Source organism: Vibrio sp. R-1, assembly GCF_035615595.1.
Taxonomy (GTDB): domain Bacteria; phylum Pseudomonadota; class Gammaproteobacteria; order Enterobacterales; family Vibrionaceae; genus Vibrio; species Vibrio cholerae.
The window spans coordinates 1-57671 of record NZ_WPDC01000008.1 but is presented as its reverse complement, the minus strand read 5'-3'; the positions used below and the strand labels follow the sequence as shown (position 1 = coordinate 57671).

The window sequence follows — 57671 nt, the reverse complement described above, 5'->3', positions numbered from 1 at the left end:
CAGAAACAGCGAGCACTTACTTTGCTTGGGCGGCCGATGGCAAAAGCCTCTACTACTTATCTGATCTCAACGGGTCTACCCAGCTGCAGCGTTTTGAGCTAGAAACGGGTCAATCAACGAGGCTTGCAGAGTGGCGTTCGGCAGAGTGGCTGTTCTCGCTCTATTCTGCCAGCAATCCACGCTATATCGTGGTACAGCAAAATAATGAAAACTCGACTCAGCAGCGCCTGCTGGATACCCAAACCGGTGAGCTGATGCCATGGCTACGCACGACTGAGCCGGGGCTGGAATATTATGCCGATGTGCTGGGTGAGACCCTTTACATCAATAGTAACCATCAGGGGGCATTTCGTCTCTATCGTCAGCCGTTACACACTAAACAGGACTGGCAAAGCGCCACCACACATAAAGAAATCGGCTCACTGAGCAACTTTTATCTGTTTGATGCTGGGATTGTGTTGGTGGAGAACCAAACTCTGGCACCGAAAGTTTGGGTTCTCGATAACCAAGGCGAAGTGCGTACTCACTTTGAACTGCGCGATTTAGGTCAGGTGGCGTGGATCTCTCGCAATGGTGATGCTGCCAGCAATCGGCTGCGTGTACGTGCCATGTCAATGACCGAGCCTGCTAGCTGGCATGAGTTGGATGTGGCGCAGCTACAGTGGCAACAGTTAAGCCAAGATCACTACACAGACTTTGACCCGAAACAGTATCAAACCCAAACGGTATGGGTGACGCAAGGTGCCATCCAAGTTCCGGTGACACTGGCTTACCGCTCTGACAAGCTGACTCCCAACAGCAGTGTGGTGCTGTATGGCTATGGCGCTTATGGCGTGACGATGAAGCCCTATTTCATGCCACAAATAGTCAGCTTGCTTGATCGAGGCATGATTTACGCGATCGCTCATGTTCGTGGTGGTGGATACCTTGGCGAGGCTTGGCATCAAGCTGGCGCTGGACTCAATAAACAAAACGGCATTGATGATTTCCTCGCGGCCGCTCGATATCTCACCCATTTTCAGCAAGGTGAGCGCGCTATTTATGCGATCGGCGGAAGTGCCGGCGGCACCTTGGTTGCAGCGGCGCTCAATCAGCAGCCCAACGTATTTGCGGGAGCTGTGCTGCAAGTGCCGTTTGTCGATGTGTTAGCCAGTATGAGTGATACCAGTCAAGCCTTGACGGCGCAGCAGTATCAAGAATGGGGTAATCCTCAACAGCCAGAGCAGCGTCAAGTGATGCAAGCTTATGATCCACTCAGCAATCTACGTGCTGCTCCTTACCCTCCGACGTTGGTTAATGTCGGTTGGTGGGACAATCGAGTGCCCTATTGGGAAGGGGCTCGCTATTTGGCACGTTTGAGTGACGTCTCACAAGGGGCTGGACCTTACCTTTTATCGACCGATTTTCAGGCGGGTCACGCCAGTGATCGGCGTCAAGCGCTTGAAAAACAGGCGCGTGAATATGCGTTCTTTCTCACCTTAGATAAAACCAGAAAAGCGGGGCAGTAATGAAGCTTTCTCCAGTATCAGCTGCGGTACTTAGCGTACTCGCGGCCGGGTTCGCTCATGCCGAAACTGAGCCTAGCCATTACGAAGAAGTGGTGGTGACGGCCAATCGCATTGAGCAGCCTTTGTCAGAAGTGGCGGGCTCAGTGGCAGTACTTGAAGGGGAAACCCTTGAAAAGCAAGGCAAGACCGAGTTGTACGATGCATTGAATCAAGAACCGGGTGTCAGCGTGACTGGCGGAGCGGGACGCCCACAAAATATTACGATTCGTGGCATGACCGGCAACCGGATAGCGATTGTTCGTGATGGGATTCAAAGTGCGGATGGTTATGGCGCTGCAGATATTAACGACAAGTATGGCCGTAACACATTTAGCCTGAGCAATGTGAAACAGATCCAAGTGGTGAAGGGCGCGAGTTCAACCCTATACGGTTCTGGTGCGATTGGTGGCGTTGTGATCATCGAAAGTAAAGCGCCGGAAGATTATCTGTACCACCGTGATTATTACGTGGATGCCGCATTGACCTACTCAGGCATCAGCAACCGCTACCAAGGTAACCACGCGTTAGCCATGCGTCACGGTGATGGCGAGGCGCTGCTCACGATCGATTACTGGCAAGGTGAAGAGACGCGTAACTTTAATCAAGATCTGTATAACCGCGAAGTGGATGGTTACAACCTTGGCTTCACCCATCATTATTGGTTAAACGATGCGCTGCGTTTAAAAACGCACTTAGAGTATTTTGATGATTATGCCAAGCGTCGCGAAGGCACCTCTTCTATCCAAAAAGATGATAAGTGGGATCTGGTTAGCTTTTACGAGTATCAACGCAGCCAAACGCGTCTGGCCAGCGTTGGTGCCGATTACACGGCTAATCTAAGTTGGATGGATACGCTGGAAGGAAAACTCTACTGGCGCAGTACAGAAAACATCACACAGACGAACCGTTTGATGGCGAATGATCGGTCTGGCGCTGGCATCCTCTCCTATCGCCGTGAACTGCGTGATGAAGGGTTCAATGATGAGGCGTTAGGAGCCACGCTCAATGCGCAGAAAGAGTGGCAACAAGGTGAGAGGCTGCATCAGTTTGCTTACGGTATGAGCGTTGATGGTCATGATTACCAGCGTCCGAAATCGATTCGACGGATGGAATCTTCAGGTGACGATTTACAAGCCGATGAGCCGTTTGCTCCTGCGCGTGAGTACCGTTTTGGCGTCTACGGACAAGACAATCTCCTCTTAGGCGATTGGACGCTGGCTGCGGGTTTGCGGTTTGATGCGCAAAAATTGAGCCCTAAAAATACCGATCGTATTCATGGCTACAAAGTGGTGACCATGGGGAGCAGTGAGTGGTCACCCAGTGCCTCAATCTCTTATCAATGGCATCCAGAATGGAATACTTACCTGAGCTACAACCACGGCTTCCGTGCGCCAAGTTATGACAAAGCGTATGGCGCAAGCGATCACAGTTTTGTCCCGCTAACGCCATTTATTATCAAGCCCAACAATAAGTTACGCGCTGAAACCAGCGACAGTTTCGAGTTGGGCAGCAAATACGACAATGGTCAGACGCAACTTTATGTGGCCGTGTTTTATTCCATCTTCGATAACTTTATTGATGTCAAACAAGTCGGTTATGACAACGCCACAGGGTCGGTGATTCAGCAATACCAAAATATCGCGGGCGTCAAAACCTACGGTGCTGAAATGTCGGTAATGCATCGTCTAGATGATCGTTGGAGTGTCGAAAATAAACTCGGATACGTGGATGGTAAAGATGGTGAAAACCAATACGTGCGCACCTTAACCCCACTAGAAGGGAGTGTGCAGCTCAACTACCAACGAGAGCGATGGGACGCTTACAGCCGCCTGAACTGGGCGAGTGCCATGAGCCGGGTGCCGACTTGCACTACAGAGCAAGGCAAAGAAACTGAATGTGCCACGACCACAGGTTGGGTGAGTTGGGACATCGGCCTCAACTACCAATGGAACGCACAACTGAGTGCCAGTTTCAACGTGGTTAACCTGCTCGATCGAGAATACACGCGCTATCAAGATGTCGCTGGTGTGACGCCAAGTGACACCCTCTATTCCACGGAGCCGGGACGCTATCTCACCGTGCACGCTAAGTATGTGTTCTAGGAATTTAAGATGAAATCAACGTTGACCTTAATTATAGCCAGTCTATTGGCCCCCTTAGCTTCAGCGGCGCAGTGGGATTATCCGGCGACCAGCGATAAAGTGCTGAATGAGGCGCAGGCACTAGCGTTTGTCGAAAAGTACTATCCGCAAGTGGGCCAGCCAGCACTGCGTTATCGCAAAACCAGCCTGCTTGGTACCCATTACAATTTTGACTTGACCCAAAATGGTGAAGTGCAGGCACAAAAAACGGTGGTTATCTCTACCGATAAGCAGGGCAATGTCACTCGAGTGTTTAAAAGTCTCAATGATACCGTGCTGGTTAACGGCGTGCCGAGTGTGGCCGCTGAATTGGTTGCCCCACAGCGTTTAACCGCTCTTCAACCGCCTGAATTAACAACAGAGGGCATGATTAACGTTGACGTTTCTATTGTTGACCCTGACTTGCGCACCATGGATGGGTTGGCGGCCCCTGCGACGCCTTGGGCAACAATAGAGGATTATCCCAACCCTGCGCAGTATGTACGAACCGAAGTGTCATTGTTGCAATCGGGTGGCCGCTATTATCTTGCTAACGAGCGGGTAAAGATGGTCGATGCACAAGCCATCTTAGAAAAAGAAGCAAATAGCAGTACCTATGTTAAGAGTGGTGTTTCCCTTGCACCTGCTGATAGCGTAATCATGAGCTGGAGTTCGATCGCCGAGTTACAAGCCGTAAAAATGGAAGATAAGGGTTTTAAACAGATCATGGCGTTTGCGCATCTGGATAATTCGCTACGCTATTTGAATTCGCTCGGTTATGACCTGTTCAATAAAGCCGATGGCTCAGGCATCGAACCGGTACTGTTTGATGCCGCCGCGCTCTCAACCAACAACTCCTCATACTATGTGGGTCCTAATGTCATTTTATTTGGTGAAGGCGTCTCTCCGGATGCGCTGGATGCCGATATCATCTGGCATGAACTTGGGCATGCTATTCACTACCACATGGTTCCGGACTGGGCTTACGGCCATACTGGCGCGTTAGGCGAAGGGTTTGGCGACTATTGGGCGGGAGCGCACAGCTACCGTAACCAGTATGAACAAGGCAAAGCGTTTGAAATTGATACCCTATTCAACTGGGATGGTTATTTTGGAACCACAATTTCCACTCGCAGTTTGGCTAACCTCGCAGCGCGTTATTACTCTGCAGGGGATTATCGTGCCCATGAGCGTGAAGCGGGTCATTTAGGTGATGAACTCTGGTCGACCCCTTTGTTTCAAAGCTTGAAGCAGGCGGTTGAGCAATATGGGGTCAGCGCCTTTGATGAGTTCAACACTGTAGTGTTGGAGTCCATGTTTGGCGTAGGGCGTGGGGTATTGATGCACGACCTTGCACAAAACATGCTGTATGTGGCCAACGCACTGTATCCAGATAAAGACTATAAGCAGATCTTACAGCGCAATTTGCAGCATCACGGTTTACTGCAAGCACCGTTCCAAGCGGCATTTGCTAAAAAGTACCTTGACCCGCTCGCAACTCAAAACCTTTACGTCAATGCGACAGATCGCTCGGCAACGACGCAAGCCACGGTGGTGATGGCTGGGCAAACTCATACTTTTAGCCAAGACAATCTGGCTAATGTGGTGTGGCGATTGCCTGCACCAACCGATTACCAATGTGGTGTCGCGACCTCGGTTAAGGTCGATTTTAACTACCAGTATGCCCACTTCTTAGACCAGCAAACGTGGCAGGCGGAGTTACCTGTCGTGTTTGGTCTTCCTAAGATGGCACAAACCTTTACGACCTTGAACTCAACCTTGCGTGATGCGCAGTTGAGCAGTGATGGCAAACTCGCTTCAGGTTTTAAAAGCTACAACTTCTTTGTGGAAGGCGCCGCGCGCACTGTGGGCGATGATTTTGCGCTGCGCGTGAAACTTAGCCACAGCAATATGCAGGATTTGCGTATCACCTTGATTTCCCCACAAGGTACCCGAGTTGAGATCCTCAACAACCAAACCACGCCGGTTGCGCAGCTGGATGACTATTGGGTATTAGCGCATCAAAAGGCGCTGCAAGTGCTACGCGGTGAACGGTTAGATGGCAATTGGCGCTTGGAGATCCTCGATAATGTCGTGGGCAATGTGGGTACTTTACATTTATGGGGAGTCGGTGAAGTGACCCACTACACCTGTGATAAAGAAGTCAAAGATCAAACAAGCACGACCAATAGTGAAGAAGACGTCGCGGCGGGCAGTGGTTCTCTCACTTTAGGCTTGCTGCTTCTGCTGAGCGCTTTCTCTCGTCGTCGTTGGGCTAACAAGGGGACTCAATCATGAAATTTCACTACTCTTTGATCAGTATGGCGCTACTGATGGCTGGTTGTGGCGGTGAAGATGCTGCGCAGGAGACGAGTCTGCCTGAATACGTTTTATCGGGCTCGTTGAGCGCGCAAAACGTCGCACTGAACAGCAAAATCTGCTTAGACCGTAACCAAAACTTCACTTGTGATAGCGGCGAATTTACCACCCAAGCGGACAGCAATGGTCGTTTTACGCTAAGAAGCTTGGATAAATCACTCTATTCATTGCCTATTTTGGCTGAAGTGAGCCGTGCCAGTGCTGCGCGCTCGGCAGACAATGATTCAGCCAATATTGTGCTTGCCGCTCCGGGGTTAAACCGAGCGGGGGATCGACTCATCAACGGTGTGAGCACCCTGTTTGCGGCGTTAATGGTGGCTGGTTACACCGAAGCCGACGCAATTAAACTCTTTCTCGCCCAGCTTGAACAGCGTGGTATCTCCGCTCCCCGAGATTTGCAGACGCTGTTTACGCAAAATTCATTAGCCCAGCTTGAAGCCAATATGCTGGAGATTTTGCCACTCATCGCCACAGAAAAGCGCACGCAAGTGCTAGCCGCCTTAGCGCAAACCTTCGGCGATGAACATCCTGGCATAGTCCACAACGCTTTGAATGAGGCGCAGCTTACGGAGTACGTGACACAGTTGGCGAAACGCGTTCCTCGCCAAGTGCCACTAAACGATACTGGGCTGGTCACTTTTTATGAAGAAGGGGGTGTTGTCGGTTATATCCCCAACAGTGATTATCCAGAGCAGGATGCCGAGTATGGTCGTGATGCTCTATCGGGCAAGTCAGCCTTCACGATGCGCAAACTCGATGCAGCGGGCAAACCACTGAGCGACAGCGCAAGTGAATGGTCTTGTGTACGCGATGAAGTAACCGGATTGGTGTGGGAAGTGAAAAGTGCAGATACGACCTCGCTTAATCACAAAGAACGCCTGTTTGCCCTTGAGATCCCTGGGCGTTTTAGTCCTTATGCTGAGGATGTGGAAGAAGCCACCTGCCATAGTGCGGGTGATGAAGTCTGTACGACGGCGCAATACATTACATATCTAAACCAAACGGCGCGTTGTGGGATCCGTCATTGGCGACTACCGACTAGCCTAGAGTTGTTCAACCTGTTTGATTTTGGCGAGATGGGCGAAGAGGCGCAGGCATTGAGCGTGAGCTATTTTCCGCAGCAGAGCCAGAACGAAGATTACTCTGGCCATACTTGGACTTCTGCCGTGAGTTATATGAATTATTCGTTATTAATGGCTAATGGCTCCCACTCCTACAGATTTATTAGTCACTTAGGCTTAGCTAAGGGTGAAGTCAGCGTGATCGAAATCTATGACCAGAATAAAGAAGCGGATTCGGGTAGCTCCTTGCTGCTTCCAGTGCGTATGGTTGCCAACCCAGTGGAGAATCAAGAATGAAAACCCTCTCGACTATGGCTACTCTGCTGGCGTTGAGCTTACCGGTAATGGCGCAAGAGTGTGCAAGTGATATTGTGCGCACCGCACCCAACTTACGTTATGTGTACAGCACCCAAGGAACAGTAAAAGACCTGCACACAGGGTTAACGTGGATGCGCTGCACCTTTGGCAAAGAGTGGAATGCTGAGCAAGGACGTTGTACAGGACAGGCGCAACCTCTGCGCTGGCAAGCGGCACTCCAAGAAGTGCAAGCGATCAATCACCCGGGTAGCCGTCACCGTTTACACCAGTTTGCGGGTGTTAAACAGTGGCGCATGCCAAACATCAAAGAGCTAAGCAGTTTGACCGAACAAGCCTGCTTTGCGCCAGCGGCGAATGAGACGGCGTTTGCCTCTGGCTTAGTGACCGAGGTGGGCAACTATGCCGCTTATTTATGGAGTAATACCACGCGTATTGAGCGTGAAGAAGCTTGGACGTGGGATGCCATTAACGGCGAGATTTATGCGTACTCGATTCACGCTCATGAGATGGGGTTGCTCCTTGTGGCGGATGAGTAATAGGCATGCTTATTTCTGCTGTCCCCATCTTGCTTGAAGGGCGGTGGTGTTAGCTCTAAAAGTAAGTGGCACGAAAAAGACAAAGGTCTGGTTTATCCAGACCTTTTTTATGTCATCTAAATGCTGACTCGAGTCGCATTTTTATCCTGATGTTGCTGATGGAAGAAATAGTTAGCTTTTGGGGTGAATTTTTTGTTGCAACCTTGATAACCGCTTGGGTGAAAACGCTATGTCTGTGGATTTTATGAACAATAAGCGAAAGGTGTCATAGAGGGTTCAATTAAGTGAAACATAATTGTCATATTCACCGCCTAAAGTGAGCCTCGTTCAAGTGAAACACAACGGCAACCCAGCCACTTATAGGAAATTCGTGATGAAAAAGACAGTAATCGGTGCTATCGCTCTTATGGGCGCACTTGCAGTAACTCCAGTGATGGCGAAAGAGACAATTTCAGCTGTGGGCTCAAACAGTGTTACCCCATTGATGGAAGTGTTTTCTGAAACCTATGCTAAAAAGAATCCTGAAGTTTTCATTGAAGTACAAGGCCCAGGTTCTTCTGCGGGTATCAAAGCCGCGAAAAATGGCAGCGCAGATCTCGGTATGTCATCGCGCAATCTGAAAGACTCTGAAAAAGAGCCAACATTAATGGAAGAAGCGATAGCGCTTGACGGTATCGCAGTCGTGGTTCACCCAAGCAATGCGGTGAAAGGTCTGACAGCGGAACAAGTTTCTGAAATCTACAAAGGTGAAATCACCAACTGGAAACAAGTTGGCGGTGAAGATAAGCCAATTGTTGCCGTCACTCGTGACACTGCTTCAGGCACTCGTGGTGCTTTCGAAGACATCATGTCTCTGAAAAAGAAAATTGCGGATAAAGAAGTCTCTGCCATTTCTCAACGTGCTCAAGTCGCGAACGGTAACGGTGCACTAAAAACCATCGTTGCTTCCAACCCTTATGCAATTGGTTACATTTCGCTCGGTACTGTCGACACATCAGTTCACGCTCTATCTGTGGATGGTGTAGAAGCGAGCGTTGATAACGTGAAAAACGGTACTTACAAAGTTTCTCGTCCGTTCCTCGTGCTTTACCAACAAGGTAAACCATCAGCACAAGCACAGAAATTCTTAGAGTGGATGCTGTCTCCAGAAGCACAAAAGATTGTCGCTGATAAAGGCTACATCGCAGTTAACTAACACGCTTTACTCCTTTGCCCGACCCAATTTGGGTCGGGTACTTTATTTACATCGACCTTAGTTCGATAGGTGATTTTATGACCATCGCAACAAATAGTGACAAGCTTATGGATAATACCTCTATGCGTAGTTTGCGTGAGCAACGACGTGTTGACTGGAAAGAACGTATCTTTCACGGTTTGTTTTTAACCAGTGCTGTGATCGGCATTTTGTCTCTAGCCATCATTGCTTACTTCATTGTTCGTGAAAGTATCCCTGCTTTCCAAGAAGCGGGAGTCACCGGCATAGTGCTCGGACAAGACTGGTTACCACCTGCACTGTTTGGCGTGGCGACCATGATTGTCGCTTCTGTCGTCTCAACCTTTGGGGCTGTGATTGTGGGGGTTCCGGTTGGTGTTCTCACGGCTATTTTTATCGCTGAAGTGGCTCCCAAACGGGTAGCGGATGTGATACGCCCTGCAGTTGAATTGCTCGCCGGTATTCCTTCTGTGGTCTATGGCTTCTTTGGCTTGGTGATCATCGTTCCGCTGATTCAAGATGTCTTTAATGTGCCTGCGGGTAACACGATTCTGGCAGGTATCATAGTGTTGGGCGTCATGATCCTTCCCACCGTGATTACGGTCTCTGAAACCTCGATTCGCGCGGTACCGCGTGCTTACAAAGAAGGTTCACTCGCACTGGGTGCTTCAAGCATCTACACCATCTTCAAACTGCTGGTTCCCGCCGCGCGCTCCGGGATCATGACGGGCGTTATCTTGGGTATTGGTCGCGCTCTGGGTGAAACCATGGCGATCATCATGGTGATGGGTAACGCACCTGCGATGCCAGAAGGCCTACTTGATTCGGCGCGTACCCTGACAGCCAACATTGCGATTGAAATGTCTTACGCCAGTGGCATCCATGCTAATGCACTCTACGCCACAGGTGTGGTACTGCTGGTATTCATCATGATGCTGAACGGTGCGTTGCTGTATTTAAACCGTGAGAAAGCGAGGTAATGACGATGGATCGCGTAAAACTGAAACAAGCGCGTGTGCTCAAAGACAATATCTTGCGCACGTTTATTTGGATTTCTGCGGCGCTGACCGTCGGCTTCTTGTTCTGGATCATCTGGTACATCTTGTCCAACGGTCTGCAACACGTTAACTGGAAATTCGTTACTGATAATTACACCCATACGGGCGATGAGCACGGTATTTTCCCGATGATTGTCTCGACCGTGTATATGGTTGTCGCTTCGATCGCGGTCGCCGCGCCTATCGGTATCATGACAGCGATTTACTTGACGGAATACGCCAAAGTCGGCAGCCGTTTGGTCAAAATCATCCGCTTTTGTACCGAGTCACTGGCGGGGATCCCTTCGATCATTTTTGGTCTGTTCGGTATGACCTTCTTCGTGGCGATTTTGGGCTTAGGTTTCTCTATTCTTTCCGGTGCATTAACTCTCAGTATCTTGATCCTGCCAGTCATTATCCGTACCACGGAAGAAGCCTTAATGGCGGTACCACAAACCTACCGTGAAGGCTCGTATGGCGTGGGCGCTTCAAAAATTTACACCATCCGTCGGCTAATTTTGCCAAGTGCTATGCCGGGGATTTTAACTTCTGTCATTTTGAGTATTGGCCGTGTCATTGGTGAATCTGCCCCAGTATTTTTAACCGCGGGTATGGTGGCGCGTATTCCAGATTCTCTGCTCGATTCTGGACGCACCTTGACCGTTCACTTGTACAAACTGACCACAGAGCTGTTCACCATTGAAGAATGGAACCAAGCTTATGGCACCGCCACTGTGCTGATTGTTGTGGTTTTGGTGATCAACATGATCACCAAGTTAATCGCCAAACGATTCAATACTGCAACCTATTAAGTCATTGACAGAATTTAGAGATAACACAATGAAAACGACCAAATTCAACATTGAAAACCTCGACCTGTTTTACGGTGAGAACCAAGCCCTGAAATCGATTAATCTGCCGATTCCTACGCGTCAAGTGACAGCACTGATTGGCCCCTCTGGTTGCGGTAAATCAACCCTGTTGCGCTGCCTGAATCGTATGAATGATCTCATTGAGGGAGTCACGATTACCGGTAAGCTGACCATGGATGGCCAAGATGTGTATGGCAATATCGATGTGTCTGATCTGCGTATCCGCGTTGGTATGGTGTTCCAAAAACCCAACCCATTCCCAATGAGTATTTATGAAAACGTGGCCTATGGTCTGCGTGCGCAAGGTATCAAGGACAAAAAGCATCTTGATGAAGTGGTTGAACGTTCACTGCGTGGCGCAGCGCTGTGGGATGAGGTAAAAGATCGTCTTAAATCTCATGCCTTTGGTTTATCAGGTGGCCAGCAGCAGCGTCTTTGTATCGCGCGCACCATCGCCATGGAACCCGATGTGATCTTGATGGATGAGCCGACTTCGGCACTTGACCCAATTGCGACCCACAAAATTGAAGAGCTGATGGAAGATCTGAAGAAGAATTACACCATCGTTATCGTGACTCACTCAATGCAGCAAGCGCGCCGTATTTCAGACCGTACTGCATTCTTCTTAATGGGTGAGTTGGTTGAACACGATGACACTCAAGTCATTTTCAGTAACCCACGCGATGATCGTACCCGTGGTTATGTGAATGGTGATTTTGGTTAATGAATACTGGCAAATTATAACTATAAGCGATGGTAAACTTTGCCCCTCACGATGAGGGGCTTTTTTGTAGGAATTTCATTTCATACATGTTTTTATCTGCCAGATGGATCAACTGGCTTAAATTAGTGCTGTCCAATGGATAGGTACTGACCCCGACGCTGGTGTTGAGCTTGGCTCGTAAATCGCCGCTTAATTCAAATTCTTGTTCAAAACACTGTTTGATCATGCGCTGCATCATCATCTGCTCGGTCGAATTGATGCTGCTTAAGATGATGGCAAACTCATCTCCCCCCATCCGAAACACACGATAATCGAAAGCAGGAATCGAATGACTTAAGCGGTAGGCGACCTGTTTGAGCACCGCATCGCCCATTGGATGTCCGTAGGTATCATTTATTTGTTTAAAGCCATTCAGATCGAGCAAAAAGAGAGAGAATCCACCGCTGCGGCGATGGCGTTCTAATTCGGTGAACATGGCTGTGCGGTTTTCCAGCCCTGTTAATGGGTCTGTTAAGGCCAACACTCTATGGTGCGTAGCTTCTTTATGCAAAATAAAACTCACCAGCCCCACACAGCTAAACATTAACAACATCAGTGCAAACTGAATGCGACTGAGGTAATTCAATTGCTCTTTTTGCTCTACGTACAAAGGACTTTGCACACCAAATGTGCGGTTTATGAACTGAATAAAAATATCCAGCTCTTGCTGTGCGGCAATAATAAAAGTTTGTAAGCTTTCTGGATTTTTGGCCGCAAGCAGTAGCGGTTCAAGTTGTTTAAAGCGTGCAAACGCGGCTTGGAAGAATTCGCGAGTGCTGGGCATGCCTATAATGCCGTCGGCCTCTGGGCTATTGAGGATCAGATCAAAACGGCTCCAAGTCAGCTCATATTTCACCATCACATCGCGCTGGTTGCTCTCCGACTCCAATAGGTAGGGGGAGAGCGCCAGCATCTCAGTAAACTCTTTATTGAGCTGGAATAAGAACCAGATCGCTTGGTTCGTGTGTGAAGAGTAAGACTTAGATAAATCGCGAGTACTGTTGATCAAATACAAATTGGCCAAAATCAGTATTGCCGACATGAAGATCAGCAGTGTTTTGGCATGTAAGATCAGCGGGTGGAGCGTTTTCTGAGTTTGTGTATTCATGGCTTCTTATGAATCAAAATTTGACTTATCTGCCAAACCATATGGGTGTAGTAAACGGAGTTTTTCAGTTTTGGATTTTGATCTAAGTTGTACACCAACCAAAAAGGGCCTTTGTGGCGAATTTGCATCTCATTACCGTCCATGTAGTACGCCACGATCGGTTCATAGTGTTGAATATCCGCTATCGAAATATTAGCAGCGTAGTCATTCAATGCCATAAAAGTTACCGAGTTGACATGATTTTGCTGTAAATACTCAAGCAAATCGTTCACCTTAAATCCGGTGAACTGATGTGAGCCATGAATCCATGGTAGTTCAGTGGTAAAAGAAACCGCAGGCAGTTCAGTGGCTAGCTTTTGCAATGAAAATACCTTAGGCGGCCCGTCTGCGATTTGTATCGTGATGTCCGATGCCAAAGCGAAAGAGCTGCACCACAAGGTCAAGATCAGCAATATCCATCTCATTATTGGTTATTCCGCACTGTTATCCCCTTCCTCGTTGAAGCTGCAGCGATGTTGGCTGCGTTCGTTTCCAAGTTATGGGGATATGTTCTACTTCTCAACCTGAAGTTGCAGGGCTATTGATTACAACTTTACGGCTAATCATCATTATTTGGTTGAATTATAGGCGGAGTCAGATGATATGAAAATCACTGATATTAATAAGATTGATGATAAAAAGACTCAAAAATGAGATTTGGTATAAGAAAAGCGCCATGTTGATGGCGCTTCTTAATAGGGAGACAGATTAGAACAGCAGATGTGCGACTGCGGCAATCACCGGCAGAGTGATCAGGGTGCGCAAAATGAAAATGACAAACAGCTCGACAATATTGACTGGGATGCGGCTACCGAGCAGTAGTGCACCGACTTCAGACATATAGATAAGCTGAGTCACAGACATCGCTGCAATGACAAAGCGTGTCATTTCGTTATCGATAGAGGCCGCTAAAATGGCCGGAATAAACATATCCGCAAAGCCAACCACAATGGTTTTTGAAGCCGCGGCAGCCTCTGGTACGCCCAGCAGCTCTAAAAACGGAATGAAAGGTTGGCCAAGCAGGGAGAATACCGAAGTATATTCAGCAATCACCAAGGCAATAGTGCCAAGCCCCATCACGACAGGCAGTACGCCAAACACCATATCGACGGCGTTACGTATGCCTTCACCGATCACCGATTGGACGGATTTAACTTTTGCCGCTTTGGTTAAAGCCAGCTCCATGCCCCAAGAAAACGCGCTGTGACCTTCTGGGATCGCATCGGCATCAGGATGAGGTTTGCTGCCATCGATATAAGTATCTTTTTTCCATGACAAAGGAGGAAGGCGAGGGATAACTACCGCTGCCACCAATCCCGCTAAACAGACTGCACCATAGAAAGGTAGGAATAGGTGTTCAAGCTCGACTTGGGCGATCACCACTAAGCTAAAAGTGATCGATACCGCAGAGAAGGTTGTGCCAACTACCGCTGCTTCACGTTGGGTGTAGAATTTTTCTTCGTATTGTTTACTGGTGAGTAGGATGCCTACGCTACCATCGCCCAGCCATGAAGCCATACAGTCGATTGCGCTGCGACCCGGTAGATTGAATAAAGGGCGCATCACTTTGCTCAGTAAGCTGCCAAACAGCTCTAACAAGCCAAAGTTAAGCAGCAAAGGTAACAGTAAGCCTGCGAAAATAAACACGGAAAATAGCGTTGGGAGCAGGCCTTGCAAAACCAGTCCACCCGTATTTTCTTCCCAAATCGCTTTTGGACCGATTTGGAAAAATGTCATGATCACGGCAGCTCCGCCAATCACACGCACGGTTAACCAAAGCCAAGAAGGATTAAACAAACTGTTTAAGAAAGGACGAGACATGACCCAACTTGGTTTAAAGACTTTACAGATAACAGAGGCAACCGACATAAAGGCGATGATTGCCGTAACGACAGTCACCAGAGAATCCCCAAACAGCGCTTGAACGGACTTGGCCAACACCGCCACTGGAATGGTTAACGATCCATCGTAACTGATGGGCGCCATAAAGAGGAAAAGCCCGATCAGAGAAGGGATCAGGAACATCCACAGATTACCTGTGCCAGCCTTCGCTGGTGGCTCTAAGGTTTGCGCGTTATCTTGCATTATTTATCTCTATTCATGCTGCGTCATTCAGACACACTGTTCAGTCGAAATTCGCCACACCTTGGCATAAAAATTCACTGCATTTCCGTATTTAATCAGCGGGCGCAAGAATATCTATTTTTGACACCCTACGCAATACTATTCATTTATTTTGGGTATGCATTCAAATTAATTTCCTGATGTTTCAAGCTTTGATGGTTTTTTGTATATTTATTGTTAAAAGTATCATTGTTGATGAATAAGATCGCAAAGCGATTGCTTGGTCATTGTGTGGCGTAAAGCATATTGTTAGCCACGAGTGTGGTAGTCAGCACTGCTGTAGCTTCGATTAAGAAGAGAATAAAAATAAAAAAGCCTCCTTGCTCTCGGAGGCTTAGGTTGAAGTATGGTCTTTCGCTTCGACTGGATGCGGAAATATCAAGTCGTTTACGTCAATCACTCGGTGGGTTGGGCTTCAATTTCCGTTAATGCTGCGCTGAGAGCGCCTTCAAAAACGGGATAGACATTCTGCTCGCCGACCAGTTTGACTATGCCTGCTTTGACCAATTTTTGTGAGACTCGACTATTGGCACCTGAAATCAAAACCTTAATCCCACGTTTGTGGAAGCTTTGAATCATCTCTTCCAGCGTTTGAATACCCGTTATATCCATAAAAGGCACCCATTTTAAACGCAAGATTAAGATCTGAGGGGTTTCTTGAATACTGCCCATCACACGTTCAAACGTTTCTGCCGCAGCAAAGAAGAAGGGGCCTTCTAGCGCGTACACCGCCAGTTCACGAGGCAGTGTACTTCTGCCGTGTTGTGCCAGTTCGTAGCTCATCTCTTGCGAGCCGTTGGCCTTCACTTCAACGCTCGATGCCATGCGTTTTACAAAGTGCAACATAGCAATGATCACACCGATATTGACTGCCACGACCAGATCGGCAAACACGGTCAAACCGAAGGTGAGCAGTAGAATCGCCACATCAGCACGCGGTGCGCGCTTAGCCAGTTGTACAAAGTGCGGCGCTTCACTCATATTCCAAGCCACCACAAATAGAATCGCGCTCAACGTCGCGAGAGGAATATTCACCGCCAAAGGTGCGAGTACGAGCAGAATAATGACCAGCGTCAGCGCGTGCATGACTCCAGCGATTGGGCTATTGCCGCCATTACGAATGTTGGTCGCGGTTCGCGCGATCGCACCCGTTGCAGCAATACCACCAAATAGAGGGGCCACAATATTCGCAATCCCTTGTCCAACCAGCTCTTGGTTCGAGTTGTGTTTGGTGCCAGCCATGCCATCAGCAACTACGGCGGAGAGTAAGGATTCAATTGCACCTAACATCGCAATCGCAAAGGCAGGACCAATCAGTTGAATCATTTGGCTTAGGCTAAGATCCGGTAGCGCAAACTCAGGTAAGCCTTGTGGAATACCGCCAAACGCTGACCCAATGGTTCTGACGCCTTCAAATCCCACCACATATTGCAGCGACGTGACCACCACCAGGGCTAAAAGCGGCCCCGGAATTTTTGAGAGTTTGGGAATTTTCGGCCCAAAAATCACTAAAGCTAGCGACAGTAAAGCCAGCAGTGTTGTTGTGAGATGGAATTGTGGGAAAGCATGAAAAATCGCCACCAGTTTTTGATGAAAGTGCTCACCTTTAATTTCAGGAAGGCCAAAGAAGTCACGCCATTGCCCTACCCAAATGATCACCCCAATGCCTGAAGTAAAACCGACGATAACCGGATCAGGAATATAGCGAATGATGCTACCTAATCGAGCGAGCCCCAATACCACGAGAATAAAGCCCGCCATGATGGTGGCAATTTGTAATCCAGCCACGCCGTGTTCGGCTACGATGCCTGCAAGAATAACAATAAACGCGCCGGTTGGGCCGGCGATTTGTACGCGTGAACCACCAAACAGGGAAACAATAATCCCCGCGATGATAGCGGTATAAATTCCTTGTTCTGGTTTTACTCCCGATGCAATGGCAAACGCCATGGCTAACGGCAGTGCCACCACCCCAACTATCAATCCTGCTGTAATATTGTTGACCCATTGTTTGGGTTGCAACTGACCGGCTTTATAGGATTCATAGATGGCAAACATAGTTGATCACCTTAACAAAAATAGGGAAATGAAAACGCCGAGGATTCTACGCTCATTTTATAGGCTGTAAAGGGCGGCTTCAGTTGACTGACCTATTGCTAGACGGGCAGAGTCAAAAAATTAATCTTTTAATTTCATTGAATTAACTTCATGTAACGTCACATTTTCCCAACATTAACGGAAAAGACTGCGATTAATTAGAATTTCATGCGGAAAAACAGAGCGCCGATGATTTTCAAGATATGCACTTAATTGATAGATTGTAGGTTGAGTATAGATAACAAATTACCTATGATTCCTACGGTTGGTTGTTTTTTGTTCGAAGATGGAGTTTGACATGATTAACAAGAAGTTCCTTAAAACAAAAGATGAAGTGGAAGTCACTTTTGAATGCGATGCCCCGCAAGCGGCCTCTGAAGTGGCGATTGTGGCCGATTTTTTAGGTTGGCAGCCTGAGCCAATGAAAAAATCGGCCAAATCAAGCACGTTCAAATTTAAAACTCGTTTGCCGAAAGATCGTGAATTTCAGTTCCGCTATTTGCTCGATAAACAAGAGTGGGTCAATGATCCCCATGCCGATCAGTATATTGCTAACGGTTTTGGCGAAGAAAACTGTTTGTTAACTACCTATCAGTGATTTGGGTAGCATTTTTTGACGAAAGCTCAAAAAATCACAAACAACTAAGTTGCTGCTAGCACACAAAATCCTCTATTTTTGAAAGGCACAAATGTGCCTTTTTTGCTTTAAATTGACGAAAGCGTAGGTGACAAACCGCGCTGAAACCCTTACTCTTGGCCGAGTTTTGACTTTTTTCCACAGGTAAACTGGTGATATCTAAATCTATTATTTTGCGATTTTCTGAGCTTTCAATGCGAAAGAAAGCGACACTAGTAGGTTTGCCGCTTTTGGCTGTGGCCGCGATATCTTCTTCGCTAAACAGTCCCACGCGGCAACAACGTATTGAGTTGTCTCTTCCAGAATCTCCGCTCGTACAGTTCTCTTCAGCAGAACATACTGTAGAAGTGGTCAAAGTGGGCCATCCGGATTATGAATATGAAATCAAGCCGGGTGATAACCTAAGTACTATCTTTAATCAGCTTGGTTTTGCTTATACCGAGCTAATGAAAGTCATGGAAACTGACTTAAACTACCTCGCTCTTGATACGTTACGGCCGGGGAACGTGCTGCGTTTTTGGAAAGGCAGCGATAACACCTTGGCCAAAATGGAGCTGGAATTTAGCCTCGTTGACCGCGCCGTTTATACGCGTTTGAACGATGGTAGCTACGAATTTGAAGAGCGCAAAATTCCTGGTACGTGGAAGGTTGAGCCGCTGATTGGTGAAGTGGACGGTAGCTTTTCTCTCTCGGCTAATCGTGCTGGCCTTGGTGCCGCCGATGTGGATCAAATCGTCACTCTGCTGAAAGACAAAATTAATTTTGGCCGTGATTTGCGTCGTGGCGATCGCTTTGAAGTCGTACTATCGCGTCAGCTCGTCGGAGAAAAGCTCACCGGTAATTCTGAAATTCAGGCGATTAAAATCTTCAACCGTGGCAAAGAGATTACCGCGTATCTGCACCAAGACGGTCAGTATTACGATAAGAATGGTGATAGCTTGCAACGCGCTTTCCAACGTTATCCGGTGGACAGCAAGTGGCGTATTTCATCAAACTTTGACCCGAGACGTCTGCATCCGGTGACTAAGCGCGTAGCGCCGCATAACGGTACAGACTTTGCGATGCCAATTGGAACTCCTGTGTATACCTCAGGTGATGGTGTTGTGGTCATGACACGTAATCACCCTTATGCGGGCAACTATGTGGTGATTCAGCACGGTAATACTTACATGACGCGCTATCTGCACTTGAGCAAGATATTGGTCAAGAAAGGGCAGAAAGTATCGCGTGGTCAGCGGATAGGATTATCGGGTAATACCGGCCGTGTGACCGGTCCTCATCTGCACTATGAGTTAATCGTGCGTGGTCGTCCTGTCAACGCCATGAAAGCCAATATCCCGATGGCAAGTTCAGTGCCGAAGAAGGAGATGGCGCAGTTTATTGCCAAGCGCAAAGAGCTTGACCAGATGTTAGCTCGCCAAGAAAGCATGCTAGCAGCGCAATAAAATCGAGTGTGAATACAAAGCCCCGTCACGGGGCTTTGTCGTTTCTAGCCGTTGCTGTTTTGGTGTATCGTTTGGATTGAAGCCTGCGTTGAGAATATTGGTTAATTCGCCATTTGAGTTACATTCGTCCCTTTTTGCCAGCGTTCAATAATCACACTCGGTAAATCAGGTCGACTGAAGTAATACCCTTGAATTTGCTCACAGCCCATTTGATAGAGTTTATCCAGCGCTTGTTGGTTCTCTACCCCCTCAGCGACGAGATCGAGTTTAAGTTGGTTGGCAAGCTGAATAATTAACCACACGATACTCTCAGAGGTTTGGTTGGTAAGTAGGTTACGCACAAATGCTGCGTCAATCTTGATGCAATCAATCGGATAACTGTGGATGTAGTTAAGGCTCGAATAACCTGTCCCAAAGTCATCCAAGGCAATTTTAAAACCCAATTCACGCAATATGGTGAGAATACTGCACACTTCTGCGGCCTTAGAGAGTAAAACCGTTTCTGTCAGTTCAATGGTGAACTCGTCGGCTTGAAAACCATAGGCTTTAATGGTTTTTAATAGATGCTCAAGGTAACGATTGGAATGCGTCAGCTCATCGGCGGAGCAGTTGATGCTTAAGCGAATTTTTTGGTCAATACCTTGTTCTAATTCTTGTTTCGCGATGCAGGCCAATTCGAGAATACGTTCGCCAAATTCGACAATCAGGCCAGATTGCTCTGCTGCTTCAATGAATTCCAGTGGTGTCACCACACCGAGCGTACTGCTATTCCAACGCGTTAAGATCTCAAAATAGTCCCAATTGCTTTGATGCTTTTTCACGATCGGTTGTACGACCACATACAGCTCAGTTTGATGAATTGGCTTACTCAATTCACTACGCAAAGCTTCAATGATTTGTGTACGCCGATAGTATTGATTGCTCAGTAAGTTGTCATAGAAACGAATGCGCGTGTTATGGTTCCGTTTACACTCTTTTAAAGCGAGACTTGCATTGAACAGTAATTGATCGGCATTGAGTTTTTCACCACTGTACTTGGCTATACCAATACTGACACTAATTTTGAGGCGACGATCTTGATCGATATAATCTTGCGCCAGTTTGTTGAGTATGGTTTGGCAGATTTTCATCGGCTCACGATCTGTGGTTAAAAAAGCAAATTCATCAGCGGCGATGCGAAAGGCGTATCCTTCTTCGGGGACGGCTTGTTTTATCGCATCCGCGACAAATTTCAGCACAAGATCTCCCAAATAGTGCCCATGCAGATCGTTTATCGAACGAAATTCATCAATATCAAGAAAGGCCAGGGTGAAATGATGTCTATCTTCTTGAACGAGAGCCGTCAGTTTCTCGGCTAAATCATTACGATTCATTAGACCTGTTAAATTATCATGGGATATTTCATGGCGTAGTTGGTTGACTAAACTTTGCGAGCGAGCGGCGATCTGTTGGCACTCCAAATCATGGGCGATCATTTGAGCCAAAATTTGATGGGTCAAAACTAAGTTATCGTACTGTTCCAATGGGCGAGTAAAGGTGGAGATCAGGATGCCGTAGTTTTCACCATTGGAGAACGAAATCGGGATCCCAAGATAGGCTTCAATCTGGTTTTCTACCAGATAGCCATCGGTAGGGAATCGTTCGGCGACTTGGTGTGTGAATAAGCAGTAAGGTTGCTGCATTAACCCGACTTGCTCACAAGGTGTGCCATGCAATTCGTAATCAGGCTCTAAACCACTGGGTTCAATACTGGCACAAGACAGGTTGTGTGCTTTATAGCGCATTTTGTCTAGCTCAATTACCATCGAACTGTGGCTATTAAACGTTTTATGCAGAAACTGCGTGGCTTGAGAAAGTAGCTCTGAACCGCAAAGCCCATTGAAGTGGTGTATGGCATCCAGACTCAGTTTCTCTGATTTCAATTGAGTGCTCGTCATACTCTGATCTCTCTAGCGGTAACTGACAATATGGAGCTCGTCACGGCGAAGCTCTCTGCCCAATAAGTTGGAAGGTAGTCCTTGCTTCCAAGCCATTTGGATTTATATGCATGTAGTTACTATTGATGAGTTCTGGATGATTTTCCACCCAATTTTTATGGATTAGTCATGGATTTTTAGGCTTACTTTTTTATTTCAATCGTTTACTGAGCAAAAAAATTAGACTGCCGGCAGGAATTTCGATCTGTTAATTGATATTAAAATCACTTATTCGGTTTTGTTTTGCACTAACTTCTGCTTCAAATGATCAAGGAATAGCTGAGTACGGGTATGTTGGTACTCCAATTTGGGGTAATACGCGTATACGGTCGCTTGATCTATAGTGACATCAGGCAATAGGCGAACCAAATTGCCCTGTTTTAGCTCTTCTTTGATCATAATATGCCCAGTGACAATAATCCCCATGCCGGCTTTCCCTGCATAAAACAAGGCTTCAGGGTTGGTGGTGGCGAAATTGCCCGTTAACGTTAGGCGTTTGCCTTGCGCTGTTTTTACTTCGCGAAATGTTTGCTCCCCCCAGCACAGCACATTGTGCTCAGTTAACTCCTGTAGCGTTTGTGGAACGCCATGTTTAGCCAAATAGCTCGGAGAGGCATAAAACGCCGCTTGATACTCAAATAGGGGAGTGGCTTTGAAGCTAAGCGAATTGAGCTGCTCAATTTCACGGCTGATGAACAGATCGAGATGCAGTTCTGGTAATTGTCCCGGTGTGGTGGTGATGAGCTGAACGCGGATATCGGGATAGCGTTGTAAAAACTCATCGAGGTACTGCATCAAAAATTTAGAGCCGACCGCTAAGGTTGCACCGATACGCAGCAAGCCTGCGGGCGTTTGGTTGACGGAGCGTGTTTCATCGACCACGGATTGCCAGCTTTCTAACTGTGCTTTGGCTCGTTGATAAAAAAGCGCTCCGGCCTCGGTCTGCGTAACTGAACGTGTCGTGCGTTTCAGCAGTTGAACTCCAATACGCTCCTCAAGCCAGTGAATACGCTTACTGACCGCCGAACTGGTGGTGTTGAGTTTGCGTGCTGCACCATTGAAACTGCCTTCTTCAACGACTTTGATGTAGGTTTTTGCGCTCTGTAGCCAGTCCATCTCGTGCCCTTATTTGTTCTTGGTTGGAACTAATTTATTTCCAATTTGCGAGATTATCAAATGTGAGTTGCCAATATAGACTCTCTGCCATGAACGCACAAACCTCTACTCGTTTTCGCCGCACCCCCATGCTACTTGCGATGATGATCATCGCTACTGGTCAAGTGGGTGTGAGCATTTATTTGCCCTCACTGCCTCTGATTAGCCGTGATTTACAGGTCGATCAAGCGAGTGCGCAGATGCTCGTCACGCTCTTTTTACTGGGTTTTGGTGGCTCACAGCTATTTTATGGCGCACTGTCCGATGCCGTAGGCCGACGCCCGACGTTTTTGCTTGGGCAAGGTATCTATTTGCTAGGTACTGTGCTCTGCGTGATGATGTCGGATCATTTTCAAGCTCTTGAATTTGGACGCTTATTGCAAGGATTAGGGGCGGGCAGTGCTTCGGTACTTGGGCGTAGTGTGTTGCGAGACAGCTATGATGGTTTCCATCTGACCAAAGCTCTCTCATATCTCTCAATCACCGCGTCAATCATGCCAATTATTGCACCAGTCCTTGGCGGATGGCTGGCGTACCATTTAAGCTGGCAGTCGGTGTTTATTTTTGTGCTGCTCTATATTGGAGCGATTTTTACGCTTGGGTTGATGATCCTGCCAGAAACGCTGCCTTACCCAAAACGGCGAGTTCAATGGCGTGGCATTGTGATTAACTACGCTAAACTGCTTACTAATCAACAAGTCACCAGTAGTGCAAGTTACAACTGGTTAAGTTATTTAGCCAGCTTGGTCACCTTATCCATTTTGCCCTTTCTGCTCCAAAAACAGCTAGGTATGACCGCAGCCGATTACGGCTCGACCCTTATTATTCCCTCTTCAGGTTTATTACTGGGCAGCGTGCTTGTAAACATGCTGACTTCTCGTTTTTCGGTGTGTCAATTGCTGGGGTGTGCGATTAGCTTGATGGTATTTGCGGGCCTTTGGCTGCTGCTGACCGAATTCTCCGTGTTTAACCTGATTTGGGCTTTTACTTGGCTGAGCATCGCGCAGGGCATCTCTTTTCCATTGGCTACAACGCTTTTGTTATCACCTCATAAATCACAAGCGGGGGCGGTTTCTGCGCTTTCTGGTTCGATTCAGATGGGGATCGCAGGTTTACTGGGAGGATATTTGGTGGAGCATTGGGTGACTAGCCAAAATGCAATGGGTGTGTTTTATATTCTGGTCGGCATCACGATGTTGAGTGTATTGATCGCAACGAAAAAAGCGCACTCGCAGCCTAGCGCTGCGCAAATATCAATGTAATTGCCTAGCTTGGTTTGAATCTCGGGCCAGTGATGGTTAGTTTGATAATCGAGATTCACTGCCGCTCAGGTGGAGAAGTGTATATAATCGCCGCTCATTTTTATGGGGAAGAGCTTTCTACGGGGAAACATCATGCAACAGAGTCAATTTGAAGCCTTAATTAAACTTTTATGTGAGCAAGCGACGTTACCGCAAGCCCTAGAACTGCTAAAAAGCAGCGAAGACGAGGCGATTGCTGAAGCGGCGCAATCGCTTTCAGGTCAGTTTGCTTTGGCTGAAGTCGAAGGTGAGCAACGTATTTACCATGTGACCATGGAAGTGGATGAGCAGGGCGAAGAACAAGAATACGTCGAACACATCATGAACGAAGGTGACGACGTGGTGAAATTTGTCGCTTGGTTCTTTGATGGCTTTTTCGATATCAAGCAAAAAGACGTTTACCAAGCGGCAGGTAAAACGTACAAACAACCAAAACGCCATTAATTTGTAATAAAACTACAAAAAAACGTGACCATACTCTTGTTTTGTTGTTTTTCGCTGTTATATTGAGCGCAAAATGTCACTCAACAACAAAGAGGCATGTGTTATGAATAATGAACTCGGTTCTGTTTACCTAGGCCAAATGATCGCTAAACAAGCGATGCATCAAGCTCAGTTTGGTAAAAGCAAAACGAAAAAGCGCTCTTTATTACAGAGAATGCGTCAAAAGTTTAGCCAATAAGCTTATGTGATTAAGCTTTTGCGTTTGAATGTTCAACTGAAAGCGGGAAAACGCTAGGCGAAGAATGATATCGCCCCACAAATGTGTGGGGCGATTTTTTTACGTCACATTCAGTGAAGTCGCTAAGTTTACTGAGCTTGAGATAAGTGAACCGTTTCTTCTTTTTCACCCGCTTTTGGATCGGCAAAACGTGCTTCATCAAAGGCGTTTTCAGATTTCGCCACAATACAAGAGACACAGGCATCACCAGTGATATTCACCGCAGTGCGGATCATATCCAGTAGGCGGTCGACACCCATAATCAGCGCAATCCCTTCCAGTGGCAGACCCACTTGGTTAAGTACCATAGCGAGCATAACTAAGCCAACGCCAGGCACACCCGCAGTACCGACAGAAGCCAGTGTCGCGGTCAGGATCACCATCAGGTAATCGGTCATGGTGAGGTCGATGTTAAAGGCCTGCGCAATAAATGCGGTCGCGACACCTTGCATGATCGCAGTGCCATCCATGTTCACCGTTGCACCGAGTGGTACGGTGAAGGAAGCCACTTTGTTATCGACGCCCAAACGGTTTTTCACCGTTTCCATGGTGACAGGAATGGTGGCATTGGATGACGCAGTCGAAAATGCAAACATAATCGCGTCTTCCATTTTGCGGAAAAACACCATTGGATTCAGGCCTGCAAAGGTTTTCAGCATCAACCCATAGGTGACGAAGGCATGCAGTAACAAAGTCCCCGCCAGCACCACAAAGTATTCCGCTAAATTCAAAATTGCCCCCAGTCCGAGTCCGGTGAAGAGCTTGGCCATCAAGAAAAATACGCCGTAAGGAGCTAAGTGCATCAGCATCGCAACCAGCTTCATGATCACTTCATTGAGATCATTGAACACCTGAGCAATGCGCTCTCCGGGTTTGCCAGCAGCACTGATCGCCACACCAAACAGAACGGCAAAGATAATGATCTGCAAGGTATTGCCTTGCGCCATTGCACTGATTGGGTTGGTTGGGAACATATCCACAATCACTTTACCCAGAGACGGGGCTTCCGCCGAGGTAAAATTGCTGGCGGCGGTTAAATCTGCCCCTGCTCCCGGTTGAAATAAGCTGCCCATAGTGAGTGCAAGAGTGATGGCAATCGCGGTGGTGGCGAGATAAAAACCTAAGGTTTTACTGCCCATTCTGCCCAATGTGGAGAGATCTTTGAGTGAGCTCGTACCACATACCAGTGAAACAAACACCAGTGGCACGACTAACATTTTCAAGCTGGCGATAAAAATCTTGCCGCCAACATCAAACAGTCCATTAACGATATATGCGTCTACAAATCCATTTCCTGCAAACAGGGCGCGAATCGCAAATCCAGTCAAAATACCGGCTACCATACCAAGGATGACCTTAGCGGTGAGCGATAACGGTTTTTTGGTATTCATCCAGAACACTCCTTATAGTTTTCCGCTCTGACATCATTGCAAAGCGAGCCGGAGGTTAGCAGGCGTAATCAAAAACTCGAAAATAAAAAGCAAATCTCGCTGTTTGGTTGTGATCTTTATCACTTAAATGGCTGGTTTTTGTCGTATTTGGTAACAAAGTTTTAGCTTTAAATCTTGTCTTTATTATCAAATGCAACATATAAGTTTGTATATGCAACAAAAATAGCCATTCTCAACGGGTGAAAATGGCGGGGGTGAAGAGGGTTAATGCGGTTGCGGTTGGCGTGAAAGTCGGGCGTTACGAAGAGAAAAACCGGTAACCAACATGGTACCTGCCAAGACTAGTAAAGTACCGAACAGGGTGTTGAGCCCTATCGGTTCATCGAGGATCCAGTAGCCCCACAAGATGCCAAAAACGGGGATGAGGAAGGTAACGGAAAGTGTGGATGCCGCACCAATGGCTTTCACCAAACGGAAATAGATTAAGTAAGCCAACCCAGTACAAATGACCCCCAGCAATATCACCGCTCCCCATTCTAAGCTGGAAGGCGTTTCACGTAGAGGAACAAACCACATGAGTGGAGCAACCCATAAACACGCGGCCCACATACTGCCATGGGCATTTTCAAACGCGGAGACCTGGGGTGCTTGTTTGGTGTAGTTGGTGGCTAAGCCGTAACTGGCTGCTGCGAGCGCGGCGCATACCATCGGTAGCGCAGCGTGATGTCCTATCGCCACCATATCCCATCCTACAATAACCGCCACACCGCTTACGCCTAACAGAAGCCCAGCCACCGCTTTACGGGAGAGAGGAGTACCATGCCAGAGAAAGCCAATCACTGCTCCCCAGATGGGCGCTGTGGAGTTGAGTATGGAGAGTGTTGAAACATTTAGAGTTAACGCCGCATAAGCAAACAGTAAAAAGGGAACGGCGGTATTGATTAAGCCCAAAATCAAAAAATGTGGCCAATGCTGGCGTATTGGCAGTGATCGCCTGAGTAGCTGCGCCACCAAAAAGAGACTGAGTGCGGCAAATCCTACGCGAGCTTCTATCAGGTAAGCGGGACCAAAGCTGTGGGCAGCAATACGCATAAAAAGAAATGATCCACCCCAAATCGCAGCCAAACAGAGTAGTTGTAGCAAGTTCACCAACGACATACTTCTCCCTCCTTCAATCTAAAGAGCACTCACTCTCGGCTACAAAGCGAAAATATGCAATCAGCAAATCGATTAGATTGCCGGAAATCGCGTGTGTCGATTGATGCACAGTGCGACGTAACCCAACAACGGTTTCAAAAGCGGCCATCGAAGTGAGGAGCACTAGGAAATGAGATCCCTGCCAGTGTTAGGTTTGTTTATCAATAGTGAATTTTTACTATGCGAAATAAGTCACGGTTTGTTTGGTGGTGAATTCATAAATTCATTTTTTTGCTGCTCTACATAAGGAAATTCCATAATGAATAAAAAACTTCTGACGCTTGCCATCACAGGTGTTGTGGCTCTAACCCTACCTTACTCTGTGAACGCTAAAGAGAATGCGGTCAAGCCAAGCGTTGAATACAGTCAATTTGTTACGCAACGTCAAGTGGTGGATCAACTTCTTGAAGAGGCATTAACCGCGTTTAAATCGCCAGCACGAGTCTCTCATGCTGGGTTTACGGCCAAAATGCCGAGTAACATGGAAATGGTGACTCAGCGTTTGCTCGAAGCTTATCAACTGGAACCTTATCGCACCGACCTACTGATTTCTGCTGCGAATGCGCAGATTTACAACAAGAATGTTGATCAAGCGATTGAACTGTTTAACCAAGCACTCAGTGTGGCTCCTGATGACGTAGATCTACACACCTACCTAGCCGTGTGGCAAAAATTTAAAGGAAACGATGTGGCTTACCAGAAACACGTCAAAGCTGTGCAATCTTTAAATGCAGGACGAGCGGCAGATTTGCAACGTATTCTGGCTACGGTTGACCGAATCGTAGCAACGCCGTTGAAAGCAGAAGCGACCCAAAAGCTTGGTAAAGATGGTGCGATTGTGACGTTGGGCTACGCACTTAATCCTGATGGCTCAATGCACGACATTTTGGTTAAGCGTTTAGAAACGACTCTTGATATGGCAAAAGCTAACCCAGAAGCCATGATTGTTTTGACTGGGGGAGTACCGCAAAATCATAAAACGGAAGGGAAATTGATGGCGGATTGGTTAATTGAGCGCGGAGTGAGTGCTGCACGAATTATTGAAGAAAACTACGCGACAAGTACAGTCGATAACGCCTTGTACAGTAGCTACGCCTTAGCTCGTCATGGTATTAAGCATGCGACCATCATCAGCTCGGCAAGTCATGTTCGCCGGGGACAAACCTTGTTTGAAATTGCGAGTTGGCAAACAGGTCCGAAAGGGATTAGTTTCGATACCGTTTCTTATCCTGATAAACCATTGAATGAGCTTGAAAAGGCGTCGAGTGGTGAACTGCTAGGGATTTACCGTGATGCGCTGCGTACTTACGGTATGTGGAGCTACCGCTCTTATCCACTAGAATCTCGCTAGGTTTATTCAAGATATTGATTTGAGGCCGCGTGATTGCGGCCTTTGTGTTTGTGTGGTTAGTGCTTTGTCAGTTGAATTCCCTCTGCATTTGCTTTTCAATAGCCCGGTGAATAGCAAAAGGAATGTTTATTGTGGCTCGTCCTAAAATTCCGCGCCGAATTGAGTGTCACCCGCCAGCATCGTGTTTTAAACCCAACGGTGTTCCTATGAGTCAGCTCGCTCGTGTTGAGTTAGCCCCAGATGAACTGGAAGCGTTGAGATTGGTTGATCAGCTTGGCTTGCAGCAGCAGCAGGCTGCATTGCAAATGCAGGTATCACGGCAAACCTTAGCCAATCTGGTCAAAGCGGCGCGTTTTAAAGTTGTCGACTGTCTGCTTCATCAAAAGGCGCTTTATATCCAATCCATGGACATTGACCCATCGGATTAAGCTATTAAACCAATTGGGATAAGCAGCCTGCTAAATGCCAGAGTGAGTGATAGATTGTCTGTCACAGAACCGCTGTGACCAACCACTTTCTCCTTCTATCCATGCGTTGAGAGTGGTTCTTTTGCCAAGCGCATTATTCACCTGGCTCCCCCGAATAGAGGCTTATCACCTCATTCGGGGATTTTTTTATGCTGAAATTGATTGTGGCGAATAAAGTAGTCAATTTGATGGGCGGTTTGATGACTGTAAACCAATCCTGTATGACTTTGATGCAAGAGAAGATGATCAGTCATTCCTGAGATTTGAGTCTCGGCAACCGTGACCGTGCCATCACACATTCCTGAACCACCGAGTAAGATTGGGCGAAATCCGAAACGCAATGTTCCTGCGATGCAACCCAGCCGTTGTGGCAATTCCCAGCTATCTTGATGCAATTGCAAGCCATACAGATGTGCGTTACCTAACATGGCTCCTAGTCCTAACTGCTGGATCTTAGCGACAATTGATGCCCCTTTAAGAGGGGAGGCCAAAGCAACCACATGAGAAATCACATTAGGTGAAGGGTGACGAGAACGTAGATAATGTTTGATCATCAATCCACCCAAACTATGTCCTACCAACACGTTGATGCGATCTTGTGCCAGTGCGCAGTCTATGGCTTGAAATACTTTTTCATCATCGATGGCTAAAGTGTTGTAGCTGATCACTTCTGTCTGATATCCGAGTTTATTGAGACGTTGCGCGAGAGGTTGCATCACCAAACCATGCATATACAAACCGTGCAGTATTACAATCTTCATCAGTCGCAGAACCTTTGCCGAAGGTCAGGCCTATTATCTAACCATGCTTGAATAGGAATAAACAGTGTAGAGATCCGATTAACGATAGAAAAAACGAGAATAATGAAGGGACATCATTCTCGTTAGTGCATCAAATCCATGATGGTGAGTCCTTTAGGTGAACTTACCAATCGCGAGATAAAAAGCTTTGTTCCGTTTGGCTATTGCCAGTGGAGTCGGTCACAGTAAATTTCACGACTTGCGAATGAGGCTCGTAGTTTTTGATGATCAAGGTGCCATTTTCTGAGGTTTGATAGGCCTCGTTATCCGCACCTTCCACTTTTACTGGGTAGTTAGCAACAGGGGTTCCATCCTGTGTGAGCCTTAATAGCGCGGTATTTTGGCTCGTTGATACGCTCATTTTTAACTCAGAAGCATTGGCGTGGATTGGTAGTACAATCGCAGTTGCGAGTAACAAAACAGGGGTTAGTTTTTGCATAAATAAAGTCCTCATAATGATTGTTGATGTGTCAATTCACATTCGCCGCTTAGCATAATTGGCTGTTGCAAAGTAAACGATGGGAGTGATTCGTTTTAGTTGTTCAAAAAAATAGAACAAAGTTAATGAATGAAACTGCTCGCCAATACTGTTTTTGTTGCAAACTTGTAACTTCTTGACTTGCTTATTACAATAGATTTAATTAACTGTGTTTTTATTGGGAAGTATTTTCTTGGTAGATGAAATGATAAATAAAATCAGTAAAGCTACTAACTATTTGTAACTGAATTATCGATGAGCGAATAATTCTAATAAATCTATTCCAGTGTTATGATGGCAAATCAAACACAGCAAAATAGAGAATATTCGTGGACGTAAATATCAAATCACCAAGAATACCCATTAATGATACTGTTGCCTTACAGCAGTTAGAGAGAATATCAACGAAGTGGGTCACGCATATACTTTGGCATTTAGACTCTTCTGAGTCCGCTCGTTTTGGTGAACTTCAATATTCATTGAATGGCATTTCAGCAAAAATGTTAAGCCACAGATTGAAGATGCTTGAAGAGATTGGCTGGGTATGGCGTGAGCAGCAGCCTACCATACCCGTGACGGTTTATTACGGCTTGACCCAATCGGGTAGAGTCGTGGCGAGCGGATTATATCAGTGGATAGATCATGTCGTAGAAAATGAACGAGAACCACTTTTAGAAAGTAATTAAGTAACGAATTCACTCACTTTAGCCTGCAATCTCATTTGCAGGCTTTTTATTTATCTAATCTAGACTGTTTTAAATATGTCATGAAATATTCAAATCAATGTCATGAATTAAATTATGATAAATATACGTATTGATAAAGTTTGATCACCATCCAGTGATTTATTTAATTCGATAATGTTGACTTTTATTTCTGGTACAAAATCACACTATCTAGGTTGTGTTTCTGTGTCGTTTTTATTTATAACAACAACACTTATTCATCACGGATGTGTATCAAATGAAGCTATCAAGATTGTTATTTTTATCGTTTGTTGTTCTATTTTTTTTAGGTATTTCTTTACTCTATTTTACCTATTCAAGTACACCGCGTACTAACTTGCCTGATGAGCGGCAGGAGCACGTCATCGCTCCGAAACCGGCACCTGAGATTGAGTTATCGATTCATGAACACCCTGCTGTTGAGCTTGAGTCAACGGAAAATCGGGTAGTGAATGAGCAGGAAGAAGTGCAAGAGCTAGGTGAAGATCCTCGTGTGACCGAGCCACAAAACGTAGAGCAAGTCTGGCAGCCCATCAATCCTACGCCTGAACTGGCAGACCTGAAGCCGAAGAGCCAAGCCGTCACTGATATTCAAGCGATTGAATTTGAAAATATCGATCAGTTTCGCGTGTTAATGGCGGGGGATTCAGCCACTTTGCAGCTTCCAAATGGAGAGAGTATTCGAGTTCTGATTGATGAGGCGCAAACTCAAGCTCAAGGCATACAAACATGGGCCGGAAACTTTGAGACGCAGGGAGGCACTTTTCCGGTGACATTCACTTTTGGCCAACATTCCATCATGGGTTTTATTGGTCATCCCCAAGGTTCTATCAAAATAGAAGGGGTCGGACACCAAGCATGGGTGTACCAAGTCCCTGATAGCCACGGTTTCGATCACGATACGCAATCGCACGATCGTGCTCATTAACCTCGCGCTTATCGCGCATTTACACAAAAACTAGGAGTTATTATGAAAAAGGCGTCATTGGCACTGGCCGTAAGTGTCGGACTTTGCTCACCTGCAATTTGGGCTACGACCCAAATTGATGTATTAGGCTTATACACCCCAGATACTGCGAAAGGGTTTAAGCAAGAGCATGTCGCTCAAATGCAGCACAGCGTGAACGTAGCGAACAAAGTCCTGAAAGACAGTGGTCTGGACATCAATGTTAATTTAGCCGCAACCAAAGAAGTGCAATACGACACACAACCGGGATTGAAGAAATCTCAGAGTGAAGTGCTCGATGCTGCAACTCCATCTAATTGGCTCGACCCAGCTTTTGCGGATGTTGAAGCTTATCGCCAACAAGTTGGGGCGGATATGGTGGCTATTTTTCGCTACCTTGATGTCAATAACTCACCCGATTATGAGCGTCTCTCGAATGGTGGTTACTCAATTAGCTGTGGTTTGGCTTGGATTGTGGCTCCTTCAGCGTGGAAATATCCACAAAATGCAAAGAAAAGCATGTATAGCCATAGCTATTTAAATGAGTGTGGCGCGGAAACCTTTATCCATGAATTAGGGCATAACTTTGGTCTTCAGCATGCTCATGAGCAGTATCAAAATGAAGATGGTTCACTCTATCTTCCACATCTTAAAGATGGCACGGAAGTCGATGCTTATGGCTATGGGATTAAAGGGCAATTTGCCACCATCATGGCATACCCACACTTATTTGGCGTGGGACGCAGTTATAAGTTCTCTAGCCCCAATTTACAGTGTGAAGGTGCTCCTTGTGGTGTGAAAGATTATGCCAACTCAGTACGTGCGATAGGCCTCACGGCTCCACATATTGCGCAAGTCTATACGGGTACAAATCCTCCGGTTGATGATGGAAATCCCGGGGATACAGAACCGACAGACAATACGAATAACGTTTTTACGATAAAAGGTCCGCTTGCACTACCGGATATGAAGATCCTGACTTTGCCGATCGTGGTAAGCGCTCAGCAATCCAGCACGGCGCAGGTTGCGATTGACATTACCCATGAATACCGTGGCGATCTGAGCATTAGGCTGTATGCTCCAGATGGAAGCTATTGGGTATTGAAGCAAGCAAACCGTTATGATCGTGGCCAAAGTTATAAAGTGCAATTCACGCTAAATGACGTTGATCCGTCTGCTGCTGAAGGAGAGTGGCGTCTTGAGATCCAAGATCACTTCGGTGGCAAATTGGGCACCTTGAACCAGTTCCAAATCACCTTCCCGTAAGGGTTTAGTTTTTTAGCCACGCAAGCAAGTCTGAAAATAGATGACTTCGTTACTGGCTAAGCGATAAACCGTCGCAGGTTTGCCGCCTTTACCTTTGCTAGAGGCGGTAATTTTATTAGTACTGACAATTACTCCGGTATCGATCAGCCGACGTTTTACCGTCATGCGATTGACGTCCACTCCGAATTTGGCGTAAGCCTCAATAATATCCGCCACCAAAAACTCCTGCTCAAGTGAGAACAGCACGACTGAAGTGTACTCAACCGCTGCGCGTAGTTTTTTCCATGCATGCTGAATTTGCGCCACATGATCAAACGCCAGCACTTGTTTACCTTGCAAAATCGTCTCTAGTGCAAACCAATTAACACGGCTCTTATCCATCCCAGCCTCTTCAATCTGCGTGACGTTGGAATGATTGAGCAGGGCATAGTGAGAAATACTGATGCTCCAACCGCTTGGGTCGCGCTTAGGATTACCGTCCACCAAAGGATCACTGATGAAGTTGGGGTAAGTATGGATTTTCTGGCGGCAGATGCGCCGACGCGCAGAATCAAAATCTTTGTCAGCGGGTTCGCCACCTTGTGCGCTGAGATCCTCATCAAACACCCAACCACCGGGAATCGCCCAAAGACCGCAATCAGGGCGGTTTGGATTGCTGCGTTTGACCAACAAGGTCTCAATGCCCTTAGGGGCAAGGCGCAAACAGATCATATCAATGGTGACAATCATACAAGGTTCCTACATTAGGGTGCGGCTATTCTAGGTAACTGAATGGTAAGGGTCAAATGTAAATAACAAAATGTGATTAACTGAATGTTGGGCAGTTTATTGCAGACTGAATACCATAGAAGGCGTGCTGGCGATACTTTGAGGATGCTTTAACCGAAGATTCCTTCTGTTTATTGTGGGTTTGTCACAAAAGTTGACAAACATAGAGGGCTCCATTATCGTGCCTGAAAAAGTTAGCAACAAAATGTTACTAACATCCGAAGTGTACTGAAGGACGGCAATCATGAATCCACGCCTGTTTTCTCCCCACATCATTCGTAGCCTGCTCGATCTTGATGCTTATAAAATCAATATGATGCAAGCGATACACCATTTTTATCCGGATGTGTCGGTGCGCTACGAATTGATTGTGCGCAGTGAAGAGGATGCCAGCGGACTTCTTGATGTCATCCGTCAGGAGATCGCTCATCTTGGCACATTGCGCTTTTCGGATGCTGATATTCATTATTTGACTCAGCATGCGCCACATCTCAAGGCGACCTTCTTGCAATCGTTGCGTTATTTCCATTTTGTGCCTCAAGAGCAAGTAGAAATGGGGATTGTCAAACAAGGTGGAAAACAGCAACTGCGGATCAGTATTCGTGGCAGTTGGCGTGACACGATTTTGTATGAAACCTTAGTGATGGCGATCGTATCTGAAGTACGCAGTCGTCAGCGTTGGGCTGAGGTACCTGCTGATTTACCACTGAAGGTGCTCAAAACCAAGCTTGAACAATTAAAAGCGCAGATTGAGCGTCGTGGGATCAACAACTTTTCTTTGACCGAAATGGGGACCCGCCGCCGCTTTTCTAGCCAAGTGCAGCGTGATGTGTTGGCTTGCCTGAAGCAAGAGATCCCACAATGGGTGCTGGGTACCAGCAACTACCATTTCGCTCGTGAATTTGATTTAAAGCCGATTGGCACCATCGCCCATGAATGGTTTATGGGGCATCAAGCTTTGGTTAATGAGCGCGATTCACAACAAGTGGCGTTAGAGCGCTGGTTGACGGCGTTTGATGGCATGCTCGCCATTGCCCCGACCGATACTTTAACCATCGATGCCTTCTTGAATGATTTCAACCGTCATTTGGCAAACGCTTATGATGGTGTGCGCCATGATTCGGGCTGCCCATTCCGTTGGGGGGATAAAATGATTGCCCACTACCAGCAGTTGGGGATTGATCCCACCACCAAGCTTTTCATTTTCTCGGATGGTTTGGATTTCGGGCAGGCACTGGATCTGTGTGAATATTTTGCTGGGCGAGTGAAGATTTCTTTCGGGATCGGCACCTTTTTAACCAATGATTTAGCGAATTGGCGTAATGCGGCGGGGGTTGAGTATCGCCCACTCTCGATTGTGATTAAGCTTGCGGAGTGTCAAGGTCGCCCTGTGGCGAAAATCAGCGATCAACCAGAAAAAGCCATGTGTGAAGATCCGATCTTTTTGGCCAATCTCAAACGGCGCTTTAACATCGAATTGGATGTGGATGCGCTTATCCATGAGCTGCGTCATCAAAAGCGTTCACCACGACACTATATTTCAGCGGCCTAATCGCCGCGAAGCCATTGGAGGCGACTTGCTATGCCCAATACCCCACTTAAGGTTGGCGTTATCGGTTATGGATACTCTGCGAAAACGTTTCATTTGCCCTTTATTGACACGTTAGAATCGCTCACCTTAAGCGCGATTAGCTCTAGCCAGCAGCAAGTGGTACAAGCAGATTGGCCACAGATTGCCTACTTTGATTCGGCGCAGCGGCTCATCACAGAAAGTGATGTCGACTTGGTGATTATCACCGCGCCAAATGATGTGCATTTTCCTCTGGCGAAACTCGCTTTAGAGTATGGTAAGCACGTGATTGTCGAAAAGCCGTTTGTGACGCAGATTGAACAAGGCCGCACCTTGATTGAACTCGCGAGGCAGCAAGGGCTGTTATTGAGTGTTTTCCACAATCGTCGTTGGGATGGTGATTTTCTTACGGTCAAAAAGCTGATTGAGCAAGGACAACTCGGTGACGTGAAGGTATTCGAATCGCACTTTGATCGCTATCGTCCTGTGGTTCGTCAGCGTTGGCGGGAACAAGCGCAAGAAGGGGGCGGCATTTTGTTTGATTTAGCGCCCCACTTACTGGATCAAGCCTTAGTGTTGTTTGGTCTTCCGCAGTCGTTATCCGCAGATTGCCGGATGATGCGACCAGAGGCCACCACCATAGATTATTTTGATCTGCAATTGTATTACCCACAGCATGTGGTGCGCTTGCACGCGAACTTGTATAGCCCAGAGCCTAATGTGCGTTATCAAGTCCTTGGTAGCTTAGGTAAATACGTGAAATATGGCTTAGATCCGCAGGAAGATCGTTTGAAAGCCGGAGAGCGTCCTACTCACCCTCAGTGGTCGCAGGAAATGCCCGAACAATATGGCATCTTGTATCACGCAGAGGGGAGTGAAAACGTCATCACTGAGCTTGGGGGGTATCAGCACTATTTCACACAAGTGGTTGAGGCTATCCGAAACGGTGCATTCAATCCCGTGAGTGCAGAGTCGGCGCTGCAATCAATCCAACTGATTGAGTTAGCGTTAGAAAGTAGCGCCAAAGGCCAACGCTTAGCGGTGACTCTCTAACGTTAAAGCACTCACGCTTTAGGCTAAGCAGCGTAGCTATTTGTTCGCTGCTTGGCGCATTTCTTCATAACCACCACCGTTATGCACTCGAGTATAGCCCTGTTCAATCAAATATTTCTGAGCGATGCCAGAGCGATTGCCACTGCGGCAGTAGAGCACGATAGGGCGCTCTTTCTCGATGGCGTTAAATGCGGTTTCTACCTCGCTCAGTGGCCAGTTTAGTGCTGTATCGAGGTGCCCTTGCGCATATTCTTCGACGGTTCGAACATCAATCAAGAGCGCACCTTCATTGACCATCTGCCATGCGAGCTCTGCGCGCTCGGAAGCTTGAGCTCCAGAGCTAAACCAAGCACTCAATAAGGCCAATAACGCTTTTAATCCATTTTGTCGCATAACGAGTTCCTTCATTATATTTTGCTTGTGGCAAAGTCTAATGGTATCGAGGGTTGTTTTTCAAATGCCAAAACCTGCTCTAATGGCATCGGTTTGGCGTAAAAATAGCCTTGAATCCAAAACACATTTCGTTCTGCTAAGTAATCAACTTGGTATTGGTGCTCAACCCCTTCCGCGATGACTTCAATGTTTCCTCCTTGAGCGGAAGCGATGATCGAATCTAATACACTGATTTTTACATCGTGGGTGTTGATGGTATCGACGAACATTTTGTCGATTTTGATGCTACTGATTTGTAAGTTTTGTAGATAAGCAAAGCCACCGTAGCCAGTACCAAAATCATCAATTTTAAACTGATACCCTTTCTTCAAGAGATAAAACACTTCCTCTTGCGCTTGAGTCATGGCCTTGATGGGGACTCGTTCGGTAAGTTCAAATTTAAGGCGCTCACTGTATGGCCAATGTAGCTCTTCCAATAAATGTGTTAGATGGTGTTGCTCAAGGTGGTCGGCGACCACATTGATACTCACCCAACGTTCGGCTGGGAGCAGCGCGAGATCGCGATAGACTTGTTGAATAAGTTGGTTGGTGATCTTGACGACCAAGCCAGAATCTTCTGCTACAGAGATGAATAGGCTGGGTGGTACAAGTTGGTGGCCTTTTTGCCAGCGTAGTAGCACTTCGTAACCTACGACCTCTTGCGTTCTTGAATCGACAATGGGCTGATAATAGGGAATAAACTCTTCATCTCTGATGCCTTTTTCAATCAAGCCTTCAATAGAATTACGATAGTTACGTAAAATCAAATAGCTTGCTGAGAGAAATACGCCAAGCAGTACTGCGAGAGGGAGCCCCCAAGTAAAAACCTGTTGCCGTGCAAAAGTGAGTAAAGTCTCACCAGCAAGCAGGGTTTGTTCACTATGGAAAGGAGCGTTACCCGAATGCTGGCGAATAGAAAGCGGATTGGATTCCCCTAGTATGGCGATGTTGCCGCGCTGAATGGCCAACTCACTGAGCATAGGATCCAAAAATTTAAACTGTAAGTAAAAACAATCAGAGCAAGGTTCGCGAAGCAGCTCTTGCGCCCAACTGCCATCCACTACCCAAAAGACGCGGCCTCTTGGTTCGCTATATTGGATCAACAATTCTCGTGAAGCTGTTTGGGTTTTAGGTGTTGCAGAGAGAGTGAAGCCCATCGGCTCAGAGGCGGATAAATCCGCCGCAAGAGCAATCGGATAACCTACGGTGGAACAGCCATCACCTTGTGCATTTTCAATGCCGATCAAACGAACAAATCGGTTGTAAAACTGTGGGTCACGGATTAGCTGTTGATCATGGCTATTACAAGTAAACGTCAGTGACTGGACTTGTTGCGTGATCATACTGTCTAAAGCCAGACTGCGTTGCTCGAGGTACTGATTAATCTCAGCAAATTTCTGATTAAGCAGATGTTGTGCGACAAGAGGAGCCCAGAGCGGCTGAGCCAATAAAAAAATAATCAAGGGTGAGAGTAGAATGGCAAACGCGATTCTCATCGGTGCTTTTGAAATCACAGTCTTTTCCTTAGCCATTGTAGAGCGTCAGCGTGGCAAATAAGTCCAAACTATGTAACACAATGAAATGCAAAGCAATGCATTGATAGATTTTGTTTATGAAAGCCGTCCTTGGCTCTCACTGAAGGCCGAAGGCTGTGCAAATGTGTGCCTGATAAATGGGTCACTCACTTGCCGCCTGCCACAGTAGCTCCTAGTGATTGGGGGATAGCAGATCAATGACTTCATTTAGGCTAGTGCAAATAGGATGACCAAGAGCGATCACCTCGGGGCTCGGTTTGACTAAATCAGGGATCTGGAAAGCGTGCATTTGCGCTGCCATAGCGGCTTTGATGCCATTATTCGAGTCTTCAAACGCAAGGCACTGCTGAGGTTCGACACCTAAGCGCTCTGCCGCGAGTAAATAGATCTCTGGATGAGGTTTACCTTGAGTCACTTCACAGCCCGTGGTGATGTTCGCAAAATAGTGATCTAAACCAGCCAACTGCAACTTGATAAGTGCCACTTCTTTTTGGGTAGAGGTTGCGACAGCTATTGGTATTGAACGAGCTTTCAGCCACTCAAGCAGTGCGATCACCCCATCTTTATGTGGTATGGCTTCATGCATGACCACTGCGTTATAACGCTGCCGCCACTCGTTATGTAACCTTGGCAAATCTTCACCGTAAGCTTGGCTCAAAATGCCATTAATGGTTTTGGCATTACAGCCAATCACCGAGAGATAGACCTCTTGCTGAAAAGGCAATCCACAAGCGGTACACGCTTCTTGAAACACTCGCATACAGACCCGTTCGGTATCGAGCAGTAGACCATCCATATCAAAAATAGCGGCTTGAAATTTCATCGTTCCCACCTACCACAAAAAAGTGAGCGACCATTGTCCCATACTTTCCTGATGCAAGAGAACCCAAAACTTAGAACTGCAGTGGTTGGATCAGTAGATAAGGGTATTTTAGATCAGTAAATTAGCGAGAGAATTGCGGTAATTTCCGCTAAACTATGTTGCAAAACAATGACAATTTAGTGTCAGCAGGTGAATGAAGTGAAAGCAGTGTGGATAAGGCAGTGGTTCCCCGGACTCTACCAATTTAAAGATTATCAACGGGGATGGTTAACCGATGATGTACGAGCCGCCTTTTCTGTTGTGGCTGTAGCGCTGCCTGTAGCGATCGCTTATGCGCAGTTAACCGGTGTGCCTGCTATTGTCGGACTTTATTCGTGTGTTTTGCCTATGTTGGTCTATGCGCTGATGGGCACCTCACGCCAATTGATTGTGGGGCCAGATGCCGCCACTTGCGCGGTGATTGCGGCCGTGGTGACTCCTCTTGCCGCCGGAGATACCACCAAGCACTGGCAGCTGGTGATGACCATGACCGCCATGACCGGTTTTTGGTGCATATTGGCGAGTCGGCTCAAACTGGGCATTTTCGCCGATTTTCTCTCAAGGCCGATTTTGTTAGGTCTGCTTAATGGGGTGGCGCTGACGATTATTGTTGGTCAGTTTGCCAAAGTATTGGGGCTCAAGTATGAAAAACGTTATCTGCTCGAACGGATTGTTGAAGCGCCAGAGCTGCTGTACTCCTTGCATTGGCAAACCTTGGGTTTGAGTGCGCTCACTTTAGCGATTTACTTAGTGATCAAGCGCTGGCAGCCGAGATGGCCTGCGGCGATGTTTGCAATCATGGTCGCTGCCTTGCTGGTGTGGGCACTGAATCTTGAAAGTGTGGGCGTACAAGTGGTGGGGGTTATCCAAGGCGGTTTACCTGAGTTCCAAGCTCCGGCTTTTGATTTAGGGATCAGCCGTGAACTCGTTATGCCTGCGCTCAACTTAGCGATGGTGAGCTTTGTGAGTATGATGCTCACCGCTCGCAGCTTTGCGGCTAAAAATGGCTACGATATTGATGCGGATAAAGAGTTCCGAGCGCTTGGTGTCGCGAATGTCGCAGCCGCCTTTTCGCAAGGCTTTGCGATCAGTGGTGCCGATTCCCGTACCGCAGTCAATGACGCCAATGGTGGTAAATCGCAACTGGTTTCGGTCATCGCAGCCTTGTTTATTGCGCTGGTGGCGGTTTTTGCTTATCAGCCTTTGCAATTTATCCCTGTCGCGGCTTTGGGCGTAGTACTGATCATCGCCTCATTGTCTCTGCTCGATTTAAAAGGCGTTTGGAATTTAAGAAAGCGCGATAAAGATGCGTTTTACCTCGCACTCATCACCTTTATCGCAGTGTTAGTGATTGGGGTGATCCCAGGGATCACTTTGGCGGTACTGCTGGGTTTATTCCAATTTCTCAAATTGGTGATGCGCCCCACTGATCAAATGATGGGATTGGATGGGGAAGGAACGCTACGCACACTTGATGATTCAGAGAAAGCAAAACCGATCCCCGGCATGGTGATTTTCCGTTTCAATTCTCCGCTGACCTATTTTAACGCACCTTATTTTAAGCGGCGTATTCTCGATCAGACCGAGCGTGAAGGCGCCCAAGTGGGTTGTGTGATCATTGATGCTGTGGCCAGTTTTACCCACTTAGATCTGAGTGTGATGGCGATGCTGGCGGACTTACATGGCATCCTGAAAAAACGCGGTATCCGTCTCATTCTAGCGGGGCGTAAGCGCAGTTTACGCCATTGGTGTGACCTTACTGGGATCAATACTGCAGAAGGTGGAATCGTCCTGCGTGCCGATATGTATTTAGCCATCAAACTGAGTGGTTGTTACCTAAGTGCGATGGAAGAAGGCCATGTCCCTGTGGTGCAGAAGGAACCAGATATCAGCGTGTTGCTAAAACCAACCACGACCGAAGTGGCTTAAACATGGTTAGGGGCTCAAGTGGAGCCCCTTTTCTTTTTCGGTTAAAAATCCGCATCAACTTGGAAAGTCATGGGCTGCTTAGTGTAGGGATGAGCAAAACTCAGTTGTTCGGCATGCAAAAACAAACGTTTGTCTTGCAAGCCATACAAATCGTCACCGACAATCGGCGCATTTAAGCCAAGATGATGGGCGCAATGTACTCGCAATTGATGGGTACGTCCTGTATGTGGGTAGAGGTAAACACGAGTTCGGTTTTGCTCCACTTGCACGGTTTCCCAATGAGTGAGTGCAGGCTTACCTTGCTGCCAGCACACTTTTTGTCTTGGCCTATCATCCAGATCGCCACACAAAGGCAACTGGATCTCACCTTGTGTTTCGCTTAATTTTCCTTCGATAAGTGCGACATAGCGCTTTTGGACGGCACGAGAAATAAACTGCTTTTGCAACTGTTTGTTAGCACGTCGCGTCAGCGCAAACACCAAAAGTCCAGAAGTAGACATATCGAGACGATGTAGGGCAAATACCCCTTCTGCTTGGGTAAATTGAGCCTTTAAGCGCGTCAACACAGAATCATGCACATGCACACCGGGGACAGAGAGAAATTCAGCAGGCTTATTGACCACCACGATGGCGTCATCTTGATACACAATGGTGATGTCTTGACCTTGCACCGGATTGCTGAGCAGTGGATTATCTTCCAGCGGCATCCCTTCTAACATGTGCGCCAAAATCGGTTGGCATTTACTCTGACATGCAGGATAGAACTTCTTATGCTGACGAATTTCCGATTTGGGGGAGCGCCCCCACCAGAACTCTGCCAATGCAATGGGTCGCAGCTGATGTTGGAACGCATAGTGTAATAGTTTTGGAGCCGCGCACTCGCCTGAGCCTGCGGGTGGGAGCGGATTTTTGGTCACGGAAAATAGCTCAACCAAATCCTTTTCAACGCCACGGATATTGGCAAAACGATAGGCGGAGAACAGTTTTTTCTGCAGCGCCGCAGAGCGCTGTTTACGTTGCTGTTTCAGTTGCTCAATGCGCATGAGTTTATGATCTAACCTATGCTGTAAAGCCGCAATACGCTGTTCCCACTCTTGTTTGAGGCACTGTAACTGACGCTTTTGTTGCACACTTTCTTCCGCTAGGCGAGCCAACAGAGTGTGTTTTTCTTTTTCTGGTAGCTCTTCTGCTTGTAAGCGCTGCTGTTTTCGCAAGTGACGCTGCTTGCTGTGCAATATACGCCGCTGGCTCAGCTCATGCTCGGCTTGTAACTGAGATTGCTTAAGGGCACTAGCGAGTTCCGCAAGCTCCGGATCAGTTTCTTGCTCTCGCACTTGTTGGTTAATGACCGCAATCTGATCGCCATCCACTCTGAAAAAAGACGCATCAGCAAAGCGGTCAAACACAGGGGGAACAAATCCCGGCAACCGATTTTGTTCAGCCAGTTGACCAGAGAACGCCGCCAAATAACCCAAGGTTCCAGAGCGATGCTGCACAACCAGTACTCCAAACATTTTGCCGTGAGCTTGAGGGTCGGTTTCCGTTAAACCAAAAGGGTGATACCAATCGGTTTGAGTGAGTAAATGTTGCTGTAGCTCATCGGCCGCAATTTCAGACAGTGGGTGTGGCTGATAACAAAACGGATAAGTAAAGCGCTCGGGTAGCGCGATATGGGTGATGACAGAAGTAAAACGAGTGAAGCAATCGGGCAGTGCAGACATACAAATGACAGAGTGGGTAAAGCAAAGGCGCATCTTACCTGCTTGGGTGAAACTTGTCAGTCTATGTTTCTATTGGTGATTGTTGACCTATACCGTGCCTACTTGAAGTTGCAGCGATATGGGTTACGTTCGCTCACCCCAATCACATAGTTTATTTATGCTCATGATGATGAACTTACTTGCCACCTTTCTGCAACACCAAGTAGTTTGGTTATCGCTCTTTCAACTTACAACAGTTCAATGTAGGGATATTTGTTCACCCTAATTAATGGTCGATGTTACATTCCCAAAACATATCATTTCCAAATGTTGTATTTGCCTGTTATATCATCAATGTGAGTGAATTCTGGCCAAATGTTAGTGATAAAGGGTTATTGACTCTAATGTATGGTCTAGGATTCGCTTAAGTAAAAATTGCTTAATAAGAATGAACTAATTAATCCTATTAAACTCTGCGACTAAGTTATGAGGCTGAAAGGGTATTAATTTAATAGATTTCTCAATTAGGAGATAATGAAATAATACTATTAACTTTATTCACTTTTAATATTCACTTTAAATGAAGAAGAAACGCAAAAATGAATTGTTTTATATTTTCCTGACGTTTCTATGACAATCTTTCCTTTCAGGTAAGATCTTGCCTGCCTGGCAGAGAGGTGTTGTTTTTGGGCAATATATTGCCCAGTTGTGAGGTTGATATGCAAAAATGACCTCCAAAAGTATGGAACATTAATTGCTTTAATACATTTTACTAACCGATGAGGACAGAATATGGGTAACGGAATCGTAGTAGGACATTTAGGTACAGATCATGATGGTTTCCCGCCAACGCCAGTGACCGCAGGTTCATCCACTGTGCGTTATGATGGGATTCCAGCGGCTCGGCTTGGTGATCCTTTAGCCCCTCATGACAAGCCAAAGCATCCGCCGCATGGCCGTGCGATTGCCGCAGGCTCAGGTACCGTGATGATTGATGGTAAACCCGCAGCAAGGGCTGGAGATGCGGTCGATTGTGGTGGCGTATTACAGGGAGCAAGCAGTGTCAACATCGGTTAAAACCCTGATTTTTATCGTAACACTTCTGTTTGTAGGGCGTAGTTTTAGCGAGGAAATAAACTACGATATGCAGCAGTTGAGTGCTCAGCAAGCCTACGAAAATGGTCGTTTGCTGCGTGCGCAATTTAAGAATTTAGCCGCTCGCGAATACTTGAAATACGCAGCAGACCTTGGTGAGCCAAGTGCGGCTTATCTTTATGCGATGGAAGTTGCTAACTACCGAACCACCATTCGCACTCCGCCTGAAAGCCAGCACTATTTATTACTCGCTGCTCAAGGTGGAAGCCGTCAAGCGATGCGAGTGTTGTATCAAAACGGTGAGTGGCTCAGAGCCGCAGAACGCAGTTTATGGCAACAAACTTATTACGATACTTTGATTGAAGTAGGCTCTCGTGAACCGAGTCAGGCCGCTTATGAGCTCGCGCTGTTCCATCAAAAGGATAACCCCAAGCTTGCCCAGCATTATTTAACGATTGCAGTTGAATTTGAACACCCTGCAGCTCTGATGCTTATGGCGCAACAGATTGAGCAAGGAGAGGGCAGTTATCCCATGCCTGGTAGCCGAGCAACCGAAGCTCGAAAAACGTATCTGAAAGCGGCGCAAACGGGCTATATCCCTGCGATAAGAAACTATATTCAACTTCTTGAAAATAAAGGTAAATACCAAGATGCCTATTATTGGCGCCAGCAGGCAGTACAGCGTGGCGATCTCACTTCTTTGGTGGCGATGGGCGGTATTCTCAGTGGACAGAGTGAGTTTTATCGTTTTGTCGAGCCTGATCTTAAGCAGGCCAAGGCTTACTTCAATCGATATTTAGAAGTGGCAGGCAGCGATCGCTTGAGTCATGTTTACCAAAATAGCCAAAAGCAACTGCTCGATATTTCAATGCAATTAAATGAGCATGAAAAAGAAATTTCAGAGAAAATAGAGCTTCAACTCGAAAATTATCAGCCTTTTTTCAACCATGATGCTTACTGGGATAATTAGTTCCCTGTTAAGTATTATTTAAGTATGGTTATTGGATATATTTTTGGGTAAAAGATCACGCTTCGGGTTTTTTTTCGATTACTTTTTTGTCTCCATGAATAGAATGCCATCTCATATTTATTGGGTATTAGATTATCGCAAACAATATTTAGACCAGATAACTGATACATGGCAGCAAAAAGCTGCTAATGATAAGTTTGCATAATAAGCCCATTTTTCATCAATATATCAAAATACAACAACACTCTGTGACATGGCTTAGTGTGGGATTTATTTTCTCACAGTGTCACGGAAGTGATTGACTCTATTTCATATTTTGAAATGAGAGCCCTTAGTTATCACTAAGGATAAGTTCAAGATTCTTGGTTGATTGAATGATTTCAATCAACTGTTTCATTGACAACGTTTGGCATAGGTATTGGAGACGTAATATGTCTAAAGAAGGAAGTGTAGCTCCCAAAGAGCGGATTAATATCAAGTATATTCCGGCGACGGGGGATGCACAGGCTGAGGTTGAGCTACCACTCAAAACCCTGGTAGTAGGTGATTTCAAAGGGCATGCGGAGCAAACCCCATTGGAAGAGCGTGCAACAGTCACGGTAGATAAGAACAACTTTGAAGCCGTAATGCGCGAGAGCGAGCTGAAAATCACCGCCACGGTGAAAAACAAGCTGACTGATGATGAGAATGCCGAGCTTCCTGTTGAACTCAATTTCAAATCCTTAGCCGACTTCGCTCCTGATGCGGTGGCATCACAAGTTCCAGAACTGAAAAAATTGATTGAGTTGCGTGAAGCGTTAGTTGCCCTTAAAGGGCCGCTAGGCAACATTCCCGCATTTCGTGAGCGTTTACAGTCATTACTCAACTCAGAAGAGTCGAGAGAAAAACTGTTGGCAGAACTGAATCTGCTCAGTGGTCAAGAAGAGCCACAAGCGTAAGCAAACGTTATTAATCAATTAATCACTCATTAGGAACTTAATGATGTCTACGACTGAAAAGGTATTGGAAAGGCCACAGCTTGCTCAAGGCAGCCTTCTTGATGAAATTATGGCGCAAACCCGTATCGCACCAAGCGAAGAGGGTTACGACATCGCGAAAAAAGGTGTTGCAGCGTTTATCGAAAATCTTATGGGTTCACAACACTCTGCTGAGCCTGTCAACAAATCTCTGGTTGACCAAATGTTGGTTGAACTGGATAAGAAAATCAGTGCACAGATGGATGAAATCCTGCACAACTCGCAATTCCAAGCGATGGAATCGGCATGGCGCGGTTTGAAGCTGTTCGTGGATCGCACTGATTTTCGTGAAAATAACAAAGTCGAAATCCTTCACGTAACCAAAGATGAACTGCTGGAAGATTTCGAGTTTGCTCCAGAAACGGCTCAGTCCGGTCTTTACAAGCACGTTTATTCTGCCGGTTATGGTCAATTTGGTGGCGAACCTGTTGGCGCGATCATTGGTAACTATGCGTTTACCCCTTCAACGCCAGATATGAAGCTGCTGCAATACATGGGCGCACTGGGTGCCATGGCGCATGCTCCTTTCATTTCAAGCGTAGGTCCTGAATTCTTTGGTATCGACTCCTTCGAAGAACTGCCTAACATTAAAGATCTCAAGTCGACATTTGAAAGCCCGAAATACACCAAATGGCGTTCACTGCGTGAATCGGAAGATGCGCGCTATCTTGGTTTGACCGCGCCTCGTTTCCTGCTGCGTGTTCCTTACGATCCAATCGAAAATCCAGTGAAGTCGTTCAATTATGCGGAAAACGTCAGTGCTTCGCACGAGCACTACCTGTGGGGTAACACGGCATTTGCCTTCGCAACTCGTTTGACGGATAGCTTTGCCAAATATCGCTGGTGTCCAAACATTATCGGCCCACAAAGTGGTGGTGCAGTTGAAGATCTGCCGGTGCATGTCTTTGAATCTATGGGTGCATTGCAAAGCAAGATCCCAACCGAAGTCCTGATCACGGACCGTAAAGAGTTTGAACTGGCGGAAGAAGGTTTTATTGCTCTTACTATGCGTAAAGGCAGTGATAACGCGGCGTTCTTCTCTGCAAACTCCATTCAAAAACCTAAGGTTTTCCCAAATACCAAAGAAGGCAAAGAAGCGGAAACCAACTACAAGTTGGGTACCCAGTTGCCGTACATGATGATCATCAACCGTTTGGCGCATTATGTGAAAGTTCTGCAACGTGAGCAGATTGGTGCTTGGAAAGAGCGTCAAGATCTTGAGCGTGAACTGAACTCATGGATCAAACAATACGTTGCTGATCAAGAGAACCCACCCGCAGACGTACGTAGCCGTCGTCCACTTCGTGCCGCGCGCATTGAAGTGATGGATGTGGAAGGCAATCCAGGTTGGTATCAGGTGTCGCTCTCGGTTCGTCCTCACTTTAAGTACATGGGTGCGAACTTTGAGTTGTCATTAGTTGGACGTCTTGATCAAGCCTGATTATGACGTACATCGCACCTGAAGAGAGTGCATTTGGTGTTGGCTTTTTCGAACGTTTGGAAGCCAACGCCAAACCTATGTCGCTGACCCGTGGGCCAGACGCGTGGGATGTACTCGAATCGATCAAACGGAATGTCTCTAACATTCTGAACACTCGAATTGGTGGAGCGCAAAGTGCCCCTCATCTCGGGTTGGTGGATTTTAATGATGCAACGCTGGAAACCTTAGATCTCTCCGTGCGAATTAAATTGGCGATTCAACAGTGCCTTGAGCGCTATGAGCCGCGTTTAACTCGCGTTCTGGTGAGAGCGGATCAAGATAGCTTTAACCCGCTGACTTTAAGGTTCCACATTACCGCGACCATCAATAGCGAAGCGTTACACGAAAAAGTCCAGTTCAGTCTGTTATTGGATCAAAGCAGAAAATATCGAGTGTTTTAACCTCTATGACGCAAGACAAGTATTTCAGGGAAGAGCTCGCTTTTTTAAAAGAGCAGGGGAAAGAATTTACCGAAATTCACCCTCAGCTTTCGCGTTTTCTTCATGGCCGTACGACCGATCCTGACGTTGAGCGTCTTTTGGAAGGTTTTGCATTTCTTACCGCGCGTTTGCGCGAAAAGGTGGAGGATGAGTTCCCTGAACTTACTCACTCCATCATTAACATGCTGTGGCCAAATTATCTGCGCCCTATCCCGAGCATGAGTGTGGTGGCGTTTGAACCTGACAAAAGTGTCAGCGAGAAGCAAGTCATCCCACGTAATACCCAATTGGATAGCAAGCCAGTCTTTGGCACGGCGTGTCATTTCAACACTTGCCGTGATGTCGCGCTGTATCCGATGCAGTGTCAAGGTGTTCATGCCGAACACACACGTGAAGCCACGACCATTCAGATCTCGTTGCGCATGCTGGGCGATATGACAGTAGGCGACGCTAAGCTCGATACCGTACGTTTTTACTTAGGTGGTGATAAATACAGCTCGCAGACTCTCTATCTTTGGTTACACCATTATCTACAAAAAATGACCATTGAAGTGCAAGGTGTCGAGTTCGCACTGCCTGCTGATGCGTTTTCAACCGTTGGTTTCTCAAGTGACCAAGCTTTGCTGCCTTATCCAAAGAATGTCTATGACGGTTATCGTATTTTGCAAGAGTACCTGTCGTTTCCTGAAGCCTTTCACTTCTTTGATGTAAAAGGTTTTGCCAAAGCTTTACCGAAAGCGGTCAGCGGTGATTTCACCTTACGCATCCATTTTTCGAAAACATTGCCTGCTGATACACGAGTGCGTCAGGACAATTTTCAACTCTATTGCACACCGGTCATCAATCTGTTTGAGCATGATGCCGATCCGATCGATTTGACTGGGCGTCGTTCAGAGTATCGAATCGTCCCGTCCAGTCGCTATCCTGCCCACTATGAAATTTTCAGCGTGGATCAAGTGGTTGGTTGGCAAGATACCCAGTCAGAAGGCAAACGGATCCGCGGAGAGAAGCGTATCTACTCTTCTTTTGAAAGCTTCCAACATGAAGTGGAACGGGTTCGTCATCGTCAAGCGCTTTACTATCGCACACGAGTCAAAGAGAGCATCCGGGGGGATGGTTTTGATTCATTTATCTCTTTTGTGCGCGGTGATGAAACCTTATCAATGGGAGTAGATGAAGCCGTCTCAATCAAACTCACCTGCACCAATCGCTTGCTGCCATTGGAACTTGGGGTGGGGGATATTTGTGTGGCGACCGACAGCTCACCCCCTTTTGCCACATTCAAAAATATTACGGTGCCTTCGCAGTCACTGCGCCCGGTTCTCGATGGCAGCTTACTGTGGACGCTGATCTCGAATCTATCGCTGAACTACCTATCACTGCTTTCAAAAGATGCACTGAGCTGTGTGCTACGCGCTTACGATTTTCGCGCCTTGGTCGATAGGCAAGCTGAACGTGTCGCACGGATGCGCCTTGATGGCATAGTCAAAATAGAATCTAAACCGGTTGATAAAATCCTACGTGGTTTGCCTGTGCGTGGTTTGCAATCGACGTTGTATGTCGATCAAGCGGGATTTGGCTCGGAAGGTGATTTGTTCCTGTTTGGTACGGTACTCAGTCATTTCTTTGCACTTTACGCCAGCATCAACTCATTTCACGAATTAGTCGTGGTTAACATCAGCAATCAAGAGAAGTACTCATGGGGCACACAGAGCGGAATGCAGCCGTTGATCTGAATTCAGATCCAGCGCAAGCCTCTCCGTTGAGCTTGCCGGGCAATGTACGGGAATACAACTTCTACCAACTGGTTGAGCTGTTGCAAAAACTGGCTGATATCAATCCCGAATCGGAAGAGTGGGAGCGCGATTGCCGCTTGGTGTTCAGTGCTAACCCGAGCCTTGGATTTTCGCCCAGTGATGTGATGGCGCTTGAAGCGCGTGACGATGAGCGTTGGGTTATGTTGACCAACTTTTTTGGCCTTTCCGGTGCACAGTCACCTCTGCCGGGGTTCATCCTTGAGCAATTGGTGACGGAAGAGCCTGGGGGGTATAAGCAGCCGTTTCTCGATTTTTTCAATAACCGATTGATTAATTTGGTTTATCGCGTTTGGCGTAAATACCGTTACTACGTACGTTTTCAGCCCGGTGCGCAGGATGTGTTCTCTGCACAGCTGTTTGCGCTGGTGGGGTTGGGCGATCCTGATCTTCGCGGTGAAACACCGATCAACTGGTGCAAAATGCTGGCTTACGCGGGCACGCTGGCCGGACGTAGCCGTTCGCCACAAGTCGTGGCCGGCATTATTGCTCACTGTTTTGATTTACCTGATGTTTCCATTCGCCAGTGGGTCAGACGTCGGGTATCGATTGACCGGAGTCAGCAACTGGCGCTGGGCAAGCAGAATGCGCGGTTGGGGATGGACACGGTGATTGGCGAGTCCGTTATTGATTGCAGTGGAAAATTTATTATCTGTATCAAACGGTTATCTCGCAGTCGTTTTGCTGACTTTTTGCCCTCCGGTAAAGAGTATCAGCCACTTTGCAAGCTGGTGGAGTTTATTTTGCGCGAACAGATGGCGTACGACCTCGAGCTGGCGATGGATGAACGGGAAGCGCCGCTGTTTTGTCTGGATACTAAACAGAATATCGCCCTCGGCTGGACTTCGTTTCTTGGCCAAGATGCAGCCAATAAACATGTGTTAATTCAAGTAAGGCAATAACCATGAACTCAGTGACATTACCTTCGTTGACCCTATTAGTCACCAATGCTCAGCACTTAGAGTCTGGCTTGTCCGCTCAGCATACGTGGACCTCGTCAGGTGGAGTGATCGGCTCATCGCCGAATGCGCAGTGGCGTTTGGTCGATGCGCAAGGCAGTGTAAAACCCATGCACTGTGAAGTGATGATGGTAGACGGGGCGTATTGTTTAAAAGACAGCTGCGGCAGCACGTATGTCAACGGGGCAGACATGCCACTGGGCGTTGGGCAAATGGCACGCCTGACTCACAAAGATGAAGTGAGTGTGGGGCCTTACCGTTTGCGAGTGCTGTTTGGTAACGCCATCGAAGTGGAAGAACAATATGGATCTTTAGATGCGCTGTTTGCCTCTAAGGATGAGGATCTGCTGGCGGATTTGACGTTCGACATCGAACCAGAAAAAAACGAATTACCAACCAATACAGACCCATTACAGGCGCTCGATAACCTGATGGGTGCGGCGGGCAGTTCGACCTCCTTACTGGATGATCCTAAAAGTGAGCAGCCGTTATCCGCCCAACCTAGCCTCGTGCCACAAGATAACTTAGTGCTGCAAAATGCCGATTTTACGCCACAAGCGGACAGTGAGTATGAGATGACTTCATCGATCCGCCTTAAGAAAATTCTTGGTTTTGCGAAGGCCACCTTTGCTAAGCAAACCAAATCAGAAGCACCGAGCGTGACTTCTGCCACCCCCACAATTTCTCAATATAAAACCAGCGAAAGCAACGTATCAGAGGGCTTCACAATGGATGAAAAAGTACTGGATTTGTTAGAAGAGGAAGTCGCGAAAAGTTTCCAACCACAGTTGGAGAAAAGCGCGTATTCCACTATGCACACAAGCTCAACCAGCCAAGCTAACCACTTGGTGACAGGTCCGATCTTGGAAGGGCTCGGCGTAGACCTGAGCGATGAAAATGATATGAATCGTATGCATCTTTTATCGCAAGAGTTGGGTGAGTCTTTGCAAGCTTGTGTGCGCGGTTTACTCGATTTGCATCAACAAGTGAGTGAAAGCCGTTTCGGTACTTTGAACCGTAATCTGCAACCCATTGAAGATAACCCGCTGCGTTTAGGCCTCTCCTATGAAGAGACGATCCGCACTCTGTACGATGCTGATAAGAGCGTCGTGCACCTTTCTGCCCCTGCGGCGATTGCTGAAAGCCTAAAAACCGTTCGCGATCATAATGAAGCGATGCAGTTCGCCACGTCAGAAGCCTTGAGCCAAATTCTCAACGCTTTCTCACCACAGGTGATGCTGCGCCGTTTCCACCACTACAAGCGCAATTCTGATACCACACAAACTTCAACGGATGCTTGGGCGTGGAATATGTACTGCAGCTACTACCAAGAGCTGACCTCTAACCGCCAACGCGGCTTTGAGAAGTTGTTCTGGGAGATCTTTGAGCAAGCCTACGATCGCAAAATTCGCGAGAAGCAACTGGAGCTATAACCGTGAACAAAGTGCTGTGGATGCTGTTTGCCTTGACGGTGCTGACCGCGTGCAGTTCGTCGGATAAGTACGAGCCTGCGAAAGAGCCGACCAAGGTGACTTTTAGCTTAGTCAGCGATGAAGGGGTGAACCCGAACATCTGGGGTGAAGCGTCACCGATAGAAATTCAAGTTTTTGAGCTAAAGGATGACTCGATGTTTATGTCGTCCGACTACGACCAGATCAAAACCGATTATAAAAAAGCGCTGCGCAGTAACTTTGTTAAAAACTACGACTATGTACTGACTCCAGGGCAGTTCAAATTCGTCAACGCTTTCGAAGTCGATGAGGAGACCAACTACATCGGCGTGATGGCTCATTTTGCCGAGCCTGAACTCAGCGAATGGAAGAAAGCGGTCAAGGTGATCAATAAAGGGCGAGAGTATCACTTGCTGATGCTGTTTAAAGACTACGATGTGAAATTGGATAGGGTGGAATAACAAACGATGTTTGCGCGTAACCGAGTGATCTGGAATGAAGGGCTATTTATTAAGCCGCAACATTTCCAGCAACAGCAGAGATATACGGAGTACTGCCTAGACGAGCGCCTGAGCACCGTGAGCCGTTACTTGTATGGGATTTCCGAGTTGTCGCTCAACCCGGAATACCTCTCGTTTGGCCGTATTGCGATTGAGCGTGCGGTCGGCGTGATGCCCGATGGCACCACCTTTCGTATTCCTCAAGAAGATCATCTTCCCGATGCGCTCGAAGTGACCGATGCGTCATTGGCAAACCAGATTGTCTACTTAGCCGTACCGCTACGTAGTGAGTCGCTGATGGAGATTAACTGGCCAGAAGAGCGTGGTACGGGGCGCTATGTCAGCCGTCGTCTCGAAGTGCGTGATGTCCACAGCGTGCAGGGTGATACCACGACGATTGATGTTTCCCCTGTGCGTTTGCAACTCATGCTTGAGCGAGAGGATCGCAGTGCGTATGCCTCAATTGCTATTGGCCGTATTTTAGAAAAACGTCCTGATGGCAGCGTGGTGCTCGATCCGGATTTCATCCCTTGTCACTTGAATGTGGTGGGCATCTCTGCGCTGCACCGCTTTATTAATGAGATGTCAGGCCTGATGCGTGAGCGAGCGAAAAATATTGCTCAGCGCATCAGCTCTCCAGCACAAGGTGGGGTTGCTGATGTTTCGGACTTTATGCTGCTGCAAGCTTTAAACCGTCTGCAACCACAAATGAAGCATTTGGCAGAGCTGCGCAGCTTACACCCAGAGCGTCTGTTTGAATGTCTCTCGTGTGTGTGTGGTGAGCTGGCTACCTTTACTGACGAAAGTCGTCTGCCGCCCAGTTTGCCAAGCTATAACCATGATTCACCCAGCCACTCTTTCCAGCCACTGATCCGCAGCTTGCGTCAGAGCTTGAGCGTGGTGCTAGAGCCGCGCGCCGTCTCTATCCAACTGGATAAACGTAAGTACGGTTTGATGGTTGCGCCAATCCACGACCCACAGTTGATGGAGAGTGCAGAGTTTATCATCGCGGTTAAAGCTCGCATGCCGTTGGATGAGCTACGTCGTCTGTTTACTCAGCAAACCAAGGTGGCATCGGTTGAGAAAATTCGTGAACTCATCTCACTGCAACTGCCGGGTATTCCATTGACGCCATTACCGGTCGCACCGCGCCAATTGCCTTACCACGCTGGCTACACCTACTACCAACTGGATAAAACCAGCGCTGCATGGGCGATGTTGACTCATTCCAGCGGTTTTGCGTTCCACGTTGCTGCAGCTTTTGACGATCTTGAGCTGCAATTCTGGGCTATCAGGAGCTAACCATGTCACAGAGTAAAAAAGAGACGCCATTAGCCAGTTTGTTGTTCGACGATGTGGAAAAAATTAACCACGACCAAGACTACTGGTTCCAATTGCGTGGGGACAATCCAAATGTGCTGATTGATGCCGCGACACCCTTGTTTGGGCTTTCTCTGCGGGTTCGCACCCTCACTGAATGCGACAACATTGAACAGATCTACCGTCAGACGATTGAAGAGATCAAAGCGATTGAAATTGAGTTGACGGAGCAAGGTTACGAACACGCCATTTTGATGGCCTATCGCTACATCTTGTGCGCCTTTTTGGATGAATCCGTGATGGGAACCGAGTGGGGCGCGTCCAGTTTATGGGCCGAGCACTCCATGCTGTCACGCTTCCATAATGAAACGTGGGGTGGCGAGAAAGTGTTTACGATTTTGAGCCGTCTTGAGGGTGAACCACACCGTTACCAAGCGCTATTGGCCTTTATTTATCACTGCCTGATTTTGGGCTTTGAAGGCAAATACCGTGTGATGGAAGGGGGACAAGCTGAGCGCGAAAAAGTGATCAGCCGCCTGCATCAACTGCTGAGCAGCTTGGAAGAGAGCGAGCCACAAGACTTAACCCGTCCGACCGATCATGTGGTGCGTGCGAAATATACCCTAAGCAGACAGATGCCTGTTTGGTCTGTGTTTGCTGGCTTTATCGTGCTTTGGATAGGTCTATTTCTCGGCTACAGCTATGTGCTGCATAGCAAATCCAGCGATGTGCTCAATCAACTCAATCAAATACTTTAAACATAATTAGGCTAGGTGGTACGTTGTGATCCGTATTGAATTACCCACTCTTATTGCAAAACTGAATGCACAAAGCAAATTGGCTCTGGAGCAAGCGGCCTCTCTCTGTATTGAGCGCCAACACCCTGAAGTCACTCTAGAACATTATCTGGATGTGTTACTGGATAATCCCCTCTCTGATGTGCGTCTCGTACTCAAGCAAGCGGGGCTGGAAGTCGAACAGGTGAAACAGGCCATCGCATCAACCTATAGCCGTGAACAGGTCTTGGATACCTATCCAGCGTTTTCGCCACTGCTGGTCGAGTTACTGCAAGAAGCTTGGCTGCTTTCCAGTACCGAGTTAGAGCAGGCTGAGCTGCGTTCAGGGGCGATTTTCTTAGCCGCGCTGACCCGTGCGGACCGTTATCTGTCATTCAAATTGATCAGTTTGTTTGAAGGCATCAACCGCGAAAACCTCAAAAAACACTTTGCGATGATCTTAAGTGATTCTGCAGAAACCGCAGTGGCTAAAACAGACAAAAATGCGGCCAATCCACTGCAAGCCGCCGCAGAAACACCACTCGGACGCTTTTGCACGAATGTGACTGAGCAAGCCCGTAACGGTGAGCTTGATCCTGTCCTGAGCCGTGAAAACGAACTCAACTTGATGGTGGATATTCTGTGCCGTCGCCGCAAAAACAACCCGATTGTGGTGGGTGAAGCAGGTGTTGGTAAAAGTGCCATGATTGAAGGTTTGGCGCTGCGTGTGGTGGCTGGCAAAGTGCCCACCCAACTGCAAAATGTAGAACTCTATTCGTTGGATCTTGGTCGCTTGCAAGCGGGTGCATCGGTGAAAGGCGAGTTCGAAAAGCGCCTAAAAGGGGTGATTGATGCGATTAAGCAATCGCCTAAACCGATCATTTTATTCATCGATGAAGCGCATACCTTAATTGGTTCTGGTAACCAAGAAGGGGGCAGTGATGCGGCAAACTTGCTCAAGCCTGCGCTGGCGCGTGGTGAGTTAAGCACAGTGGCGGCGACGACGTGGAAAGAGTACAAAAAGTATTTTGAAAAAGATCCCGCGCTGACGCGCCGTTTCCAACTGGTCAAACTCGATGAACCAACGATCGATCAAGCCGTCGATATTCTGCGCGGTCTTAACAGTGTCTATGAAAAGGCACACAACGTACTCATCACTGATGATGCACTAAAAGCTGCCGCTGAACTTTCAGCGCGTTACATCTCAGGTCGTCAACTGCCCGATAAAGCGATTGATGTGCTGGATACCGCTTGTGCGCGGATTGCGATCAATATGACCACGCCACCTAAGCGTTTAGCACTACTTGAAACCTTGTGCCATCAGCGTCAACTCGAAATTGATATGTTAGAGCGCGCGCAATTCCTTGGCCAAGAGGTCGATAGTGAGCGCCTTGATGTTCTGCGTAATCAAGAGTTGGCCGATGAAGCGGAAAAAGCCGCGTTGACACAGAGTTGGCAGCAGCAAAAAAGCTTGGTGGAGTCGATCATCGCACTGCGTGCTGAGCTGATGGAGTTAAGCCAAGCGCAAGAGCAAGATCCCGACCATTTATTGGTGGTGCGTACGGCGCTGCAAGAGCAGTATCAAGCACTCGATGCGATTGATCATGCTGAGCGCTTGATGCACCCGCAAGTCGATGCGGATCAGATTGCTGAAGTGATCGCCGATTGGACGGGCGTGCCTGTTGATCAGATGAACACCGATGAGCTGCATAAAATCACCCATTTGACCTCGATTTTAGGCCAAGCGATCAAAGGCCAAGAAACGGCCATCGAACGTATCCATCGTCATTTACTGACAGCGCGTGCCGATCTGCGTCGTCCGGGACGTCCGAAAGGGGCATTCCTGCTGGTGGGGCCAAGCGGTGTAGGTAAAACCGAAACGGTAGTGCAACTGGCAGAGCAGCTTTACGGTGGTAAACAGTTCCTCACCACCATCAACATGTCGGAATACCAAGAGAAACACACCGTTTCCCGCCTGATTGGTTCACCTCCGGGTTATGTTGGCTACGGTGAAGGCGGTGTGCTGACGGAGGCTATCCGTAAGATGCCTTATTCGGTGGTTCTGCTTGATGAAGTCGAAAAAGCCCATCCAGAAGTTTTAAATATCTTCTACCAAGGCTTTGATAAAGGCGAAATCGCCGATGGTGAAGGCCGTGTTATCGACTGCCAAAACATCGTGTTCTTCCTGACATCGAACTTAGGCTACCAAACCATAGTCGATTATGCCGATGAGCCCGCCAAGCTTGATGAAGCGCTTTATCCTGAATTGGCCGCTTTCTTTAAACCTGCTCTGCTGGCGCGTATGGAAGTGATCCCTTACCTACCACTGGGTAAAGAAGTGTTGGCACAGATTGTTCGCGGCAAGCTGGCTCGTCTCGAGAAACTGTTCAAGACACGTTACAACGCAGAAGTGGTGATTGAAGAGAGCTTAATTGACGAAATCTTAAGCCGTGCGACACGCAGCGAAAACGGTGCGCGTATGCTGGAGGCGATCATTGAAGGGCAATTGCTGCCGCCCGTTTCATTGGCGCTGCTGAATAAACTCGCCGAGAGAGCGCCCGTTGAGCGCATTCGTTTAGCGGCAGAAGCGGGTGAATTTATCGGAGAGGTAGCGTAACCATGAGTCAATGGCTGGCGTTTGCAACCCAATTGGTGGGGGTAAGGAAGTCCCACCAGCTTGCGCTGCAATTTGTTGATCTGCTGACTCAAGGCTTAGATCTGAGTGATAGCCTTTTGTTGTTGCCATCGTCGGATGGGCGTTTACTTGTGCCTCATGATCCACAGCGTCAGTTCGCGTGGTCAGTGACGGATTTTGATGTGCCTTTTGCCCATGTTTTGCAGTCATCGAATGCGATGCATTTGACTGCGGAAGAGTTGGTATTTTGGCAATCCAATCGCACTTTTAGCCAGTTAACCTCTCGCGTGGGGATG

At 47.4% G+C, this 57671-nt stretch carries 50 protein-coding genes and 1 pseudogene (1 of these 51 running past the window's edge); 36 read left to right on the top strand and 15 right to left on the bottom strand.

Annotated features, from left to right (window positions below; translation table 11 throughout):
• The 9 genes from GOU96_RS03185 to pstB all read left to right on the top strand — a co-directional run.
• Window positions 1-1508: the 3' portion of a S9 family peptidase gene (locus tag GOU96_RS03185; protein ID WP_267780817.1), read on the top strand. 490 nt of this gene lie to the left of the window's left edge; the window shows 1508 of its 1998 coding nt (coding positions 491-1998); its start codon lies off the left edge, out of view; it ends in the stop codon at window positions 1506-1508.
• The gene (locus GOU96_RS03180) at window positions 1508-3649 is read left to right on the top strand and encodes a TonB-dependent hemoglobin/transferrin/lactoferrin family receptor (protein ID WP_267780815.1); all 2142 of its coding nucleotides are present in this window, start codon (window positions 1508-1510) and stop codon (window positions 3647-3649) included. The genes GOU96_RS03185 and GOU96_RS03180 overlap by 1 nt, the downstream gene beginning before the upstream one ends.
• Window positions 3650-3658: 9 nt before the next feature.
• Entirely contained in the window at window positions 3659-5965 is a 2307-nt protein-coding gene (locus tag GOU96_RS03175) for a proprotein convertase P-domain-containing protein (RefSeq protein ID WP_267780813.1), read from the top strand.
• Window positions 5962-7404, top strand: coding sequence for a DUF1566 domain-containing protein (locus tag GOU96_RS03170; protein ID WP_267780811.1), 1443 nt, complete (start codon window positions 5962-5964; stop codon window positions 7402-7404). The genes GOU96_RS03175 and GOU96_RS03170 overlap by 4 nt, the downstream gene beginning before the upstream one ends.
• Window positions 7401-7961, top strand: a complete 561-nt coding sequence (locus GOU96_RS03165) for a DUF1566 domain-containing protein (protein ID WP_000855105.1) — start codon at window positions 7401-7403, stop codon at window positions 7959-7961. The genes GOU96_RS03170 and GOU96_RS03165 overlap by 4 nt, the downstream gene beginning before the upstream one ends.
• Before the next feature lie 373 nt (window positions 7962-8334).
• The gene (locus GOU96_RS03160) at window positions 8335-9156 is read left to right on the top strand and encodes a phosphate ABC transporter substrate-binding protein (RefSeq protein ID WP_000754387.1); all 822 of its coding nucleotides are present in this window, start codon (window positions 8335-8337) and stop codon (window positions 9154-9156) included.
• A gap of 77 nt (window positions 9157-9233) precedes the next feature.
• Complete coding sequence (pstC, locus tag GOU96_RS03155) at window positions 9234-10154, top strand: phosphate ABC transporter permease subunit PstC (RefSeq protein WP_108335861.1); 921 nt, start codon at window positions 9234-9236, stop codon at window positions 10152-10154.
• Between the two features lie 5 nt (window positions 10155-10159).
• Entirely contained in the window at window positions 10160-11023 is an 864-nt protein-coding gene (gene pstA, locus GOU96_RS03150) for a phosphate ABC transporter permease PstA (protein ID WP_001960450.1), read from the top strand.
• A gap of 28 nt (window positions 11024-11051) precedes the next feature.
• Complete coding sequence (gene pstB, locus GOU96_RS03145; RefSeq protein ID WP_000858875.1) at window positions 11052-11807, top strand: phosphate ABC transporter ATP-binding protein PstB; 756 nt, start codon at window positions 11052-11054, stop codon at window positions 11805-11807.
• Window positions 11808-11853: 46 nt separating this feature from the next.
• On the opposite strand, the gene GOU96_RS03140 is transcribed toward pstB, so the two are convergent.
• Both GOU96_RS03140 and GOU96_RS03135 read right to left on the bottom strand, forming a co-directional pair.
• Window positions 11854-12954, bottom strand: a complete 1101-nt coding sequence (locus GOU96_RS03140; protein WP_001097199.1) for a GGDEF domain-containing protein — start codon at window positions 12952-12954, stop codon at window positions 11854-11856.
• Entirely contained in the window at window positions 12951-13406 is a 456-nt protein-coding gene (locus GOU96_RS03135; RefSeq protein ID WP_000906479.1) for a molybdopterin-dependent oxidoreductase, read from the bottom strand. The genes GOU96_RS03140 and GOU96_RS03135 overlap by 4 nt, the downstream gene beginning before the upstream one ends.
• On the opposite strand from GOU96_RS03135, the gene GOU96_RS03130 reads away from it, so the two are divergent.
• A complete protein-coding gene (locus tag GOU96_RS03130; RefSeq protein WP_240312268.1) occupies window positions 13300-13521 on the top strand; it encodes a hemolysin secretion protein D in 222 nt (73 codons plus the stop codon). The genes GOU96_RS03135 and GOU96_RS03130 overlap by 107 nt on opposite strands.
• Before the next feature lie 180 nt (window positions 13522-13701).
• Here the strand turns inward: GOU96_RS03130 and GOU96_RS03125 are convergent, their stop codons facing one another.
• Together GOU96_RS03125 and GOU96_RS03120 are read right to left on the bottom strand one after the other, a co-directional pair.
• Window positions 13702-15078, bottom strand: coding sequence for a YjiH family protein (locus GOU96_RS03125; RefSeq protein ID WP_001153651.1), 1377 nt, complete (start codon window positions 15076-15078; stop codon window positions 13702-13704).
• A gap of 435 nt (window positions 15079-15513) precedes the next feature.
• Window positions 15514-17175 carry a SulP family inorganic anion transporter gene (locus GOU96_RS03120; RefSeq protein ID WP_000457419.1) on the bottom strand — a complete coding sequence of 554 codons (1662 nt, stop codon included), beginning with the start codon at window positions 17173-17175 and terminating at the stop codon, window positions 15514-15516.
• A gap of 337 nt (window positions 17176-17512) precedes the next feature.
• On the opposite strand from GOU96_RS03120, the gene GOU96_RS03115 reads away from it, so the two are divergent.
• Window positions 17513-17812, top strand: coding sequence for an isoamylase early set domain-containing protein (locus GOU96_RS03115; protein ID WP_000608712.1), 300 nt, complete (start codon window positions 17513-17515; stop codon window positions 17810-17812).
• Between the two features lie 233 nt (window positions 17813-18045).
• A complete protein-coding gene (gene shyA / locus GOU96_RS03110) occupies window positions 18046-19296 on the top strand; it encodes a peptidoglycan DD-metalloendopeptidase ShyA (protein WP_001227341.1) in 1251 nt (416 codons plus the stop codon).
• Window positions 19297-19397: 101 nt separating this feature from the next.
• On the opposite strand, the gene GOU96_RS03105 is transcribed toward shyA, so the two are convergent.
• Both GOU96_RS03105 and GOU96_RS03100 read right to left on the bottom strand, forming a co-directional pair.
• Entirely contained in the window at window positions 19398-21233 is a 1836-nt protein-coding gene (locus tag GOU96_RS03105; RefSeq protein WP_076007865.1) for a putative bifunctional diguanylate cyclase/phosphodiesterase, read from the bottom strand.
• A 267-nt stretch (window positions 21234-21500) separates the two neighbouring features.
• Window positions 21501-22388 carry a LysR family transcriptional regulator gene (locus GOU96_RS03100; protein WP_000383983.1) on the bottom strand — a complete coding sequence of 296 codons (888 nt, stop codon included), beginning with the start codon at window positions 22386-22388 and terminating at the stop codon, window positions 21501-21503.
• 89 nt (window positions 22389-22477) lie between these two features.
• Between GOU96_RS03100 and GOU96_RS03095 the strand changes: the two genes are divergently transcribed.
• From GOU96_RS03095 to GOU96_RS03085, 3 genes are all read left to right on the top strand, one after another.
• On the top strand, window positions 22478-23689 hold the full coding sequence (locus GOU96_RS03095) for a multidrug effflux MFS transporter (RefSeq protein WP_258502868.1): 1212 nt from the start codon (window positions 22478-22480) through the stop codon (window positions 23687-23689).
• A gap of 132 nt (window positions 23690-23821) precedes the next feature.
• Entirely contained in the window at window positions 23822-24172 is a 351-nt protein-coding gene (locus GOU96_RS03090; protein WP_267780806.1) for a hypothetical protein, read from the top strand.
• Between the two features lie 103 nt (window positions 24173-24275).
• A complete protein-coding gene (locus tag GOU96_RS03085; protein WP_001058399.1) occupies window positions 24276-24410 on the top strand; it encodes a hypothetical protein in 135 nt (44 codons plus the stop codon).
• A 128-nt stretch (window positions 24411-24538) separates the two neighbouring features.
• Here GOU96_RS03085 and GOU96_RS03080 read toward each other — a convergent pair whose 3' ends face one another.
• Together GOU96_RS03080 and GOU96_RS03075 are read right to left on the bottom strand one after the other, a co-directional pair.
• Complete coding sequence (locus GOU96_RS03080) at window positions 24539-25840, bottom strand: dicarboxylate/amino acid:cation symporter (RefSeq protein WP_001093088.1); 1302 nt, start codon at window positions 25838-25840, stop codon at window positions 24539-24541.
• A gap of 264 nt (window positions 25841-26104) precedes the next feature.
• Window positions 26105-26998 (bottom strand): DMT family transporter, encoded by an 894-nt coding sequence (locus tag GOU96_RS03075; protein ID WP_000060643.1) that lies wholly within the window; start codon window positions 26996-26998, stop codon window positions 26105-26107.
• A 298-nt stretch (window positions 26999-27296) separates the two neighbouring features.
• Between GOU96_RS03075 and GOU96_RS03070 the strand changes: the two genes are divergently transcribed.
• Together GOU96_RS03070 and GOU96_RS03065 are read left to right on the top strand one after the other, a co-directional pair.
• A complete protein-coding gene (locus GOU96_RS03070; RefSeq protein ID WP_001035629.1) occupies window positions 27297-28388 on the top strand; it encodes a YdcF family protein in 1092 nt (363 codons plus the stop codon).
• 131 nt (window positions 28389-28519) lie between these two features.
• Entirely contained in the window at window positions 28520-28816 is a 297-nt protein-coding gene (locus tag GOU96_RS03065) for a DUF134 domain-containing protein (protein ID WP_001891137.1), read from the top strand.
• 170 nt (window positions 28817-28986) lie between these two features.
• On the opposite strand, the gene GOU96_RS03060 is transcribed toward GOU96_RS03065, so the two are convergent.
• The gene (locus GOU96_RS03060; protein ID WP_000706539.1) at window positions 28987-29616 is read right to left on the bottom strand and encodes an esterase/lipase family protein; all 630 of its coding nucleotides are present in this window, start codon (window positions 29614-29616) and stop codon (window positions 28987-28989) included.
• Window positions 29617-29779: 163 nt separating this feature from the next.
• Entirely contained in the window at window positions 29780-30094 is a 315-nt protein-coding gene (locus GOU96_RS03055; RefSeq protein WP_001170982.1) for a hypothetical protein, read from the bottom strand.
• A gap of 368 nt (window positions 30095-30462) precedes the next feature.
• Between GOU96_RS03055 and GOU96_RS03050 the strand changes: the two genes are divergently transcribed.
• From GOU96_RS03050 to GOU96_RS03040, 3 genes are all read left to right on the top strand, one after another.
• Window positions 30463-30819 (top strand): winged helix-turn-helix transcriptional regulator, encoded by a 357-nt coding sequence (locus GOU96_RS03050; protein ID WP_000382998.1) that lies wholly within the window; start codon window positions 30463-30465, stop codon window positions 30817-30819.
• A gap of 277 nt (window positions 30820-31096) precedes the next feature.
• Window positions 31097-31786 (top strand): hypothetical protein, encoded by a 690-nt coding sequence (locus GOU96_RS03045; protein WP_267780800.1) that lies wholly within the window; start codon window positions 31097-31099, stop codon window positions 31784-31786.
• A gap of 42 nt (window positions 31787-31828) precedes the next feature.
• Entirely contained in the window at window positions 31829-33070 is a 1242-nt protein-coding gene (locus tag GOU96_RS03040) for a zinc-dependent metalloprotease family protein (protein WP_267780798.1), read from the top strand.
• A 12-nt stretch (window positions 33071-33082) separates the two neighbouring features.
• On the opposite strand, the gene GOU96_RS03035 is transcribed toward GOU96_RS03040, so the two are convergent.
• A complete protein-coding gene (locus tag GOU96_RS03035; RefSeq protein WP_134987422.1) occupies window positions 33083-33799 on the bottom strand; it encodes an NUDIX hydrolase in 717 nt (238 codons plus the stop codon).
• 283 nt (window positions 33800-34082) lie between these two features.
• Between GOU96_RS03035 and pncB the strand changes: the two genes are divergently transcribed.
• Entirely contained in the window at window positions 34083-35390 is a 1308-nt protein-coding gene (gene pncB, locus GOU96_RS03030) for a nicotinate phosphoribosyltransferase (RefSeq protein WP_267780795.1), read from the top strand.
• A gap of 30 nt (window positions 35391-35420) precedes the next feature.
• Window positions 35421-36461 (top strand): oxidoreductase, encoded by a 1041-nt coding sequence (locus GOU96_RS03025; protein ID WP_113628984.1) that lies wholly within the window; start codon window positions 35421-35423, stop codon window positions 36459-36461.
• Between the two features lie 36 nt (window positions 36462-36497).
• Here GOU96_RS03025 and GOU96_RS03020 read toward each other — a convergent pair whose 3' ends face one another.
• The 3 genes from GOU96_RS03020 to GOU96_RS03010 form a co-directional block, all read right to left on the bottom strand.
• Window positions 36498-36854 carry a rhodanese-like domain-containing protein gene (locus GOU96_RS03020; protein ID WP_001249602.1) on the bottom strand — a complete coding sequence of 119 codons (357 nt, stop codon included), beginning with the start codon at window positions 36852-36854 and terminating at the stop codon, window positions 36498-36500.
• Between the two features lie 14 nt (window positions 36855-36868).
• Window positions 36869-38425: an EAL domain-containing protein gene (locus GOU96_RS03015; RefSeq protein WP_113628985.1), complete on the bottom strand. Its 1557-nt coding sequence runs from the start codon at window positions 38423-38425 to the stop codon at window positions 36869-36871.
• A gap of 175 nt (window positions 38426-38600) precedes the next feature.
• Entirely contained in the window at window positions 38601-39251 is a 651-nt protein-coding gene (locus tag GOU96_RS03010; protein ID WP_181743369.1) for an HAD family hydrolase, read from the bottom strand.
• 189 nt (window positions 39252-39440) lie between these two features.
• Between GOU96_RS03010 and GOU96_RS03005 the strand changes: the two genes are divergently transcribed.
• A complete protein-coding gene (locus GOU96_RS03005; RefSeq protein WP_113628987.1) occupies window positions 39441-41219 on the top strand; it encodes a SulP family inorganic anion transporter in 1779 nt (592 codons plus the stop codon).
• Window positions 41220-41260: 41 nt separating this feature from the next.
• On the opposite strand, the gene GOU96_RS03000 is transcribed toward GOU96_RS03005, so the two are convergent.
• Window positions 41261-42940: an RluA family pseudouridine synthase gene (locus tag GOU96_RS03000; protein ID WP_267780844.1), complete on the bottom strand. Its 1680-nt coding sequence runs from the start codon at window positions 42938-42940 to the stop codon at window positions 41261-41263.
• A gap of 771 nt (window positions 42941-43711) precedes the next feature.
• On the opposite strand from GOU96_RS03000, the gene GOU96_RS02995 reads away from it, so the two are divergent.
• The 13 genes and pseudogenes from GOU96_RS02995 to GOU96_RS02935 form a co-directional block, all read left to right on the top strand.
• Window positions 43712-43996: a type VI secretion system PAAR protein gene (locus GOU96_RS02995; RefSeq protein ID WP_000526406.1), complete on the top strand. Its 285-nt coding sequence runs from the start codon at window positions 43712-43714 to the stop codon at window positions 43994-43996.
• A gap of 67 nt (window positions 43997-44063) precedes the next feature.
• Window positions 44064-44984, top strand: coding sequence for a sel1 repeat family protein (locus GOU96_RS02990; protein WP_258503095.1), 921 nt, complete (start codon window positions 44064-44066; stop codon window positions 44982-44984).
• 431 nt (window positions 44985-45415) lie between these two features.
• On the top strand, window positions 45416-45922 hold the full coding sequence (gene tssB, locus GOU96_RS02985) for a type VI secretion system contractile sheath small subunit (protein ID WP_000031391.1): 507 nt from the start codon (window positions 45416-45418) through the stop codon (window positions 45920-45922).
• Window positions 45923-45965: 43 nt separating this feature from the next.
• Complete coding sequence (gene tssC / locus GOU96_RS02980; RefSeq protein ID WP_000108140.1) at window positions 45966-47441, top strand: type VI secretion system contractile sheath large subunit; 1476 nt, start codon at window positions 45966-45968, stop codon at window positions 47439-47441.
• 2 nt (window positions 47442-47443) lie between these two features.
• Window positions 47444-47881, top strand: a complete 438-nt coding sequence (gene tssE, locus GOU96_RS02975) for a type VI secretion system baseplate subunit TssE (protein WP_000221000.1) — start codon at window positions 47444-47446, stop codon at window positions 47879-47881.
• 5 nt (window positions 47882-47886) lie between these two features.
• Window positions 47887-49656: a type VI secretion system baseplate subunit TssF gene (tssF, locus tag GOU96_RS02970; RefSeq protein WP_000189792.1), complete on the top strand. Its 1770-nt coding sequence runs from the start codon at window positions 47887-47889 to the stop codon at window positions 49654-49656.
• Window positions 49620-50636: a type VI secretion system baseplate subunit TssG gene (gene tssG, locus GOU96_RS02965; protein WP_000510180.1), complete on the top strand. Its 1017-nt coding sequence runs from the start codon at window positions 49620-49622 to the stop codon at window positions 50634-50636. Before tssF ends, tssG begins: the two co-directional genes overlap by 37 nt.
• A 2-nt stretch (window positions 50637-50638) precedes the next feature.
• Entirely contained in the window at window positions 50639-52126 is a 1488-nt protein-coding gene (gene tagH, locus GOU96_RS02960; protein ID WP_175248350.1) for a type VI secretion system-associated FHA domain protein TagH, read from the top strand.
• Window positions 52127-52128: 2 nt separating this feature from the next.
• Window positions 52129-52605, top strand: a complete 477-nt coding sequence (tssJ, locus tag GOU96_RS02955) for a type VI secretion system lipoprotein TssJ (RefSeq protein ID WP_001045311.1) — start codon at window positions 52129-52131, stop codon at window positions 52603-52605.
• A gap of 6 nt (window positions 52606-52611) precedes the next feature.
• Window positions 52612-53946 (top strand): type VI secretion system baseplate subunit TssK, encoded by a 1335-nt coding sequence (tssK, locus tag GOU96_RS02950; protein WP_000458007.1) that lies wholly within the window; start codon window positions 52612-52614, stop codon window positions 53944-53946.
• 2 nt (window positions 53947-53948) lie between these two features.
• Window positions 53949-54722 (top strand): type IVB secretion system protein IcmH/DotU, encoded by a 774-nt coding sequence (gene icmH, locus GOU96_RS02945; protein WP_000083407.1) that lies wholly within the window; start codon window positions 53949-53951, stop codon window positions 54720-54722.
• A 25-nt stretch (window positions 54723-54747) separates the two neighbouring features.
• Entirely contained in the window at window positions 54748-57357 is a 2610-nt protein-coding gene (tssH, locus tag GOU96_RS02940) for a type VI secretion system ATPase TssH (RefSeq protein WP_267780788.1), read from the top strand.
• A 2-nt stretch (window positions 57358-57359) separates the two neighbouring features.
• A pseudogene (locus tag GOU96_RS02935) lies at window positions 57360-57671 on the top strand (sigma-54-dependent Fis family transcriptional regulator); the annotation flags it as partial.

Bases quoted from the DNA above. Each gene is read 5' to 3' on its own strand.
- GOU96_RS03095 (WP_258502868.1), top strand. From the start codon at position 22,478: ATGAACGCACAAACCTCTACTCGTTTTCGCCGCACCCCCATGCTACTT.
- pstA (WP_001960450.1), top strand. From the start codon at position 10,160: ATGGATCGCGTAAAACTGAAACAAGCGCGTGTGCTCAAAGACAATATC.
- GOU96_RS03025 (WP_113628984.1), top strand. From the start codon at position 35,421: ATGCCCAATACCCCACTTAAGGTTGGCGTTATCGGTTATGGATACTCT.
- GOU96_RS03060 (WP_000706539.1), bottom strand. From the start codon at position 29,616: ATGAAGATTGTAATACTGCACGGTTTGTATATGCATGGTTTGGTGATG.
- GOU96_RS03170 (WP_267780811.1), top strand. From the start codon at position 5,962: ATGAAATTTCACTACTCTTTGATCAGTATGGCGCTACTGATGGCTGGT.
- GOU96_RS03045 (WP_267780800.1), top strand. From the start codon at position 31,097: ATGAAGCTATCAAGATTGTTATTTTTATCGTTTGTTGTTCTATTTTTT.
- GOU96_RS03055 (WP_001170982.1), bottom strand. From the start codon at position 30,094: ATGCAAAAACTAACCCCTGTTTTGTTACTCGCAACTGCGATTGTACTA.
- GOU96_RS03125 (WP_001153651.1), bottom strand. From the start codon at position 15,078: ATGCAAGATAACGCGCAAACCTTAGAGCCACCAGCGAAGGCTGGCACA.
- GOU96_RS03010 (WP_181743369.1), bottom strand. From the start codon at position 39,251: ATGAAATTTCAAGCCGCTATTTTTGATATGGATGGTCTACTGCTCGAT.
- pstB (WP_000858875.1), top strand. From the start codon at position 11,052: ATGAAAACGACCAAATTCAACATTGAAAACCTCGACCTGTTTTACGGT.
- pncB (WP_267780795.1), top strand. From the start codon at position 34,083: ATGAATCCACGCCTGTTTTCTCCCCACATCATTCGTAGCCTGCTCGAT.
- GOU96_RS03105 (WP_076007865.1), bottom strand. From the start codon at position 21,233: ATGACGAGCACTCAATTGAAATCAGAGAAACTGAGTCTGGATGCCATA.
- GOU96_RS03035 (WP_134987422.1), bottom strand. From the start codon at position 33,799: ATGATTGTCACCATTGATATGATCTGTTTGCGCCTTGCCCCTAAGGGC.
- tssG (WP_000510180.1), top strand. From the start codon at position 49,620: ATGGGGCACACAGAGCGGAATGCAGCCGTTGATCTGAATTCAGATCCA.
- tssC (WP_000108140.1), top strand. From the start codon at position 45,966: ATGTCTACGACTGAAAAGGTATTGGAAAGGCCACAGCTTGCTCAAGGC.
- GOU96_RS03180 (WP_267780815.1), top strand. From the start codon at position 1,508: ATGAAGCTTTCTCCAGTATCAGCTGCGGTACTTAGCGTACTCGCGGCC.
- tssF (WP_000189792.1), top strand. From the start codon at position 47,887: ATGACGCAAGACAAGTATTTCAGGGAAGAGCTCGCTTTTTTAAAAGAG.
- GOU96_RS03085 (WP_001058399.1), top strand. From the start codon at position 24,276: ATGAATAATGAACTCGGTTCTGTTTACCTAGGCCAAATGATCGCTAAA.
- shyA (WP_001227341.1), top strand. From the start codon at position 18,046: ATGCGAAAGAAAGCGACACTAGTAGGTTTGCCGCTTTTGGCTGTGGCC.
- GOU96_RS03075 (WP_000060643.1), bottom strand. From the start codon at position 26,998: ATGTCGTTGGTGAACTTGCTACAACTACTCTGTTTGGCTGCGATTTGG.
- GOU96_RS03120 (WP_000457419.1), bottom strand. From the start codon at position 17,175: ATGTTTGCCATCTATGAATCCTATAAAGCCGGTCAGTTGCAACCCAAA.
- GOU96_RS02990 (WP_258503095.1), top strand. From the start codon at position 44,064: ATGCAGCAGTTGAGTGCTCAGCAAGCCTACGAAAATGGTCGTTTGCTG.
- tagH (WP_175248350.1), top strand. From the start codon at position 50,639: ATGAACTCAGTGACATTACCTTCGTTGACCCTATTAGTCACCAATGCT.
- GOU96_RS03040 (WP_267780798.1), top strand. From the start codon at position 31,829: ATGAAAAAGGCGTCATTGGCACTGGCCGTAAGTGTCGGACTTTGCTCA.
- GOU96_RS03165 (WP_000855105.1), top strand. From the start codon at position 7,401: ATGAAAACCCTCTCGACTATGGCTACTCTGCTGGCGTTGAGCTTACCG.
- tssE (WP_000221000.1), top strand. From the start codon at position 47,444: ATGACGTACATCGCACCTGAAGAGAGTGCATTTGGTGTTGGCTTTTTC.
- GOU96_RS03100 (WP_000383983.1), bottom strand. From the start codon at position 22,388: ATGGACTGGCTACAGAGCGCAAAAACCTACATCAAAGTCGTTGAAGAA.
- tssB (WP_000031391.1), top strand. From the start codon at position 45,416: ATGTCTAAAGAAGGAAGTGTAGCTCCCAAAGAGCGGATTAATATCAAG.
- tssK (WP_000458007.1), top strand. From the start codon at position 52,612: ATGTTTGCGCGTAACCGAGTGATCTGGAATGAAGGGCTATTTATTAAG.
- pstC (WP_108335861.1), top strand. From the start codon at position 9,234: ATGACCATCGCAACAAATAGTGACAAGCTTATGGATAATACCTCTATG.
- GOU96_RS03160 (WP_000754387.1), top strand. From the start codon at position 8,335: ATGAAAAAGACAGTAATCGGTGCTATCGCTCTTATGGGCGCACTTGCA.
- GOU96_RS03020 (WP_001249602.1), bottom strand. From the start codon at position 36,854: ATGCGACAAAATGGATTAAAAGCGTTATTGGCCTTATTGAGTGCTTGG.
- GOU96_RS03090 (WP_267780806.1), top strand. From the start codon at position 23,822: ATGCAACAGAGTCAATTTGAAGCCTTAATTAAACTTTTATGTGAGCAA.
- GOU96_RS02995 (WP_000526406.1), top strand. From the start codon at position 43,712: ATGGGTAACGGAATCGTAGTAGGACATTTAGGTACAGATCATGATGGT.
- GOU96_RS03115 (WP_000608712.1), top strand. From the start codon at position 17,513: ATGATTAACAAGAAGTTCCTTAAAACAAAAGATGAAGTGGAAGTCACT.
- GOU96_RS03140 (WP_001097199.1), bottom strand. From the start codon at position 12,954: ATGAATACACAAACTCAGAAAACGCTCCACCCGCTGATCTTACATGCC.
- GOU96_RS03175 (WP_267780813.1), top strand. From the start codon at position 3,659: ATGAAATCAACGTTGACCTTAATTATAGCCAGTCTATTGGCCCCCTTA.
- GOU96_RS03015 (WP_113628985.1), bottom strand. From the start codon at position 38,425: ATGGCTAAGGAAAAGACTGTGATTTCAAAAGCACCGATGAGAATCGCG.
- icmH (WP_000083407.1), top strand. From the start codon at position 53,949: ATGTCACAGAGTAAAAAAGAGACGCCATTAGCCAGTTTGTTGTTCGAC.
- GOU96_RS03080 (WP_001093088.1), bottom strand. From the start codon at position 25,840: ATGAATACCAAAAAACCGTTATCGCTCACCGCTAAGGTCATCCTTGGT.
- GOU96_RS03070 (WP_001035629.1), top strand. From the start codon at position 27,297: ATGAATAAAAAACTTCTGACGCTTGCCATCACAGGTGTTGTGGCTCTA.
- GOU96_RS03000 (WP_267780844.1), bottom strand. From the start codon at position 42,940: ATGTCTGCACTGCCCGATTGCTTCACTCGTTTTACTTCTGTCATCACC.